The organism is Phaeobacter sp. JH204B (assembly GCF_048055755.1).
Taxonomy (GTDB): domain Bacteria; phylum Pseudomonadota; class Alphaproteobacteria; order Rhodobacterales; family Rhodobacteraceae; genus Phaeobacter; species Phaeobacter bryozoorum.
The window spans coordinates 228,959-285,036 of record NZ_JAYMXF010000009.1 but is presented as its reverse complement, the minus strand read 5'-3'; the positions used below and the strand labels follow the sequence as shown (position 1 = coordinate 285,036).

Annotated in this window: 57 protein-coding genes and 1 tRNA gene (2 of these 58 running past the window's edge); 25 read left to right on the top strand and 33 right to left on the bottom strand. The window is 60.0% G+C overall.

Going from position 1 to position 56,078, the window contains the following annotated elements:
* Positions 1-553, bottom strand: partial view of a PAS domain-containing protein gene (locus VXL81_RS05480; RefSeq protein ID WP_416553241.1) — the 5' portion only. It extends 281 nt beyond the left edge of the window; only the first 553 of its 834 coding nucleotides appear in the window; the start codon lies at positions 551-553; the stop codon falls past the left edge of the window.
* A gap of 245 nt (positions 554-798) precedes the next feature.
* Here VXL81_RS05480 and VXL81_RS05475 point away from each other — a divergent pair, with 245 nt between their 5' ends.
* From VXL81_RS05475 to phoB, 11 genes are all read left to right on the top strand, one after another.
* On the top strand, positions 799-1,695 hold the full coding sequence (locus VXL81_RS05475) for a YicC/YloC family endoribonuclease (RefSeq protein ID WP_340545581.1): 897 nt from the start codon (positions 799-801) through the stop codon (positions 1,693-1,695).
* Between the two features lie 46 nt (positions 1,696-1,741).
* The gene (gene gmk, locus VXL81_RS05470; protein WP_416534934.1) at positions 1,742-2,383 is read left to right on the top strand and encodes a guanylate kinase; all 642 of its coding nucleotides are present in this window, start codon (positions 1,742-1,744) and stop codon (positions 2,381-2,383) included.
* A complete protein-coding gene (locus tag VXL81_RS05465) occupies positions 2,380-2,901 on the top strand; it encodes a gamma carbonic anhydrase family protein (RefSeq protein ID WP_340545579.1) in 522 nt (173 codons plus the stop codon). Before gmk ends, VXL81_RS05465 begins: the two co-directional genes overlap by 4 nt.
* Before the next feature lie 27 nt (positions 2,902-2,928).
* Positions 2,929-4,086, top strand: coding sequence for a trans-sulfuration enzyme family protein (locus tag VXL81_RS05460; protein WP_340545578.1), 1,158 nt, complete (start codon positions 2,929-2,931; stop codon positions 4,084-4,086).
* A gap of 49 nt (positions 4,087-4,135) precedes the next feature.
* Positions 4,136-5,176 (top strand): sensor histidine kinase, encoded by a 1,041-nt coding sequence (locus tag VXL81_RS05455; protein ID WP_340545577.1) that lies wholly within the window; start codon positions 4,136-4,138, stop codon positions 5,174-5,176.
* Between the two features lie 223 nt (positions 5,177-5,399).
* Positions 5,400-6,455, top strand: a complete 1,056-nt coding sequence (locus VXL81_RS05450; protein WP_340545576.1) for a substrate-binding domain-containing protein — start codon at positions 5,400-5,402, stop codon at positions 6,453-6,455.
* Between the two features lie 144 nt (positions 6,456-6,599).
* The gene (gene pstC, locus VXL81_RS05445; RefSeq protein WP_340545575.1) at positions 6,600-8,078 is read left to right on the top strand and encodes a phosphate ABC transporter permease subunit PstC; all 1,479 of its coding nucleotides are present in this window, start codon (positions 6,600-6,602) and stop codon (positions 8,076-8,078) included.
* Positions 8,078-9,457 (top strand): phosphate ABC transporter permease PstA, encoded by a 1,380-nt coding sequence (gene pstA / locus VXL81_RS05440; RefSeq protein ID WP_416534937.1) that lies wholly within the window; start codon positions 8,078-8,080, stop codon positions 9,455-9,457. The genes pstC and pstA overlap by 1 nt, the downstream gene beginning before the upstream one ends.
* 14 nt (positions 9,458-9,471) lie before the next feature.
* The gene (gene pstB / locus VXL81_RS05435; protein ID WP_061049311.1) at positions 9,472-10,269 is read left to right on the top strand and encodes a phosphate ABC transporter ATP-binding protein PstB; all 798 of its coding nucleotides are present in this window, start codon (positions 9,472-9,474) and stop codon (positions 10,267-10,269) included.
* Between the two features lie 17 nt (positions 10,270-10,286).
* Positions 10,287-10,997, top strand: coding sequence for a phosphate signaling complex protein PhoU (phoU, locus tag VXL81_RS05430; protein WP_061049310.1), 711 nt, complete (start codon positions 10,287-10,289; stop codon positions 10,995-10,997).
* A gap of 2 nt (positions 10,998-10,999) precedes the next feature.
* Complete coding sequence (gene phoB / locus VXL81_RS05425) at positions 11,000-11,689, top strand: phosphate regulon transcriptional regulator PhoB (RefSeq protein ID WP_061049309.1); 690 nt, start codon at positions 11,000-11,002, stop codon at positions 11,687-11,689.
* Positions 11,690-11,762: 73 nt separating this feature from the next.
* Here the strand turns inward: phoB and VXL81_RS05420 are convergent, their stop codons facing one another.
* Positions 11,763-12,674, bottom strand: coding sequence for a LysR substrate-binding domain-containing protein (locus VXL81_RS05420; protein WP_061049308.1), 912 nt, complete (start codon positions 12,672-12,674; stop codon positions 11,763-11,765).
* Between the two features lie 102 nt (positions 12,675-12,776).
* On the opposite strand from VXL81_RS05420, the gene VXL81_RS05415 reads away from it, so the two are divergent.
* Both VXL81_RS05415 and VXL81_RS05410 read left to right on the top strand, forming a co-directional pair.
* Positions 12,777-13,997, top strand: coding sequence for an acyl-CoA dehydrogenase (locus VXL81_RS05415; protein ID WP_340545573.1), 1,221 nt, complete (start codon positions 12,777-12,779; stop codon positions 13,995-13,997).
* Positions 13,998-14,750: 753 nt separating this feature from the next.
* Positions 14,751-15,527, top strand: a complete 777-nt coding sequence (locus tag VXL81_RS05410; protein WP_416553239.1) for an SDR family oxidoreductase — start codon at positions 14,751-14,753, stop codon at positions 15,525-15,527.
* A gap of 8 nt (positions 15,528-15,535) precedes the next feature.
* On the opposite strand, the gene VXL81_RS05405 is transcribed toward VXL81_RS05410, so the two are convergent.
* The 6 genes from VXL81_RS05405 to VXL81_RS05380 form a co-directional block, all read right to left on the bottom strand.
* Positions 15,536-16,402: an acyl-CoA thioesterase gene (locus VXL81_RS05405; protein WP_340545571.1), complete on the bottom strand. Its 867-nt coding sequence runs from the start codon at positions 16,400-16,402 to the stop codon at positions 15,536-15,538.
* A 78-nt stretch (positions 16,403-16,480) separates the two neighbouring features.
* A complete protein-coding gene (locus VXL81_RS05400; protein WP_416553211.1) occupies positions 16,481-17,692 on the bottom strand; it encodes a serine hydrolase domain-containing protein in 1,212 nt (403 codons plus the stop codon).
* A gap of 31 nt (positions 17,693-17,723) precedes the next feature.
* Positions 17,724-18,476 (bottom strand): enoyl-CoA hydratase/isomerase family protein, encoded by a 753-nt coding sequence (locus tag VXL81_RS05395; protein ID WP_340545569.1) that lies wholly within the window; start codon positions 18,474-18,476, stop codon positions 17,724-17,726.
* Between the two features lie 143 nt (positions 18,477-18,619).
* A complete protein-coding gene (locus tag VXL81_RS05390; protein ID WP_416553209.1) occupies positions 18,620-19,414 on the bottom strand; it encodes an IclR family transcriptional regulator in 795 nt (264 codons plus the stop codon).
* A 24-nt stretch (positions 19,415-19,438) separates the two neighbouring features.
* Complete coding sequence (locus VXL81_RS05385; RefSeq protein WP_416553237.1) at positions 19,439-20,428, bottom strand: phosphotransferase family protein; 990 nt, start codon at positions 20,426-20,428, stop codon at positions 19,439-19,441.
* A gap of 92 nt (positions 20,429-20,520) precedes the next feature.
* On the bottom strand, positions 20,521-21,543 hold the full coding sequence (locus VXL81_RS05380; RefSeq protein WP_416553207.1) for an NAD(P)H-dependent flavin oxidoreductase: 1,023 nt from the start codon (positions 21,541-21,543) through the stop codon (positions 20,521-20,523).
* A 164-nt stretch (positions 21,544-21,707) separates the two neighbouring features.
* Between VXL81_RS05380 and VXL81_RS05375 the strand changes: the two genes are divergently transcribed.
* From VXL81_RS05375 to VXL81_RS05365, 3 genes are all read left to right on the top strand, one after another.
* The gene (locus tag VXL81_RS05375; RefSeq protein WP_340545566.1) at positions 21,708-22,709 is read left to right on the top strand and encodes an NADPH:quinone oxidoreductase family protein; all 1,002 of its coding nucleotides are present in this window, start codon (positions 21,708-21,710) and stop codon (positions 22,707-22,709) included.
* Positions 22,710-22,973: 264 nt separating this feature from the next.
* Positions 22,974-23,423, top strand: a complete 450-nt coding sequence (aroQ, locus tag VXL81_RS05370) for a type II 3-dehydroquinate dehydratase (RefSeq protein WP_340545565.1) — start codon at positions 22,974-22,976, stop codon at positions 23,421-23,423.
* A complete protein-coding gene (locus VXL81_RS05365) occupies positions 23,420-24,175 on the top strand; it encodes a helix-turn-helix transcriptional regulator (protein ID WP_340545564.1) in 756 nt (251 codons plus the stop codon). Before aroQ ends, VXL81_RS05365 begins: the two co-directional genes overlap by 4 nt.
* 493 nt (positions 24,176-24,668) lie before the next feature.
* Here the strand turns inward: VXL81_RS05365 and tsf are convergent, their stop codons facing one another.
* The 5 genes from tsf to VXL81_RS05340 form a co-directional block, all read right to left on the bottom strand.
* Complete coding sequence (gene tsf / locus VXL81_RS05360; RefSeq protein WP_340545563.1) at positions 24,669-25,544, bottom strand: translation elongation factor Ts; 876 nt, start codon at positions 25,542-25,544, stop codon at positions 24,669-24,671.
* A gap of 79 nt (positions 25,545-25,623) precedes the next feature.
* On the bottom strand, positions 25,624-26,397 hold the full coding sequence (rpsB, locus tag VXL81_RS05355; RefSeq protein ID WP_340545562.1) for a 30S ribosomal protein S2: 774 nt from the start codon (positions 26,395-26,397) through the stop codon (positions 25,624-25,626).
* Positions 26,398-26,585: 188 nt separating this feature from the next.
* Positions 26,586-27,431 (bottom strand): lysophospholipid acyltransferase family protein, encoded by an 846-nt coding sequence (locus VXL81_RS05350; protein WP_416544364.1) that lies wholly within the window; start codon positions 27,429-27,431, stop codon positions 26,586-26,588.
* Complete coding sequence (locus VXL81_RS05345; RefSeq protein ID WP_340546318.1) at positions 27,428-28,189, bottom strand: GNAT family N-acetyltransferase; 762 nt, start codon at positions 28,187-28,189, stop codon at positions 27,428-27,430. Before VXL81_RS05345 ends, VXL81_RS05350 begins: the two co-directional genes overlap by 4 nt.
* Positions 28,190-28,294: 105 nt before the next feature.
* Positions 28,295-28,480, bottom strand: a complete 186-nt coding sequence (locus VXL81_RS05340) for a DUF3553 domain-containing protein (protein ID WP_061049281.1) — start codon at positions 28,478-28,480, stop codon at positions 28,295-28,297.
* A gap of 28 nt (positions 28,481-28,508) precedes the next feature.
* Here VXL81_RS05340 and VXL81_RS05335 point away from each other — a divergent pair, with 28 nt between their 5' ends.
* Complete coding sequence (locus VXL81_RS05335; protein WP_340545560.1) at positions 28,509-29,105, top strand: histidine phosphotransferase family protein; 597 nt, start codon at positions 28,509-28,511, stop codon at positions 29,103-29,105.
* Positions 29,106-29,183: 78 nt separating this feature from the next.
* On the opposite strand, the gene VXL81_RS05330 is transcribed toward VXL81_RS05335, so the two are convergent.
* The 7 genes from VXL81_RS05330 to VXL81_RS05300 all read right to left on the bottom strand — a co-directional run bounded on the left by VXL81_RS05330 (position 29,184) and on the right by VXL81_RS05300 (position 35,479).
* Positions 29,184-30,449 carry a glutamate-5-semialdehyde dehydrogenase gene (locus VXL81_RS05330; protein ID WP_340545559.1) on the bottom strand — a complete coding sequence of 422 codons (1,266 nt, stop codon included), beginning with the start codon at positions 30,447-30,449 and terminating at the stop codon, positions 29,184-29,186.
* Between the two features lie 74 nt (positions 30,450-30,523).
* Positions 30,524-31,630, bottom strand: a complete 1,107-nt coding sequence (gene proB, locus VXL81_RS05325) for a glutamate 5-kinase (RefSeq protein WP_416553205.1) — start codon at positions 31,628-31,630, stop codon at positions 30,524-30,526.
* The gene (gene obgE / locus VXL81_RS05320) at positions 31,618-32,652 is read right to left on the bottom strand and encodes a GTPase ObgE (RefSeq protein ID WP_340545557.1); all 1,035 of its coding nucleotides are present in this window, start codon (positions 32,650-32,652) and stop codon (positions 31,618-31,620) included. The genes proB and obgE overlap by 13 nt, the downstream gene beginning before the upstream one ends.
* Before the next feature lie 108 nt (positions 32,653-32,760).
* Entirely contained in the window at positions 32,761-33,300 is a 540-nt protein-coding gene (locus VXL81_RS05315) for a GNAT family N-acetyltransferase (protein ID WP_340545556.1), read from the bottom strand.
* Between the two features lie 191 nt (positions 33,301-33,491).
* A complete protein-coding gene (gene rpmA / locus VXL81_RS05310) occupies positions 33,492-33,761 on the bottom strand; it encodes a 50S ribosomal protein L27 (RefSeq protein ID WP_340545555.1) in 270 nt (89 codons plus the stop codon).
* An 11-nt stretch (positions 33,762-33,772) separates the two neighbouring features.
* Positions 33,773-34,363 carry a 50S ribosomal protein L21 gene (locus VXL81_RS05305; protein WP_340545554.1) on the bottom strand — a complete coding sequence of 197 codons (591 nt, stop codon included), beginning with the start codon at positions 34,361-34,363 and terminating at the stop codon, positions 33,773-33,775.
* Positions 34,364-34,627: 264 nt separating this feature from the next.
* Positions 34,628-35,479 (bottom strand): DUF2059 domain-containing protein, encoded by an 852-nt coding sequence (locus tag VXL81_RS05300; RefSeq protein WP_416538745.1) that lies wholly within the window; start codon positions 35,477-35,479, stop codon positions 34,628-34,630.
* A gap of 119 nt (positions 35,480-35,598) precedes the next feature.
* Here VXL81_RS05300 and VXL81_RS05295 point away from each other — a divergent pair.
* Positions 35,599-35,688: transfer RNA gene (locus VXL81_RS05295), tRNA-Ser, on the top strand.
* Between the two features lie 236 nt (positions 35,689-35,924).
* Here VXL81_RS05295 and VXL81_RS05290 read toward each other — a convergent pair.
* From VXL81_RS05290 to VXL81_RS05250, 9 genes are all read right to left on the bottom strand, one after another.
* A complete protein-coding gene (locus VXL81_RS05290; protein WP_416553203.1) occupies positions 35,925-37,145 on the bottom strand; it encodes a cysteine desulfurase in 1,221 nt (406 codons plus the stop codon).
* Entirely contained in the window at positions 37,138-37,719 is a 582-nt protein-coding gene (locus VXL81_RS05285; protein WP_340545551.1) for a YIP1 family protein, read from the bottom strand. Before VXL81_RS05285 ends, VXL81_RS05290 begins: the two co-directional genes overlap by 8 nt.
* Complete coding sequence (locus VXL81_RS05280) at positions 37,716-38,201, bottom strand: YIP1 family protein (protein WP_340545550.1); 486 nt, start codon at positions 38,199-38,201, stop codon at positions 37,716-37,718. Before VXL81_RS05280 ends, VXL81_RS05285 begins: the two co-directional genes overlap by 4 nt.
* Positions 38,201-39,481 carry a SufB/SufD family protein gene (locus VXL81_RS05275; RefSeq protein ID WP_416538743.1) on the bottom strand — a complete coding sequence of 427 codons (1,281 nt, stop codon included), beginning with the start codon at positions 39,479-39,481 and terminating at the stop codon, positions 38,201-38,203. The genes VXL81_RS05280 and VXL81_RS05275 overlap by 1 nt, the downstream gene beginning before the upstream one ends.
* Complete coding sequence (sufC, locus tag VXL81_RS05270; protein WP_340545548.1) at positions 39,482-40,237, bottom strand: Fe-S cluster assembly ATPase SufC; 756 nt, start codon at positions 40,235-40,237, stop codon at positions 39,482-39,484. It lies immediately after the preceding gene.
* Between the two features lie 67 nt (positions 40,238-40,304).
* Entirely contained in the window at positions 40,305-40,619 is a 315-nt protein-coding gene (locus VXL81_RS05265) for a YbjQ family protein (protein ID WP_340545547.1), read from the bottom strand.
* Between the two features lie 38 nt (positions 40,620-40,657).
* On the bottom strand, positions 40,658-42,181 hold the full coding sequence (gene sufB / locus VXL81_RS05260; RefSeq protein WP_340545546.1) for a Fe-S cluster assembly protein SufB: 1,524 nt from the start codon (positions 42,179-42,181) through the stop codon (positions 40,658-40,660).
* Between the two features lie 15 nt (positions 42,182-42,196).
* Positions 42,197-43,240 (bottom strand): cysteine desulfurase family protein, encoded by a 1,044-nt coding sequence (locus VXL81_RS05255; protein WP_416544360.1) that lies wholly within the window; start codon positions 43,238-43,240, stop codon positions 42,197-42,199.
* A 122-nt stretch (positions 43,241-43,362) separates the two neighbouring features.
* A complete protein-coding gene (locus VXL81_RS05250) occupies positions 43,363-43,821 on the bottom strand; it encodes an Rrf2 family transcriptional regulator (RefSeq protein WP_340545544.1) in 459 nt (152 codons plus the stop codon).
* Positions 43,822-44,009: 188 nt separating this feature from the next.
* Here VXL81_RS05250 and VXL81_RS05245 point away from each other — a divergent pair, with 188 nt between their 5' ends.
* The 6 genes from VXL81_RS05245 to VXL81_RS05220 all read left to right on the top strand — a co-directional run bounded on the left by VXL81_RS05245 (position 44,010) and on the right by VXL81_RS05220 (position 49,137).
* Positions 44,010-44,663 (top strand): alpha/beta hydrolase, encoded by a 654-nt coding sequence (locus tag VXL81_RS05245; RefSeq protein WP_340545543.1) that lies wholly within the window; start codon positions 44,010-44,012, stop codon positions 44,661-44,663.
* Positions 44,663-44,911 carry a hypothetical protein gene (locus tag VXL81_RS05240; protein WP_416535948.1) on the top strand — a complete coding sequence of 83 codons (249 nt, stop codon included), beginning with the start codon at positions 44,663-44,665 and terminating at the stop codon, positions 44,909-44,911. The genes VXL81_RS05245 and VXL81_RS05240 overlap by 1 nt, the downstream gene beginning before the upstream one ends.
* Positions 44,904-46,076: an HD domain-containing protein gene (locus VXL81_RS05235; RefSeq protein WP_416553201.1), complete on the top strand. Its 1,173-nt coding sequence runs from the start codon at positions 44,904-44,906 to the stop codon at positions 46,074-46,076. The genes VXL81_RS05240 and VXL81_RS05235 overlap by 8 nt, the downstream gene beginning before the upstream one ends.
* Before the next feature lie 57 nt (positions 46,077-46,133).
* The gene (locus tag VXL81_RS05230) at positions 46,134-46,469 is read left to right on the top strand and encodes a DMT family transporter (RefSeq protein ID WP_340545540.1); all 336 of its coding nucleotides are present in this window, start codon (positions 46,134-46,136) and stop codon (positions 46,467-46,469) included.
* A gap of 147 nt (positions 46,470-46,616) precedes the next feature.
* Positions 46,617-48,437: a translational GTPase TypA gene (gene typA, locus VXL81_RS05225; protein WP_340545539.1), complete on the top strand. Its 1,821-nt coding sequence runs from the start codon at positions 46,617-46,619 to the stop codon at positions 48,435-48,437.
* Positions 48,438-48,555: 118 nt separating this feature from the next.
* Entirely contained in the window at positions 48,556-49,137 is a 582-nt protein-coding gene (locus tag VXL81_RS05220) for a VOC family protein (RefSeq protein WP_416535950.1), read from the top strand.
* A gap of 108 nt (positions 49,138-49,245) precedes the next feature.
* Here the strand turns inward: VXL81_RS05220 and VXL81_RS05215 are convergent, their stop codons facing one another.
* The 3 genes from VXL81_RS05215 to recA all read right to left on the bottom strand — a co-directional run bounded on the left by VXL81_RS05215 (position 49,246) and on the right by recA (position 53,555).
* Positions 49,246-49,533, bottom strand: a complete 288-nt coding sequence (locus VXL81_RS05215; protein ID WP_340545537.1) for a DUF1330 domain-containing protein — start codon at positions 49,531-49,533, stop codon at positions 49,246-49,248.
* A 78-nt stretch (positions 49,534-49,611) separates the two neighbouring features.
* Positions 49,612-52,263: an alanine--tRNA ligase gene (alaS, locus tag VXL81_RS05210; protein WP_416553199.1), complete on the bottom strand. Its 2,652-nt coding sequence runs from the start codon at positions 52,261-52,263 to the stop codon at positions 49,612-49,614.
* A gap of 224 nt (positions 52,264-52,487) precedes the next feature.
* The gene (gene recA / locus VXL81_RS05205) at positions 52,488-53,555 is read right to left on the bottom strand and encodes a recombinase RecA (protein WP_340545535.1); all 1,068 of its coding nucleotides are present in this window, start codon (positions 53,553-53,555) and stop codon (positions 52,488-52,490) included.
* A 204-nt stretch (positions 53,556-53,759) separates the two neighbouring features.
* On the opposite strand from recA, the gene VXL81_RS05200 reads away from it, so the two are divergent.
* Positions 53,760-54,353, top strand: coding sequence for a gamma-glutamyl kinase (locus VXL81_RS05200; protein WP_416553197.1), 594 nt, complete (start codon positions 53,760-53,762; stop codon positions 54,351-54,353).
* A 66-nt stretch (positions 54,354-54,419) separates the two neighbouring features.
* Here the strand turns inward: VXL81_RS05200 and VXL81_RS05195 are convergent, their stop codons facing one another.
* Positions 54,420-56,078: the 3' portion of an ATP-binding protein gene (locus VXL81_RS05195; protein ID WP_340545533.1), read on the bottom strand. Its footprint extends 651 nt past the window's final position; the window shows 1,659 of its 2,310 coding nt (coding positions 652-2,310); its start codon lies beyond the right edge, outside the window; the stop codon is at positions 54,420-54,422.

Genomic DNA, 56,078 nt, shown 5'->3' with positions numbered 1-56,078 from the left:
GGATCTTTGTTTCGGTGATGGAGAACCGCTGTGACGTGCCGGTCGGGTTGCCTTCGGAGATGAAAACACCCAGCGCACGGCTGATGTCGCCCAGATCGCTGCGCAGCGGCAGCAGCAGCATACGCGCCTCACGTGCGCCGCGCAGACGGTTGTTTTCGGTCTGAAGCGTCAGTTCGATGATGGCGGGCGTGTCGAACATGGTTTCCATTGCCGCGCTCATCTGTTTGCGCGCCTCCGGTGTGAAGAAAGCGGTGATCGGCATGCCGCGCACTTCCATGCCAGCCATTTCATTCACCCGCTGTCCGGCCAGACGGAACCGGGCGATACCGGGCGCGATCCGTTCCAGAATAAAGGTCTGGGGCAGGATGTTCTCCAGCCCGCGCGGGTCAATCTGCGACCGGCTGGGAATGTCATCACCCCGGCGCAGGGCAGTCCAATAGGCCTCCGCCTGACGCATGGGCGACAGCGATCCCGCAGCACGGAACCGGTCCATTGCCACAACCTTAGTTTGACCATCGGTCTGATCGTTATCTTTGCGGCCGCCAAAAAACATCGCTGTCATCCTCGCTGGATCCGGCTGGGTCATGCGCCAAGCTAAAGTTGGTTGCCTAACGATTAATGCCGAATTGGTTATCCTGAAGTTAACATGCCACAATCTTATTCAATTTTGGACTACTTCTTTAATCAATGGTTAACACTTTAGGATAGGACCGCGCGCTTATGGACTTGTCGGCTGCCCGTTTGTAAACCTTTGACCACGCAAAACTGCGCCTTGGGCGCCTCGGAGGGCAGCAGGACATGACCATCCATTCAATGACGAGCTTTGCAGCGGGACAGGGCAGCATCGGCGCCCATAGCTGGTCGTGCGAATTGCGCTCGGTCAACGCCAAGGGGCTGGATCTGCGGCTGCGCATTCCGGACTGGCTGGAGGGGCTTGAGACCAACCTGCGTGGCCAATTGAGCAAGGCGCTGTCGCGCGGCAACGTCTCCATGACCCTGCGCATCAGCCGCAGCGAAGCCGCCGCAAGCGCGCTTGAGATCAACCAGCCGGCGCTGGCATCGCTGTTGCAGGCAATTGCCGAAGTGGAGCGTCAGGCCGATGCGGCGGGCATCGTGCTGGCACAGACCACGGCGGCCGATCTTCTGGCGCAGCGCGGCGTGTTGGAGCAGGCCAGCAGTGCCGATGATCCCGCCCCGATCGTGGCGGCACTGAGCGCAGATTTCGCCGCAATCCTGTCCGACTTTGTTAACATGCGCGCCAGCGAGGGCGCCGCGCTGAAGACCGTGCTAATGGACCAACTGGACCAGATCAGCACGCTGCGCGATGAGGCCGCACGCCGCGCCGAGGCGCGCAAGGATGAGGTTGCCGCAAACCTGCGGACCAATCTTGCGCGGGTTCTGGACAACAGCGACGGCGTCGATGAAACCCGTCTGGCGCAGGAACTGGCGCTTCTGGCGGTAAAATCCGACGTCACCGAAGAATTGGACCGGCTCACCGCCCATGTTGCGGCAGCGCGTGACCTTCTGGCCAAGGGCGGGGCGGTCGGGCGCAAACTGGATTTCCTGATGCAGGAATTCAACCGCGAGGCCAACACACTCTGCGCAAAAGCGCAGAACAGCGATCTGACGGCGGTCGGGCTTGAGCTGAAGGCGGTGATCGACCAGATGCGCGAGCAGGTCCAGAACATCGAATAACGACACAGAATAACAACAACGTCATAAGACATAAGGAGAGCACGCCATGGCAGATCGGCGCGGCCTGTTGATCATCCTTTCTTCGCCCTCGGGGGCCGGGAAATCCACATTGGCAAAACGACTGCGGTCCTGGGATCCCAGCATCGAATTCTCCGTCTCCGCCACCACGCGCAACCCGCGCCCGGGCGAGGTGGATGGGCAGGACTATCATTTTATCACCACCGATGCCTTCAAAACTGCGGTGAGCGAAGGCGACATGCTGGAACACGCTCATGTGTTCGGCAATTTCTACGGCTCGCCCAAGGGGCCGGTAAAGGCGGCGATTGATAGCGGGCGCGACGTGCTTTTTGATATCGACTGGCAGGGCGCCCAGCAGATCCGCAACTCAGATCTGGGCCAGCACACGCTGTCGATCTTTCTGCTGCCCCCCTCGATCTTGGAGTTGCGCCGTCGTCTGGAAAGCCGGGCGCAGGACGATGCCGCTACGATCACCCGCCGGATGGAGAAAAGCTGGGACGAGATCAGCCACTGGGGCAGCTATGACCACGTGCTGATCAACGATGACCTCGACGCGACCGAGACACAGCTGAAGACAATTATCACCGCCACCCGCCTGCGCCGGATCCAGCAGCCGCATCTGATGGACCACGTGCGCGGCCTGCAAAGCGAATTTGAGGAGCTGTCATGACCATCTATGCCCTGGGCGACAAGACCCCGAATATCCACGCCGACACCTGGGTCGCGCCCGACGCCAACCTGATTGGCCTTGTGGTGCTGGAGGAGGGGGCCTCGGTCTGGTTTGGCACCACCATCCGGGCCGATCACGAAGAGATCCGTATCGGTCGCGGCTCCAACGTGCAGGAAAACTGCGTCATGCACATTGACGCAGGCTACCCGCTGACCATTGGTGAAAACTGCACCATCGGCCACAAGGTGATGCTGCATGGCTGCACCATCGGCGACAACTCCCTGATCGGAATGGGTGCGACCATTCTGAACGGTGCCAGGATCGGCAAGAACTGCCTGATCGGTGCGGGCGCCCTGATCACAGAGAATAAAGAAATCCCAGATAACTCTCTGGTCATGGGCGCACCCGGCAAGATTGTCCGGGATGTTGACGAGGCTCTGGTGCAGTCGCTGCGCCAGAGCGCTGAGCACTACCAGGAAAACATGCGTCGTTTTCGCGACGAACTGACAGAGGTCTGACACGTGAGAAATTCCAAAGGGTCGCTGATGCGGCCAGATCCCTTGCCCTTCAGCGCGAGCCATCCGGTTGTGACACCGCTCAGCCCGTCGGTGGTCTATGCCAGCGAAACGCCGGATGCGCTTGATGACCAGTACGAAGGGCGGGTGCACGGCTATACCTACTCCCGCGAAGGCCATCCCAATGCCGATGTGGTCGCCAAGCGGCTGGATGCGATGGAAGGTATGCCCGGCGGTGTCGTGACCGGCTCCGGCATGGCGGCGGTTTCGGCCGTTCTGCTGGGCCTGCTGAAAACCGGCGATCACGTGATTGGCGGCAATCAGCTCTACGGGCGGTCGATGCGCCTGATGGCCGAGGATCTGCCGCGTCTGGGCATTGAAACCACTTTGGCCAATCCCGGTGATGTGGCCGCAGTGGAGGCCGCGATCCGCCCCGAAACCAAGATGATCCTGGTCGAGGCGGTGTCAAACCCGACGCTTGCCGTCGCCGATATCGACGGGCTGGCCCAGCTCTGCAAGGATCGCGATATTCTCTTGGTGGTGGACAATACCTTTACCACACCGCGGGGCTTTCGTCCCTTTGACCACGGCGCCGATATCGTCATTCATTCAATCACCAAGCTGCTGGCCGGCCATTCCGATGTGATGCTCGGTTATGTCGTGGCCAAGGATCCTGAGATCAACACCCGTCTCAGCGTCTATGTGGTGACCACCGGCATGACGCCCAGCCCGTTCGACTGCTGGCTCGCCGAACGCGGCATGCTCTCGTTCGAGCTGCGGTTTGAACGCGCCCAGGCCACGGCGGTGACGCTGGCGGACCATCTGGCGGGGCTGCCGGGGGTGAAGCGGGTGATCTACCCGACCCGCAAGGATCATCCCGATCACGAGCGCGCAATGGCGCTGTTGGAGGGCAGGGGCTGCAATATGGTCAGCTTCGAGCTTGAGGGCGGGCGCGCTGCCGCCAATGCCTTTACCCGAGCGGCAGATGGGCTGAACTTTGCCCCGACCCTGGGCGATGTGGGCACAACGCTGTCGCATCCGGCCTCTTCCTCGCACCGCGCCCTTAGCGCGGAGGATCGCGCAAAACTGGGGCTGAGCGAAGGGTTCTTCCGCGTCTCGGTCGGGCTTGAGGATCCGGCAACGCTCTGCGCTGTCTTCACCGAAGCGGTCGCGGCTGCCATGTCATAGTTACAATTGATTTGTAACACGGCCGGCACAGCTAAAACGCGAGGGGCACATGACTGACGATCTGATTAACGGTTTCATGGAGGCCATCCCCTTGCCAGCTGTGCTGGTCGATCAAAGCGAAAGGTTCATCGCCGCAAATGCGGCGGCGACCACGCTGCTGGGCGCCAATCTGGTCGGGCGCCATTTCGCCACCATCCTGCGCCAGCCCAATGTGGCCACGGCGATCGAAAGCTGCCTTTACGACCGCAGCGCCAAAACCGCGCGTCACCTGTCCAATGATGGCGCACAGGACACCACGTTTGAGGTGGCCCTGCGCTATGTGCCGGGCATCGGCGCCGTGAATGGCGGCGCGGCGCTGATCAGCCTCACGGATATCACCGAGCGCGAGCAGGCGAGCCAGATGCGGCGTGATTTTGTCGCCAATGTCAGCCATGAACTGCGTACGCCGCTCACTGCGCTTATGGGGTTTATCGAAACGCTGCGCGGCCCTGCACGCGATGATGCTGCGGCACGGGATCGGTTTTTGCAGATCATGCAGGATGAAGCCAATCGGATGAACCGGCTGGTTGGTGATCTTCTGTCGCTGAACCGGGTCGAAAGCGAGGAGCGGGTGCGCCCGCGCGAACAACTGGATCTGGGCGCTCATCTGGCCTCGACCCTGAAATCGCTGGAGCCGGTTGCAGAGGCCGCCGAGGTGCAGCTGACGCTCGACATACCGGAGACGCCAACCGCCGTTACCGGCGATCCAGACCAGTTGCAGCAGGTCTTCACCAATCTGGTTGAGAACGCGATCAAATATGGCGGCGATCACGTCACGCTGCGGTTGCGGACCCGTGATCGTGATCCGGCGGTCCGCGCCGCTGCTGTCAGGGTCGAGGTAATCGACAACGGCAGCGGGATCGACCCCGTGCATCTGCCGCGCCTGACCGAACGGTTCTACAGGGTGGATACCCACCGATCCCGAGAGCAGGGCGGCACCGGTCTGGGGCTGGCGATTGTCAAACATATCGTCAACCGCCATCGCGGCCGCCTGCGGGTTGAAAGCAGCGCCGCCACTGGCACCGTCTTTACCGTCATCCTGCCGCGCTGAGCCGGCCACCGGGGCGCCGATGTGGCCTAAGCCGCGCCAACAGCCGCCAGCGATTAACAAAAACCGGGGCACCCGGAGCGTTTTGTCACAAAAATCCGCCAGAAATCCGGGTTTGTCATACAGCTGTTACATAGCTGTCACAAAAGGCTCACGCGCCGCCCTTAGGTGAGGGCGCAAGATCATCATGGGATGATCCTGAAAATTGACACCCAAGGAGACACAGATGTCCTTTGTGAAACTCACCGCATCCGCCCTGGCCATTTCGGCTGTTTCTGCCACTGCTGCGGCAGCGCGCGATCAGGTTCAGGTTGCCGGTTCTTCGACCGTTCTGCCCTATGCCTCCATCGTGGCCGAAGCCTTCGGCGAGAACTTCGACTTCCCGACACCGGTTGTCGAATCCGGTGGGTCCTCGGCTGGCCTCAAGCGGTTCTGCGAAGGTGTTGGTGAAAACACCATCGACGTGGCCAACGCATCGCGCCGCATCAAGGACAAGGAAATCAAGGCCTGCGCCGAAAACGGCGTGACCGACATCATCGAAGTTCAGATCGGCTATGACGGCATCGTGTTTGCCAATGACATCAAAGGCAACGCCTTTGAATACACGCCGACCGACTGGTTCCTGGCGCTCTCCGACGAAATCCTGGTTGATGGCAAAATGGTCGCCAACCCGAACAAGACCTGGGCCGACGTCAACAGCGCCTTCCCGGCACAGAACATCCAGGCCTTCATCCCCGGCACCAAGCACGGCACCCGTGAAGTCTTCGAAGACAAGGTGATCCTGGCGGGCTGTGAAGCCACCGGCGCATTCGAACACCTGCTGGCCCACGCCGAAGGCGACAGCGACAAGGCCAAGAAGAAAGCCGCCGAGAAAGCCTGCATCTCGCTGCGCACCGATGGCGTGTCGGTGGACATCGACGGCGACTACACCGAGACCCTGGCGCGGATTGAATCCAACAAGGACGGTATCGGTGTCTTTGGTCTGGCGTTCTACGAGAACAACACCGACAAGCTGCAGGTTGCCACCATGTCCGGCGTGGTTCCCACCACCGAGAGCATTGCCGAAGGGGAATACCCGGTATCGCGTCCGCTGTTCTTCTACGTGAAGAAAGCCCATATCGGCGTGATCCCCGGCCTGAAGGAATATGCTGAATTCTTCGTCGCCGATGAAGTTGCCGGTCCCGATGGCCCGCTGGCGGAATACGGTCTGGTTGCCGACCCCGAGCTGAGCAAGACACAAGCCGTGGTTTCCGAAGAAGAGGTCATGGGCGGCAATTCCTGATCGCTCGGCCAGAATGAGACAACGGGCCGGGGCATCTAGGGTTGCCCCGGCCCATTTCACGACCACCAAATGAAATACCCCTGCATGTCGGCGCGTCCGACGCCGCAGGAGCGGAGTTTCCGCCCCACTCAAACGGAGTAGCTGATGCCGACAGTCTGGCTCGTTATTGCCCTGATCGCCCTTTCGGGGCTGGGCTTTGTGCTTGGGCGCAAGCGTGCGCTTGCTTCGGCCGGGGGCGACGCCAAGGCGTTGCATTCCCTGCCGGCCTACTATGGTCACAACGTGGCCTTCAGCGCGCTGGTGCCTGCCCTTGCCGTGTTGGCGATCTGGACATTGGCCCAGCCCATGGTGATCGAAAATCGCGTCTCGGCGATGATCCCCGCCGAGATGGTGCCGGAGAACTCCACTCTGGGTCTGGTGATGAGCGACGTGCGCCGTCTTGCCGACGGGCTGGATCAGGCGGTGGCGCAGGGGCTGCTCTCGCCGGATGAGGCGCGCAGCCTCGACAGCGGTGAAACGGATATTCGTGCCCGCCTCGGCGACATCGGCGTCGCCCTCGGGTCTGAAGTCCGCCCGGAGGTTCTGAGCGCGGCCCAGAGCTATCGCAGCCAGTCAAACAAAGGCCAGATCATCATGTCGGTGATCGTCGGTCTTCTGGCGATTGTCGGCTTTGCCTGGGCCTATGGCCGCACGCATAAGGATTTCCGCGCCCGCAATGTGGTGGAACAGGGGATCATGGCACTGCTGGTTCTGGCGGCCAGCCTCGCGATCCTGACCACGGTCGGTATCGTTTTCTCGATGCTGTTTGAGAGCATCAACTTCTTTGGCCTTCACGCCTGGTCAGATTTCTTCTTTGGCACCACATGGGCGCCGAATTTCCGCGGCGACAGCGATCTGTCGATCCTACCGCTGCTGTGGGGCACGCTTTATATCTCTGCAATCGCCCTTGCTGTCGCAGTGCCTGTGGGCCTGTTTGCCGCCATCTACCTGTCAGAATACGCCGGCAGCACCACGCGCGCATTTGCAAAACCGCTGCTGGAAATCCTCGCAGGTATTCCGACCATCGTTTACGGCCTGTTTGCGCTGCTGACGGTTGGTCCGCTGCTGGTCAAGGTCTTTGGCCAGGGTGAGGATGGCCTGCTGGGCGTCGAATGGATGAGTGGTGCGACCTCGGTGCTGACCGCCGGACTGGTGATGGGCATCATGCTGATCCCCTTTGTTTCCTCGCTCTCTGACGACATTATCAACGCAGTGCCGCAGGCGATGCGTGATGGCTCGCTCGGGCTTGGCGCCACCAAATCGGAAACCATCCGCCAGGTGGTCCTGCCGGCGGCGCTGCCGGGCATCGTCGGCGCGGTGCTGCTGGCGGCCTCACGCGCCATTGGCGAGACGATGATCGTCGTGATGGGGGCAGGGGCGATTGCCAAGTTCTCGCTCAACCCGCTGGAATCAATGACCACGATCACCACCCGTATTGTCAGCCAGCTGACGGGTGATACGGATTTTGCCAGCCCCGAAACGCTGGTTGCCTTTGCTCTGGGGCTCACGCTGTTCGTGCTGACCCTCGGCCTGAATGTCCTGGCGCTCTATATCGTGCGCAAATACCGGGAGCAGTACGACTAATGACCGATATCAGCCAAAACACTCCGGGAAACACTCCTGGGCCAAACGCTGGTGCCGAACGGCGCCATGCAGGCTCGCTGTTGCAGCAATCGGATCGCACCCGAAAGCGCAACGCCGCCGAGCGCCGCTTTCGCGGCTATGGCATGGCCGCAATCGCGGTTGGCCTGCTGATGCTCGCTGTGCTGGTGTTCACCATCGTCAGCCGGGGCACCGGTGCCTTTCAACAGACTTTCATCACGCTTGAGGTGGAGCTGCTGGAAAGCAAGCTCGACAAATCCGGCACCCGTGATCTGGAGGCCATCAAGAAGGTGACCACCTTTGGCTACGCGCCGCTGATCAAGAACGCGATGGAAACCAAGGTGGCCGAGCTTGGCATCCAAACCGGTCTCAAGCCCAAGGAACTGGCGGGCCTCCTGTCCAAGGACGCCGCCGCGCAGCTGCGCAGCTTTGTGCTGGCCAACCCCGACCAGATTGGCGAAACGGTTGTGTTCCGCTTCCTCGCCTCCAGCCGTGTCGACGGCTACCTCAAGGGCCGGGTCAGCCGTGACAGCATCGCCAATGACAAGAGCATTTCCTCCGAACAGCTGGATCTGGTCGATGCCTTGGTTGCGGCTGGGATCGTGGCCAAGACCTTCAACCTGGATTTCATCACCGGTGCGGATGCGTCTGACGCGCGCCCCGAAGCCGCGGGCATGGGGGTTGCGATGATGGGGTCGCTGTTCATGATGCTGGTGGTGCTCGCGCTGGCGCTGCCGATTGGCGTCGCGGCGTCGATCTATCTTGAAGAATTTGCACCGAAGAACTGGCTCACCGACGTGATCGAGGTGAATATCTCCAACCTGGCGGCGGTGCCGTCCATCGTGTTCGGTATCCTCGGCCTTGCGGTGTTCATCAACTACATGCACCTGCCGATGTCGGCACCGCTGGTCGGCGGTCTGGTGCTGACGCTGATGACCCTGCCGACGGTGATCATCTCAACCCGCGCCGCATTGAAGGCTGTTCCGCCGTCGATCCGCGACGCGGCGCTGGGAGTGGGGGCCTCGCGGATGCAGGCGGTGTTCCACCATGTGCTGCCGCTGGCGGCACCGGGGATCCTCACCGGCACCATCATCGGGCTGGCGCAGGCCCTTGGCGAGACCGCACCGCTGCTGCTGATCGGCATGGTGGGCTTCATCGCCTCCAACGCGCCGGAAACCATTGCCGACGGCCTGCTGGCGCCGAATTCCGCCATGCCCGCGCAGATCTACGAATGGGCAAAACGTGCCGATCCGGCATTTTACGAACGCGCCTGGGGCGGTATCATCATCCTGTTGATCTTCCTCGTGACCATGAACACAGTGGCCGTGATCCTGCGCCGCCGCTTTGAACGCCGCTGGTAAGAGGGGCAGCCGAAATGAACCAGATGACTGCATTGGACAAAGACGTGCACACAGAAAAAACCAAGATCGCCGCCAAGAATGTGAATGTCTATTACGGCGAGGCCCACGCGATCAAGGACGTGAACGTCGAGATCGAAGACAACACCGTCACCGCCTTTATCGGTCCGTCGGGCTGCGGCAAATCCACGTTCCTGCGCTGCCTGAACCGGATGAACGACACCATCGACATCTGCCGCGTGACCGGTGATATCTCGATCGACGGCGAGGATATCTACGACAATCGCGTCGACCCTGTGCAGCTGCGCGCCAAGGTTGGCATGGTGTTCCAGAAGCCGAACCCGTTCCCCAAGTCGATCTATGACAATGTTGCCTATGGCCCGCGCATTCACGGCCTGGCCGCCAATAAGGCCGAGCTGGACGAGATCGTCGAGAAATCCCTGCGCCGTGGCGCCATCTGGGATGAGGTGAAGGATCGCCTGGACGCGCCTGGCACCGGTCTGTCCGGTGGCCAGCAGCAGCGCCTGTGCATTGCGCGCGCCGTCGCGACGGAGCCGGAAGTGCTCTTGATGGATGAGCCATGTTCGGCGCTGGACCCGATTGCAACCGCCCAGATCGAAGAGCTGATCGACGAGCTGCGCAACAGCTATTCGGTGGTGATCGTCACCCACTCGATGCAGCAAGCCGCGCGCGTCAGCCAGAAAACCGCCTTCTTCCACCTCGGCAACCTGGTGGAGTTTGGCGCGACTGGCCAGATCTTTACCAATCCCGAAGATCCCCGCACCGAAAGCTATATCACCGGCCGCATCGGCTGATCGTGAGGACCAAAGACATGCCAGAGCAACATATCGCATCCGCCTTCGACCGGGATCTGGAAGCCATTCAGGCGCAGATCATGAAAATGGGGGGCCTTGTCGAGGCCGCCATCATGGACGCCGCTCGTGCACTCGAAACCCGCGACGAGGAGCTCGCCCAGCAGGTGCGCAACGGCGACAAGGCCATCGACGGGCTGGAAGAGCTGATCAACGAAGAAGCCGCCCGCGTCATCGCCATCCGCGCGCCTGCTGCGGTCGATCTGCGGCTGGTGCTGTCGGTGATGAAAATCTCCGGCAATCTCGAACGTATCGGCGATTATGCCAAGAACATTGCCAAACGCACCGCCGTTCTGGCGCAGGGGCCCAGCGTCTCTGAGAGCGCCGCCGCCATGCGCCGTATGGCGCGCGAGGTCGAGCTGATGCTGAAGGACGCGCTGGATTCCTACATCCAGCGCGACGTGGAACTGGCGCAGGACGTGATCGCCCGCGACAAAGACGTCGATCAGATGTACAACGCGCTGTTCCGCGAATTCCTCACTTTCATGATGGAAGACCCGCGCAACATCACCCCCTGTATGCACCTGCATTTTATCGCCAAGAACGTCGAGCGCATGGGCGATCATGTCACCTCGATTGCCGAACAGGTGGTCTATCTGGTGACCGGCGACAAGCCCGAGGATGACCGGCAGAAAGCCGACACAACATCCTCTGTGCCGCAGGAGGTCTGACCATGGCTGCCGACCAACCCACCGTTCTGGTGGTCGAGGACGAATTGGCCCAACGCGAGGTTCTTTCCTATAATCTTGAGGCCGACGGGTTTCGTGTGCTGCGCGCCGAACATGGCGAAGAGGCGCTGCTGGTTGTCGAAGAGGACATGCCCGATATCATCGTGCTCGATTGGATGATGCCCAATCTCAGCGGCATCGAAGTCTGCCGTCGGCTGAAGTCGCGCCCCGAAACCCGGAACATTCCGATCATCATGCTGTCGGCCCGTTCGGAAGAGGTCGACAAGGTGCGCGGGCTGGAAACCGGCGCCGATGATTACGTGGTGAAGCCCTATTCGGTGATCGAACTGATGGCCCGCGTGCGCACGCAGTTGCGGCGGGTGCGCCCCTCGACCGTCGGGGTGCGGCTGGAATTTGACGATATCGTGCTGGACGCCGAGACTCATAAGGTCAGCCGGGCCGAGGCGCCGCTCAAACTTGGCCCGACCGAGTTTCGCCTGCTCTCCACCTTCATGGAGAAACCGGGCCGGGTCTGGAGCCGCGAGCAGCTCTTGGACCGGGTCTGGGGGCGCGATATCTATGTCGATACACGCACCGTCGATGTCCATATCGGCCGGCTGCGCAAGGCGCTGACCCAACACGGCGGATCTGACCCGGTGCGGACGGTCCGTGGCGCGGGCTACGCGTTAGGGTAGCAATCTAACTACTTGAAAATATGCGGCTTACGGGATTTCCCGAGGCCGCGCTTCGCTGGATTGATCAGCCGATCTATCGCGGCAACGGGTCTTCCGGCTGCGCCTGACCAGCCAGCCAGTTGCGGAACTTGATCAGGGCGGGATCCTTTGACCGGGCCTCTGGCCAGACCAGATAATAGGCGCCCTTGCTCTCGGTTGCTGTCGGGTAGAGCGCCACCAGACGGCCCGTTGCGAGATCCTGCTCCACCAGATAATCCGGCATCAAAGCCACCCCAAGCCCATGCAGTGCAGCCTGGGTAATGGTTGCGAATTGGTCATACATGGTACCGGATAATCCATCCTTCAACGCGATATCATGGGTCTCAAACCATTGCTGCCAGGCCTTTGGACGGGTCTGGATATGCAACAGGGGCAGGGCGGTGATATCTCCCGCGGTCTCGATCTGCCGACCGTTCAGAAGCTCCGGCGCGCAGACTGGCAACATCTGTTCGTGCTTCAGCAGCAGCGCGTCAGTTCCGGGCCAGTCAGCAGTGCCAAAATGTATCGCCGCATCAAAGCCTTCGCTGACGAAATTAAACGGTTCAAGCCGGGTCGACATATTGATGGTCACATCCGGGTGCAGCCGCGCGAATTCCGGCAGGCGCGGCATCAGCCAGCGCATCCCAAAGGCCGGCAGAATGGCCAGGTTGAGCGTACCGGCCAGCGGCGCGGCCTGAACCCGCAACGTCGATTGCGCGATTTGATTGAGCGCCTGACGTATTTCGGCGGCGTAAGTCTGCGCTTCTGCCGAGAGCATGAGCCGCTTCTGGTCCCGCCGCACCAGATCCACGCCCAATTGTCGTTCCAGCGCCTGCAGTTGGCGGCTGACAGCGCCTTGCGTCAGAGCCAATTCATCCGCCGCGGCAGAGGCGCTGCCCAGACGGTCCAGCGCTTCTAGCGCGCGCAGCGCGGCAATTGAGGGGAGAAAGCGTCTCGGCGTGGCCATGTATGAGCTTTTGTAATGTTTGCTTGTGGTTCTGTCGCTGTCATTCCTCTTACCGCAAGGTTAAGGTCGGCGGCAAGTTTTGGATCAGGAAGGTGATGACAAATGACCGAAAAACCCGCATTGCGCGCCAAAGATGCCCCGGATCTCGGCCAGTTCAACTGGGAAGACCCGCTGCGTCTGGATGATCAGCTGGGCGAAGATGAACGCATGATCGCAGCTTCCGCGCGGTCGTATGCTCAGGAAAAACTTCAGCCTCGGGTTCTAAGCGCCTATGAAAACGAGGAAACCGATCCCGAGATCTTCCGCGAGATGGGCGAGATGGGTCTGCTCGGCACCACCATTCCGGAACAATACGGTGGCCTTGGTGCAGGCTATGTCTCCTACGGTCTGGTTGCACGCGAGGTCGAGCGCGTTGACAGCGGTTACCGCTCGATGATGTCGGTGCAAAGCTCGCTGGTGATGTATCCCATTTACGCATATGGCAGCGAAGAACAGCGCCAGAAATACCTGCCCAAACTCTCCTCCGGTGAGTGGATCGGTTGCTTTGGCCTGACCGAACCCGATGCGGGCTCGGATCCCGCCGGCATGAAAACCCGGGCCGAGAAAACCGATGGCGGGTATCGTTTGACCGGGTCCAAGATGTGGATTTCCAACGCGCCCATCGCCGATGTCTTTGTGGTCTGGGCCAAGTCCGAGGCCCACGGCGGCAAGATCCGCGGATTTGTTCTGGAAAAAGGCATGAAGGGGCTTTCGGCTCCCAAGATCGCCAACAAGGCGTCGCTGCGCGCGTCGATCACCGGCGAAATCGTTATGGATGGCGTCGAGGTCGGCGACGACGCGCTGCTGCCGCATGTCGAGGGGCTGAAAGGTCCGTTCGGTTGTCTGAACCGCGCGCGCTACGGCATCAGCTGGGGGGCGATGGGTGCGGCAGAGGCCTGCTGGCACGCCGCCCGTCAATACGGTCTGGATCGCAAGCAGTTTGGCCGCCCGCTGGCCAACACCCAGTTGTTCCAGCTGAAACTCGCCAATATGCAGACCGAAATCACCCTTGGGCTCCAGGCCTCATTGCGGGTTGGCCGCCTGATGGACGAAGCCAATGCAGCGCCAGAGATGATTTCCATCGTCAAGCGCAACAACTGCGGCAAGGCGCTTGAGATCGCCCGCAACGCCCGCGACATGCACGGCGGCAATGGCATCAGCCTCGAGTTCGGCGTCATCCGACATATGGTGAACCTCGAAACGGTGAATACCTATGAGGGCACACATGACGTCCACGCCCTGATCCTGGGCCGCGCCCAAACCGGTCTGCAGGCGTTTTTCTAAACAGATCGCATAACAAAACGTTTAAAAAGCGCATCGTTGTCTGACAACGGTGCGCTCTTTCGTTAACATCGTAAATCAGAGATGACTGTAGGCACGCGTTAATCAACGCCCAGACACTGGTATTTCTGCAGGGCAGATTTGCAAAAACGCAAATCATGGACATCGCTTTATCCGCGCAAAGATTCTGACCGCTCTTTGCTGGACGAGCATCCCTCTGTCGCACGCCGAAAGGTTAAAGGGCAAGACGTGATAAATCCGGTCTTTCGTTGCAAAACACTGGGCTCCGCGCGCGAGTGGGTTAACGCGTTCATGAAGCGGTGCAGTCCACAGCGACCAGGTGGGTGCGCGCACCGAGATTTTTGCACAGGGGTGTTGCAATGGGTAATAACCGTCATCGACCTGCGCCGCTGCAAAACACCAATGCCAGATCAGGGCAAAATCCGTCTGGCGGCGGGTTAATCCCATTGCTGACATGCAAACCCGGGCCAGCGTAACCTTCGATGGCCAGGCCAATCCTACAAAGCGTCCATGAAGTTCTGCATATTGGCAGGCGCAAATCTGCCAGATGGATCAACTTCCATGAACAAGCGGTAAAATCAGAATACCCGTGGTGTACGACGGGTGGTGGGACCGACACGTATTACCTGTAATCAGTATTATGTATAATTTATATGATGCAGCGTCACTGTTGCAGGCTTGGCCGCAACATCGAACAGTTGCACAGCATATGTTCCAACGACAGCTGAGGCCCAAATGGATTTGCAAGGCAAAACGATTGTTATCACAGGCGCCGCCACAGGTATCGGGCGGGCTTTGGCGCTGACGATCGCCAAGCACGGCCCACGGCACATCATCTGTGCCGATATTGATGGCGCCAGTGCCCAGCATACTGCCGATGATGTTGGTGGCAGCGCCTTTGCCGTGGATGTCGGATCAGACCAGGCCATGGCGCAGATGATCGAGGCGATCGAGCGTGATATCGGACCGATTGATGTTTTCTGTTCGAACGCCGGAATTCTCAGGATCGGCGGCCTGGAGACCTCCCTTGCGGATTGGCAGCGCAGCTGGGATGTAAACGTAATGGCACATGTTTCCGCCGCCCGGCATCTCGTGCCACGTATGCTCGAACGTGGCGGCGGTTATTTCCTGAATGTCGCCTCGGCGGCCGGCTTGCTGAACCAGATCGGCGCCGCCAGCTACGGGGTTACCAAACATGCCGCCGTGGGGTTTTCAGAATGGCTGGCGATCACCCATGGCGACCAAGGGATCGGTGTTTCCGTCGTTTGTCCGCAAGCGGTGAAAACTGCCATGACCGAAGGATTGGAACATAGCGCTGCGGCTGTAGACGGTATGATCACCGCCGAGGACGTCGCAAAGATCTGCGTAGAAGCCATTGAGAACGAAACATTTCTCGTGCTTCCACACCCAACGGTGGCAAGCTACATCCAGGCCAAGGCCGCCGATACTGGACGCTGGATCACCGGTATGCAGCGGTTGCGCGACAAGTTCGACGCCCCGAACCCAGAATAATGGCTGCATCAGGATTTGGCGATGGGCCGCATCAGACCTTCCTGAGCGACGCTCGCCACCAAACGGCCATCCTGCGTGAAAATAGATCCGCGATTGAAGCCGCGGCCGCCTCCGGCAAAGGGTGAATCCATCGTATAGAGATGCCAGTCGTCGAATTTCACCGGTCCATGGAACCACATCGCGTGATCGAGACTGGCCGTCATCGCCTGTCCCTTTACAAAGCTCAGACCATGCGGACGCAGCGCCGAGCCCAGCAAACCATAGTCAGAGACATAGGCCATCAGCACATGTTGCAGCTGCGGGCTGGCGTCCTTGGCGGCTTTCATCCTGACCCACATATGGTTGATATCACTGCATTTACCGGGATTGATCGGATCGCGCGGCTCAACATCGCGGATTTCGAACGGGCGTTCTCGGGAAAATTCTACGCGCAGTCGGCCATCCAGCGTTTCGGCTAGCTCACGTAGCAACACGTCACGAGATACCAGCGCATCGGGGGCCTTTACCTCCGGGATCTCATGCTGATGTTCCCAGCCCGGTTCATCAATGTGAAAGGACGCCGCGAGATTCAGGATCTGCTTGCCATTCTGCAAGGCGGTGACCCGCCGGGTGGTAAAGCTGCCGCCATCCCGCGCCGGATCCACCGCGTAAATCACCGGCTTTGACGGATCGCCCGGACGGATGAAATATGCGTGCAGCGAATGGCACAGACGATCCGGCACTGTCGCATAAGCGGCCATCAGAGCCTGAGCGATAACCTGACCACCGTAAATCCGGGTCGGCGTCTCACCACCGGATCCAATTCCTCGATAGAGATTGCGGTCCAGTTCCTCAAGATCGAGGAGATTGAGCAAAATTTCAGCTGCGTCAGGCATTTGTTACGTCCTGTTGATCTTTGCGCGGGTCATCGGCTGTGCGTCACCCTGCCCTCATGGCGTGGCCGACAGGCAGGATTAGCCCGTTATCGCTCCGTGAACCAGCGCCTTTAGCTCAGCGCGTGCCGGATAGGAGCTGGATGGTGCCAGCTGTGTAAAAAACACGACACTCAGATCCAGCAGCGGGTCAACCCAGAAAAACGTCGACGCCATACCGCCCCAGCTGAAATCACCCACCGATCCCGGACATCGCGCCCGCGCCGGATCAAGCACAACAGCGCCGCCGAGACCAAAGCCCATCCCCTCCATCGGCTGTTCCGCAAAGCTCTGCGGTCCCATCGACGCAATATCGCCTGGAAGGTGGTTTTGGCACATGAAATCAATGATTTGTGGACTGATCAGATGGTGTTTCCCCAACCGCCCACGCAACCGGATCAACTCAACAAAGCGCATATAGTCGTCAATCGTACTGAGCAGGCCGCCGCCGCCCGAGTGCATCTCGGCCCGGCTAAACGGCGTATCGACGTAGCAGTCAATCAGCCGCAGACTTTCGTCTCCCTGCTCTGCACCATTCAAATCCATGGCGTCGCCACTCAGCGGAGAATATAATGAAGCCAGACGGTTACCGGTTTCCGCTAAGGTGTGAAATGCGGTTTGATCCATGCCGAGCGGGTCAAATATCTCACGCTTGAGGAACGCCGCAAGGCTGTCACCGGTTACAACCTCAATCACCCGGCCAATCACGTCAATGCCAACCGAGTATTCCCAGCGTTTTCCGGGTTCAAAAGCAAGCGGAAGCGAGGCCAGTTCCGTGACCTTCGTCGCAAGAAGCCCCTGATCCGGTTTGAACATCAGATCTGTTTTCGACATTTCTTCTGCCAGCAGGCCCGGATTGAACGGGTAGCTCAATCCGCTGGTATGGGTCAGCAGCTCATGCAGCGTGGGCGCGCGGCAGGGCTGTGTCTGGTCAATATCGGTCGCGCCCTCAATAAGACAGTGCATATCAATGAATTCAGGAAGAAATTCCGACACCGGCGCATCCAGATGTAACAGGCCGCGTTCCAGCAGCAGCAGCAATGCAAGCGAGGTGACCGGTTTCGTCATGGAATAGATCCGTGTCACCGTATCGCGGGTGAATGGCAGATCTTCGGCGATATTGCGATGACCAACCGCGTAGAAATAGCATTCTTCGCCGCCGCGGTTGATCAGCAGCGAACTGCCGGCATATCTGCGGTGATCGACATAGCGATGCTGCCATCTTCTGATGTTTTCTAGCCGCGCGGCATCCATGGGGGCTCCTGTCGTCAGATATCGGTAAGGTTCAGCCGATGAGCCTGGTCATCGCTGGCACAGTTTCACTGGTAAACCAGGGGGTATCATCCGATTCCGCTGCCATCGCCGCCTTGATCCTGGCGATCGTCTCGCCTCGGAGCTGCTGCTTGATCGCGCCGTAGGTTCCGGCGGGCAAGTCCGCCAGTGTCCGTGCTTCCTTCAGCGCGTATCCGAGCAGATCTTCGGCATCATCGGCAATGATATCAACGATATCGAAGTTGCGGGCTGCGATTGGCCCAATGGTCTGCCCAGTCAGCATCAAACGCCGCTGAATATTGGGGCTGAGGGTTGCCCGGGCGATCTCCAGCGGCGCCACGGGAAAATCCACCCCGGCCTGCACTTCTGCAAGACCAAACTTGGATTTAACCAGGGCTACACGCACATCACTGCAAAGGACAAAGAACAAGCCACCGGCAATCGCCGCACCATTAACAGCCGCAACCACCGGCTTGGGACAGGCGTAAAGCGCGAGGAACGCCTCGTTCAGCCCATCCACGGCAGCCCGCTGACCTGCCAGATCGAAATCCTTCGCGGCTTTCAGATCGAGGCCTGCCGAGAACACCTTGAACGCGCTGGTCAACAGGATCGCACGGACGGAAGGGTCTTCTCCGAATTCTTTGATTACGTTGGCGAAATCCATCAGGAACTCGGGCGACAACGCATTGACCGGCGCCCGTGATAGTTTGAGTTCGACAACCCCGTCCCCATGTGACTGCCGGAACAACCAGTCGCTCTGTGTCATCTCTGCCTCTTCCCTTTGGGCTGGCGATCTGCTGCCAGCTGTTTGCGATATCATGCGTGGTTTGCCGACTGAGGTCGAGTATTTTGACCTACGTAAAACCACGCATAAAGCTATATCGCCCCCGCTTTGGCAAAGGGTTACCGCTAGGGGCGCATGCTTAGGGTTTCGGCAGCAGAAATCAGCTGATCGGCGTAGCGCTGTTCCAGAACGGCACGGCTTACGTGAAAGGACGGTCCACCGACATTCAGCCCGTAGACCCGTGTCCCGTTCAGCGAGACAACCGGCACCGCGATACCGTTCACATCCTCGCGCCAATCTCCATAGCCGGTGCAAAAGCCCCGTGCCGCATATTCCTCCTGCGCGCGACCCAGACAATCCTGCCGCGCCTGTTTTCCCTCAGGGTCAAGCGCGTCGGCGATCTTCAGGCTCTCCGTCCGCTGATCGGGTGACATGCCGGCCAGAATGGCGCGGCCAACGGCCGAGAAAAACAACGGCAGACGCATCCCGACATGTGCCGCAAGCGAGACATCCTCGCGCGAGCGATGCACCGCGATATAGATGACGTCAGCATGATGTGCTTCGCCTAATGCGCTGGTAATATAGGAATTTTCTCCATTCCTCAGATCCCGCAGGATTTGCGAGGCACGGTCGTTGATATCCATTCCCGCCAGCACGCCATAGCCCAGACGCAGAACCCCTGCCCCCAACCGATACGTCCCCGACTGCGGATCCTGCACGAGGTAGCCCAATTGGCACAGGGTATAGGTCAGCCGCGATACGGTCGGCTTTGGCAGGCCTGTGCGGTCGGCCAGATCAGTGTTGGTCAGCTCCAGCTCATTGCGCCGAAACGCGCGCAGCACATCCAACCCCCGCGCCAAGGCGGTGACAAAATTGCGGTCTTTCTCCGCATCCGCTGACGCTGTGTGGTTGCTGTCCATGCCCTGTCCCCTTGGCCGCTTGGCCTAGTCAAAACTACGCGTCAACGCGGCGAGCCCGGCGCGCGCAAACTCCGGCACAAATGCGCCCAGTCGCGCTGCATGTTCGGGGTTTGACGCATTGCCATCAAGCCCTCTTTTGCGCACACCCTGCAGGATCGCAGCCATCCGAAAGAAGCTGAAGGAGAGATAATAGCCAAAGTTATCAACTCCGGGCAAATCTCTGCGTTTACAATAGCTTGCAATAAAGTCTTCATCTGATGGCAGACCAAGCTCGCGCCGGTCAAGCCCGGCCAGTCCGCGCCCCTCGCGGCCCGGTGGCATCTGCCACTGCATGATGACCCCGGCGAGATCTGCATAGGGGTGGCCGATCGTCGACAGCTCCCAGTCGAGCACCGCACGACAGTTGGTTCCCGCTGCGGCAAAGATCATATTGTCGATGCGGTAATCACCGTGCACCAATCCGCGCTGCCCATCATCCGCAGGCATCTGCGCATCCAGCGCGGCGATCAGATCATCCATTTCGGCAATGGTTTCAACCTCGCTGGCGCGATACTGCTTGCTCCACCGCGCCAGCTGACGCGTGAAGTAATTGCCCTCGGGCCCGTAGTCGGACAGACCGACAGCGGTGACATCAACCCCGTGTAGCGCCGCCAGAACGCGGCTCATTTCATCCATCACCGCGCCACGCTCGGTCGGCGACAGATCCGGCAGTGACGGATCTGAGAAATTCCGCCCAACCACATGTTCCATCAAGTAAAAAGACGATCCGATGACGCTATCATCCTCGCAGAGATGATGCATCATGGCGACCGGCACTTCGGTGTTGCGCAAGGCGGTCTGAACACGAAACTCACGCTCGACCGCATGGGCGGATTTCAGCAGCACACCCGCTGGTTTACGTCGCAGCACATACTGCCCCGCATCGGTCGACAACAGATAGGTGGGATTGGACTGGCCGTTCTGGAATTTGCGGGCTGTGATCGGCCCGTCAAAGCCCGGCAGCCGTCCGCGCATGTAATGCTCGATAGCGCGCAAATCCAGCGCCGCTGCGCCTTGTTCACGATCAGAGCCGCTGCGGTCTTTGCCGTTTGAACTGCCGCGTCCCATTATACGTCTCCGATTGTGGTAAACTCTGCCGCCAGCGCTCTGCCCGCGGCCTCGTAATCGGCGGCGATCTCCGCAACCAATGTGGCAACCGGCTGCACCTCTGTTACCGCACCGATACCTTGACCGGATCCCCAGATCTCCTTCCAGGCCTTGGGTTTGGATGACCCACCGGCGAAATTCATCGCCGTCGCATCAGCGCTGGCCAGATTGTCGGGATCAAGCCCCGCCTTCTGAATGGAACCACGCAGGTAGTTACCAGAAACACCTGTAAACAATGAGGAATAGACGATATCATCGGCACTGCTGTCGACGATCATCTGCTTGTACGCCTGCTGCGCATTGGCTTCCTCAGTGGCGATAAAAGGTGACCCGGCATAGCCAAAATCGGCCCCGAGCGCCCGGGCCGCCAGCAGAGAGCGGCCATTGGCGATTGCTCCCGACAGCGCAAGGGGGCCGTGAAACCAGCTGCGGATTTCGCTGATCAGCGCCAGCGGCGACAGCTGCCCGGCATGGCCGCCTGCCCCGGCGGCAACCGCGATCAGACCATCTGCGCCCTTCTCGATGGCCTTATGGGCAAAGCGATTGTTGATCACATCATGCAGCACGATGCCGCCGCAATCGTGAGCCACCTCATTCACCTCCGGTCGCGCCCCCAGTGATGTGATCCACAGCGGCACCTTCCAGCGATGACAGATCTCAAGATCACGCTCCAGCCTGGTATTTGACCGGTGAACAATCTGATTGACCGCAAAGGGTGCCGCCGGATGATCCGGGTTGTCCTGGTTATGGCGGTCCAGCGCCTCGGTGATCTGTTTCAACCAGGCTTCCAGAAGCGGCGGCTCGCCCTCAGCCTCACGCGCGTTCAGCGCCGGGAAGGACCCAACGATTCCGGCCTTGCATTGGGCAATGACGAGGTCGGGCACGGATATGATGAACAGCGGCGCGCCAATCAACGGCAGCCCAAGCCCCTGCAGGGCTTCGGGCATAGGCTGCCCACCCTGGGTGAGGTGATTTTTATTCATTTCCAGCCCCTTATCCAACAGAATTCAGGCCGCTTTCCGGTTGGAAAACAGATCGTTTGCAGAGCAGAATTGCATTTCGCAATTTCATTGACAACGCAAGATCTGCACAGAAGACTTGACGTCACACCGGCCAGGGTTCGGCCACCATGACAGGATAATCACTCATGCATGCGATGCTCTCCACCGCTCCAGGCGGCCCCGAAACCCTGCAGTGGAGCGCACAGGACGATCCCGTCCCCGGCCCCAGGGATGTGCTTGTGGCGATCCATGCCGCCAGCGTGAACTATCCTGATACTCTGATGATACAGGATCTCTATCAGATCAAACCACCGCGTCCCTTTGCACCGGGCGGTGAAATCGCGGGCGAGGTTATCGCCCTTGGCAAGGACGTCGATAATCTGAACATCGGCGACCGGGTTCTGGCGCTGACGGGATATGGCGGGTTTGCCACCCATATCTGCGTCCCTGCCGCCAGCGCCATCAAGATTCCCGATCAGATGCCCTATCTCGATGCGGCTGGTTTTGTCTTTACCTACGGCACATCTCATCACGCGCTGAAGGAACGGGCACAGCTGCAACCGGGAGAGACCGTGCTGGTGCTGGGCGCCGCTGGCGGGGTTGGCTCTGCCGCAATCGAACTCGCCAAGGCCGCAGGGGCGCGTGTCATCGCTGCGGTGTCCTCCGCCGAGAAGGCGGCCTTCTGCGAGAAGATCGGCGCGGATGCGACGGTGATCTACGGCCATGCGCCCGACAAGGAGGACCAGATTGCCTTTGGAAAGAACCTCAAGGCGATGGCGGGGAAAACCGGGATCGATGTGGTCTATGATGCGGTCGGCGGCCCCTATGCCGAACCGGCGCTTCGCGCGATGGCCTGGCAGGGCCGCTATCTGGTTGTCGGTTTTGCCGCCGGCATCGCAAAAATGCCGATGAACCTGCCGCTCCTGAAAGGATGCCAGATCGTCGGCGTATTCTGGGGCGCCGCCGTTCAGCGGGCGCCAGAGCAGCATCGCACCAATGTCGGTGAGCTGTTTGAGCTCTATTGCAAAGGTGACATTCGACCGCGCATCCACGCGCAGTATCCGATGACCGAAGCCGCTGCTGCCCTGACAGAAATGCAAAACAGAAGCGTTCTGGGCAAGATCATCCTGACAAACACGCCAGATTGACACTGCTCGTCTAGAAGACAACGTTAGCGATAGCTCGCTTGCATATTATTCTAAAATATATATCAATATGAGCGAATTACGGCGGAGCGGCCGCAGCGCTGACGGGCTGGCCAACCGATCCTGCGCCTGTCACTTGGGCCAGCCAACGACGCGCCGGCAGGGCTGGAGACTGGCGACCATCCCGGCGAGCCCGCACCACGGCAAATGTCCTCTATTGGGCGGAAGACGGGCAATCGGGGCATCACAGAGTTATTGGATATCGACATGCACAACATCCTGGTTTTGAACGGCCCCAACCTGAACCTGTTGGGAACGCGCCAGCCTGAGGTTTACGGGCATGAAACGCTGGCGATGGTTGAACAACGCTGCATCGACCATGGCGCGTCACTCGGGCTTTCGGTGACGTGCGAGCAGTCCAATCACGAAGGCGCGCTGCTTGATGCGCTGCACGGGGCCCGCGGCAGCTACGCCGGGATCATCCTCAATGCAGGCGCCTATACCCATACCTCCATCGCGCTGATGGATGCGATTTTTTCCATCGCCCTGCCGGTGGTTGAAGTTCACCTGTCAAACATCCATGCACGCGAGGAATTTCGCCATCGCTCCTATATCGCGCGCGCCGCGCTTGGACAGATCTGCGGATTTGGGTCACAGGGCTATCTGATGGCACTTGATGCGCTCAACAGCCATTTGAATCAGGAAAAACCGGGATGAAGCTGCGTGCCTACATAGACTTTCTATGCGGGGCGCGGACGCTTGAGGAGCTTTGGCTGGAACACGTCAAACAGATGCAGGCCTTTCGTTTTGACCGGCTGATCTACGGCTATACGCGTCACAAGACCAAAACCTCGCTCGGTGACCCCGAAGATTTCGTGATCCTGTCCAATCACTGCACCGAATACGTGAAAGGCTTCGTAAACTCCGGCCTCTATTTCGACGCGCCGATGTTGCAATGGGCGCTGAACAACGAAGGGGCCGGCAGCTGGCGCATGGTGCAGCAGCAGATGGCAAATCAATGCCTGACACCACAGGCGCAGAAAGTGATCGATTTCAATACGGCCATGGGGGTAAAGGCGGGCTACACCGTCAGCTTCTATTCGGCTTCTCAACGGTTCAAGGGCGCAATATCTTTGGCGGCGGAGGAAACCCTCAGCCAGGATGAGGTCGATGAGATCTGGGCAACGCATGGGCATGATATCGTTCTGATGAACAATGTCGCGCATCTGAAGATCCTCACGATGCCTTATGACCCCCCAAACCGCAGCCTGACAAAACGCCAGAGAGAAGCGTTGGAATGGGTTGGTGACGGCAAGACCACTCAGGATATAGCGGTTCTGATGGGGCTGACGCCTGCGACCGTCGAAAAACACCTGCGCCTGGCACGCGAGGCACTGGCCGTTGAGACAACAGCCCATGCGGTACTAAAAGCGGCACTTCACAATCAGATGTATATTATGGAGAACTGATAATCCCTATAATATATATTGGATATTACAGCTGATATTCAGAGAGTTTCTTCCAATTTTCGCAATCTATCTGCAATTGGGTATGGAATTCATTACTTCCCCAATAGGAGAACTACAGGCACACTTACCATGTTCCGTGAGTGGGGCTTTGGCCTGGGACGGCGCAGGGCATGACCCTTGGGATTGCAAGGCTCTCTAACCTGTCCGGTAGCTGCGCGTATTGTTCCGCGCCAGCGCCGGGATATTCTGAGGGGCTTGTTGCGGCCATTCGATGTCTTTCCTGACATGGGCCCGCGACAGGCCCCTCACCCTCTTCCGACCGTATGACTGCCAATATGATATGCGCCATGGGCTTTGCCATCTGGGCGCTGCTGACGCGCCCTGCCCCTGATCGCCGCGCCTCTCATATTGCATTGTCACAAAGGAAAAGGCCGACGAAACGCGTTCGTCGGCCTTTAATTGTCTTACGGTCGGGCGTTAGCCCGCGTCGGGCTTAGCCCTGGGCTGCCTTGGCAACCTCAGCTGCGAAGTCTTCTTTTTCGACTTCGATGCCTTCGCCGACTTCCAGACGCACGAAACCGGTGATGGTGGCGCCCGCTTCCTTGGCCGCTTCTTCAACGGTCAGGTCAGGGTTCACAACGAACTGCTGGTTCAGCAGGGTCGATTCAGCCACGAATTTCTTCATGCGGCCGACGATCATCTTCTCGATCACCTGCTCCGGCTTGCCGGATTCGCGGGCGATGTCCATCTGGACCTGCTTTTCTTTCTCAACAACAGAGGCGTCCAGCTCCGCTTCGCTCAGCGCGGCGGGGTTCACAGCTGCGATGTGCATCGCAATCTGCTTGCCGATCGCTTCGTCGCCGCCGTTCATGGCAACCAATACGCCGATCTTGCCCATGCCTGCGGTCGCAGCGTTGTGCACATAGGACACAACGGTTTCACCTTCGAGGGAGGCCATACGGCGCACGGCCATGTTCTCACCGATGGTGGCGATCTTGTCGGTCAGGGTTTCGGCAACGGTTTTGCCGCCCATGTCCGCCGCCAGCAGCGCGTCGACATCGGCTGCGTTCACTGCGGTCTTGGCAATGCCGGACACCATTTCCTGGAACTCGGCGTTTTTGCCGACAAAGTCGGTTTCCGAGTTCACTTCGACGGCAACACCTTTGTTGCCTTCGACGACCACGGCGACCAGGCCTTCTGCGGCGGTACGGCCGGATTTCTTGGCCGCTTTTGCCAGACCCTTGGTGCGCAGCCAGTCAACGGCGGCTTCCATGTCGCCATTGGTTTCGGTCAGCGCCTTCTTGGCGTCCATCATGCCTGCGCCGGTGCTGTCGCGCAGTTCCTTAACCATGGATGCAGTAATTGCCATCTTAGGCTCTCCTCAATTCAAAAACGGATATGGGGCAGGTGATAGCCTGCCCCGCATGTCAACTCCGTGACAGGACGGATCAGGCGTCAGCAGCGGCGTCTTCAGCAACGGCTTCTTCTGCCGGTGCCTCTTCCAGGGCGCCAAGATCAACGCCTGCGGCGCCGAGCTGTGCGGACATGCCGTCCAGAGCAGCGCGGGCGACCAGATCGCAGTAAAGCGCGATGGCGCGGGCCGCGTCGTCGTTGCCGGGGATGATGTAGTCAACACCATCGGGCGAGCAGTTGGTGTCGACGATGGCCACAACCGGGATACCCAGCTTGTTGGCTTCGGCGATGGCCAGCGCTTCTTTTTTCACGTCGATGACGAACAGCAGGTCAGGAACGCCACCCATCTCGCGGATACCACCGAGCGAGGCTTCCAGCTTCAGCTGGTCACGCTCCATGCCCAGACGCTCTTTCTTGGTCAGGCCTTCGGCGCCGGACGCCATTTTCTCGTCGATTTCCTTCAGGCGGTTGATCGACTGGGAAACGGTTTTCCAGTTGGTCAGCGTGCCACCGAGCCAGCGGTGGTTCATGAAGTACTGAGCGGATTTCTCAGCTGCGTCTGCGATCGGCTGAGCCGCCTGACGCTTGGTGCCGACGAACAGGATCCGGCCGCCCTTGGCGACGGTGTCGCGGACAGCGTTCAGAGCTGCGTCCAGCATGGGAACGGTCTGGGTCAGGTCCAGAATGTGGATGCCGTTGCGTGCGCCATAGATGAAGGGCGACATGCGCGGGTTCCAGCGCTGGGTTTGGTGACCAAAGTGTACGCCTGCCTCAAGCAGCTGACGCATGGAGAACTCGGGAAGAGCCATGTATCTTTTCCTTTTCCGGTTTCGTGCCTCGGCGGGGGTCTCAGAGCGGATGCTCCAACCGGCGGTCTGCCAGGGATGTCTCCCCCGGTCAGGCCAATCCCCACCTGCGGATTGAATGGCGCGCGTATATGCCAGCGCTGAAGGATGCGCAAGGGCAAAAGATATATCCGCGCCCTGCCCCGGCCATTTCAGCGCGCGCCCTGCCCAATGCGCTGCCAAAGCGCGGTATGTCCGGCGCTGACCTCGGCTTCGCAGGCGGTCGCAAGGGCCTTGCGATCGGCGAAATCGGACACCCGCAGCGGAGTATGATAGTGCAGCACCACCTCGCCCTGACGCAGCGACGCCATTGTTTTCAGCAGATGTGAGCCGAAATCCATGTCTCCCCACCAACCATAAAACCGCGGATCCTCTCCATTTGGCGGGTAGAACACCACCGAAACCGGCTGGATCGAGATCATATCGCGCAGCTCGGGGTGAAAGAACGCCGCAAAAAGCGTTGTCTTGAACGGCAGCACACGCAGCCCGTCGGTCGATGTCCCTTCGGGAAAGAACAGCAGCTTGTGCCCCAGCAACAGGCGCTGCTGGAACAATGCCGTCTGTTGGCGCGCTTCCCTTGCGTCGCGTTTGATGAACACCGTGCCCGTGGCCCGTGCCAGCCAGCCAATACCCGGCCATGAGGCAACCTCCGCCTTGGAGACGAAATAGATCCGCTTGCGGGCGTTCAGAGCAAAAATATCCAGCCATGACGTATGGTTGGCGACCACTGCGCCGCGTTGCGTCATCAATGAGCCTTCGGTGCGGAACCCGATGCCCAGAATACGAAAGGCATTGCGGCAGACGCATTGCGTGATGAACGGCGTCACCGGCCGGCTGAGACCACAAAGCGGCCGTTCGATCAGGCGCACCAGCAGCAGCACCAGCAAGCCGCCAAAGACCAGCGTGCCCAGACATAGGCCGCGACCGAGGATCAACACCCATCCAATGGCGCTGATCTTGATCGGAGGCGGCGCGTCCTCTCCCTCCCAGGTGGTCATGGCTCGCTGCGCCCTGCCTCGTAGATCCGTCGCTGACGCGCGTTCATGCGTGCAGTGTCCAGCACAAGACAGATATCGGTGGTGTTGAAATCATGGTCGATATAGGCGCCATCGCCCACGCAGCCGCCAAGCCGCAGGTAGGCCTTGATCAGCGCCGGCGTGTCCAGCATGGCGCGGCGACGGTCCAGATCGCCTGCCGGGATCAGGTCCATGGATTGGTAGCTGCGTGAAACCGGCCGCAGGTCTTCCGGCGCGAGATGGTTGTGGTGCAGCGATGACAGCGCATTGGCCAGCGGCGCAACCTCCGTCCCATGAAAACTGGCAACGCCAAACAGCACCTCGATCTCATGCTCGGCCACATAGGCTGACAGCGCGGACCAAAGGTGAAACATCGCGGTTCCGCCCCGATAATCCGGGTGCAGGCAGGAACGCCCCAATTCCAACAGCTTACGACCCGAAGCTCTCAGTTTAGAGAGGTCATATTCATCCTCGGAATAGAATTGCCCGGCCAAAAGCGCCTGATCGCCACGCAGCACCCGGTAGACGCCAACCACCGCATCGCGCGTCTGGTCCCAGAGCAACAGATGGTCGAAAAACGCATCGAAACGATCCTGCTCCAGCCCTGCCTCGTGATCCACCAGCGCGCCGCCCCCGCCAAGCTCACTGACAAAAACGTCGTATCTGAGCGCCTGCGCCGCGCGTAAATCCGCCGATGTCTGTGCCAGTTTGACCTGAAATGCAGGAGAACTGCCGCCCATGAGCTTGCTCATCAATGGTTTGCCTTGCGTGCAGCTAGCCTATAAGGCACGGCATGTGCAAGTTTCGTTCAAATTGGTGAACAGGCGTTAACCGTTCATCAACGCTTATGACGGATCAAAGACTGGAATAAGGGCCACCTGCGCGCTGTTGAACACCACCTTGCCCTGATCGGGAAAGTTAACGGTGATCTTGCCGGCGGCGTTGGACTGGACCTGCCCCGTCCCCCATTCCGGGTGGTTGGGGTGGGTCACGAACATGCCAGGGGCAAGTATAGCGTTGAGGTCGTTCATGCGTGATGGCCCACTTCGGAGGAAAGATATGTCAGTAGATAACGCTAATCTCGCGGCTTTGATAGGGTCGCGTATCTGTCATGACCTGATCAGCCCGATCGGCGCGATCAATAACGGGCTCGAACTGCTTGGAATGTCTGGGGATATGTCCGGCCCCGAGCTGGAGCTGATCTCCGACAGCGTGGCCAATGCCAATGCCCGTATCCGGTTCTTCCGGATTGCCTTTGGCGCAGCCAGCGAACAGCAGATCAGCCGCGCCGAAGTGGTGTCGGTCCTGGAAGACATCGGCAAGGGCGGGCGGCTGAAATATCAATGGGCGCCGCAGGAGGCCTCGAGCAGGACCGAGGTGCGTCTCGCCTTTCTTGCCGCTTTGTGCCTCGAAACCGGCCTACCCTATGGCGGCACGGTCAAGATCCTCTGCGCGGATGGCAAATGGACCGTCATCGGCGAAGGCAGCAAGCTGAATATCGACGATGATCTGTGGGCGCGCGTCAGCGGCGGCACCTCTTCGGCAACAGTGACCCCGGCGCTGGTCCAATTCGCCATGCTGCCCGAAGCGGCGAAGGATCTGGGGCGCACCGTGCGCGTGGAACAGACATTGGAGCGGGTGACGATCCACTTCTAACCCGCATCAGGCGACCGAAATATGAAAGCGCTGCAATCACTTGCAGCGCTTTTTTTATGTCAGATGGGTTGGATGCTGTCAGCTGCGGACCGCACCGTTCCCGCGCACCAGATATTTGAAGCTGGTCAGCTGCGCCGCGCCCACGGGGCCCCGCGCGTGCATCTTGCCGGTTGCAATACCGATCTCGGCCCCCATGCCAAATTCACCACCATCCGCAAACTGGGTTGAGGCATTGTGCATCAGGATCGCGCTGTCCAGCTCAGCAAAGAACTGCGCAACGGCGCCGTCATCCTCGGTGATGATACAATCGGTGTGCTGTGAATGATGCGCGCGGATATGGGCGATGGCCGCGTCCAGATCCTGGACCTGTCTGGCGGCAATGATCGCATCCAGATATTCGCAGCCCCAATCGGCTTCGGTTGCCTCTGTCATACCATCCGGGCCCGGCAGACCAGCCTCGGCGCGGATTTCCACACCGGCGGCGGCCAGCGCGGTCAGCACGTCGCGCCCAATCGTATCCGCGATATCCCGGTGGATGAGCAAGCATTCCGCAGCGCCGCAGATGCCGGTGCGGCGCGTCTTGGCATTCAGCACGATCTCCAGCGCCTTTTGCGGATCTGCAGCCTTGTCGAGGTAAATATGCACGATCCCCTCCAAATGCGCAAAGACCGGCACTCGGGCCTCGCGCTGGACAAGACCGACCAACCCCTTGCCACCACGCGGAACAATCACATCGACCGTATCGGTCATCGTCAGCAGTTCCTGCACCGCTGCACGGTCGCGCGTCGGGACCAGCTGGACCGCATCCTCCGGCAGATCGGCGCTGCGCAGACCCGCAACAAGGCAGGCGTGGATGGCCTGGCTCGAGTGAAAACTCTCCGAGCCACCGCGCAGGATCACCGCATTCCCCGACTTCAGGCAGAGCGCGCCGGCATCGGCGGTGACATTCGGGCGGCTTTCGTAGATGACACCGATCACGCCAAGCGGTGTGCGAACACGCTGGATCTGAAGCCCAGAGGGTTGCGACCATTCCGCCAGCACTTCTCCCACCGGATCGGCCTGCGCTGCGACCGCCCGCAGACCGGAGACAATTCCGGCAATCCGGTCTTCATCCAGCGCCAGACGGTCCATCATCGCAGGCGAAAGCCCCTTGGTGCGGCCGAAATCGAGATCCTTGGCATTGGCGGACAATATCTCTGCCCGCTTGTCCCAAACCGCATCAGCAGCGGCATTCAGCGCGGCGGTTTTGCATTCGGCACTGGCAACAGCCAGTTTTGCGGCGGCTTGCTTTGCACGTTTGCCGATGTCAGCCATCAGCGCAGCAATATCTTGCGTCTCATTCATCACTGGAAACCTTTTGTGGACCCACTTTGACACATCTGGTGGTCAGGCGGGGTCAGCCCTAACATAAATCACGGTTACAGCGCCATATCATCGCGGTGGATGACGGCCGCGCGCCCCGCATACCCAAGGATCGCTTCAATCTCGGCCGACTGGCGTCCCTTAATGGCGGCAGCTTCCTCAGCCGTGTACCGGCTGAGCCCCTGCCCCAGTTTCCGCCCGTCTGGGCCAAGGATGGCCAGCGGATCACCGCGGCCGAAGTCTCCTTCGATATGTCGGATGCCCGCGGGCAGCAGGCTCTTGCCGCGACCTAGCGCCCGTGCGGCGCCTTCGTCGATGGTGATCACGCCGCGGGTTTTCATCGCTGCAATCCAGCGTTTACGCGCCACCTGCGGATCACCCTGTGCCGAGAACCACGTGGACGGCGCACCGTCTTCCAGCAATTTCAGAGGGTTGTGTCGCGACCCTTCAGTGATTGCCATGGCGCAGCCAGCCGCTGTCGCCATCTTGGCGGCCAGCAATTTGGTGATCATCCCGCCCTTGGAGAGGCCAGAGACGCCATCCCCGGCCATCGCCTCGATCTCGGCCGTGATGTGATCAATCCGGTCATAACGCTGCGCAGTCGGGTCCAGCACCGGATTGGCGCTGTAAAAACCGTCAACGTCCGACAGCAGGATCAGCGCATCAGCTCCGACGGTCACCGCAACCTGCGCCGCCAGTCGATCGTTGTCGCCATAGCGGATCTCATCGGTGGCAATGGTGTCGTTTTCATTGACGATGGGCACCACGCCAAGGCCGATCAACGTCTCCAGTGTCGCACGAGAATTCAGGTAGCGACGGCGATCGGTGCTGTCTTCGAGTGTCACCAACACCTGCCCGGTGGTGATCTCATGCGGGGCAAGCGCCTCCTCATAGGCGCGGGCGAGACGGATCTGGCCGACCGCTGCTGCCGCCTGCGATTGCTCCAGCGGCAGCTCCCGCGCCGCAAGATCGAGCACGCGACGCCCCAGGGCGATGGATCCCGAGGATACAAGGATCACGTCCTTGCCCATGGATTTCAGCCAGGCAACATCCTCTGCCAAGGCCCGCAACCAATCCGCCCGCAATGCGCCGCTGTTCCGGTCCACCAGCAGGGCGGACCCGATCTTGACGACAATACGCCGGGCGTCGGTCAGGGTTGCCACGTGCCCTGCTCCCCCTGAGGTTTCTGGCGCAGACGATCTTCGTCGATCTGCGTACGCATGGCACGCAGTACCTCGTTCAGACCCTCCCGGCTGACGCCGGACATCATGAAGACGGGACCGCCGACGGCGGCTTCCAGCTCGGCTTTGGCCTCCGCGCGTTCCTCATCATCAAGGGAGTCGACCTTGTTCAGCGCAGTGATGCGCGGCTTGTCCGCCAGCTCGCCGCCATAGGCCTCCAGCTCATTGATGATGGTCTGGTAGTCCTCCGCCACGGTTTCCGATGTCCCATCCACCAAATGCAGCAGAACGGCACAGCGCTCAACATGGCCAAGGAAGCGGTCACCGATCCCGCGCCCCTCATGGGCGCCTGCGATCAGACCGGGGATATCGGCCACAACGAACTCAACCCCGTCGATGCCAACAACGCCGAGATTCGGATGCAGCGTGGTAAACGGGTAGTCCGCGATTTTTGGCCGGGCGTTGGATGTCGCCGAGAGAAAGGTTGATTTTCCGGCGTTGGGCAGGCCCAACAGGCCGACGTCCGCGATCAGTTTCAGCCGCAGCCAGATGGTCCGCTCAATCCCGTCCTGACCGGAGTTGGCCCGGCGCGGCGCCTGATTTGTCGCGCTTTTGAAATGCAGGTTGCCAAAGCCGCCATTGCCGCCCTTGGCCAGGAGAAAACGCTCACCGACCTCCGTCAGATCCGCAAGAACGGTTTCCTGATCCTCATCCATGATCTCCGTACCAACCGGCACGCGCAGCACGATATCATCGCCATCCTTGCCGGTGCGCTGACGCCCCATGCCGGATTGGCCGTTCTTGGCAAAAAAGTGCTGCTGATAGCGGAAATCAATCAGCGTATTCAGCCCCTCGGTCACCTCGACCCAGACTGACCCGCCACGGCCGCCGTCGCCGCCGTCGGGGCCGCCATATTCCATAAATTTTTCACGGCGAAAGCTGACGCAGCCGTTCCCGCCCGCGCCGGAGCGAATGTAGACTTTGGCCAGATCGAGGAATTTCATGTCAGCTCCTTGCTGATGACCTGCCGCCACAGGCGGAGGGAAGATGGGTCGTGCCGCCGCTGTCGGGGGCTGTTGCCCCGACTTAACGCAAAGCGCGCGGCGCGCCAATCACAGTTTTCTGCTGTAGGTCCAGGTTGGCACCGTCGCATCGCGGGCGACCGAGAATGTTTCGGCGTCACCGAGATATTCAAAGCCACAATGGGTCAGGACACGCGCCGAGGCGGGGTTGTCCTGAAAAGCGCTGGCAAACATCGCGCTGCACCCTTGCGGATTGGTCTCGACCAGAGCCCGCAGCGCCTCGGAGGCCAGACCATTGTTCCAGAACACCGGCGCAATCCAATAGCCGACCTCGCTCTGGTCACGGTCAAGCCGCTTGAGGCTGATGATACCTTTCAGTTCTTCGCCACCATCTGCGGTGCCGTCGATGGCCCAGACATCTTCTTCGCGCTCTTCGTCGGTGGCGCGGGCAACAAATGCCTCGATCGCGCCGGGCGGCAGCGGGTGCGGAATGGCGGTGGTCATGCGGGCGACACGTTCGTCGCTCACGTAATGGGCAATCAGCCCCTCGTCGGATTTACGCAGCGGGCGCAGGACAAAACGTCCCGCATCGATCACAGGCTGTTCTGCTCTTTTATGATCCAAACTCATGCCCTCGCTCCTCTCGAAGAATACAAAACCGACCATCTGGCCGGGTAAACCTAGTGGGCCTTAACAAACTGACGCGCTCTGCCATACAGCAAAGCCGTTTAGAACTGGTTAGGGTTTGCGCCCCCGGGAAAATAAAAAGGGACCGGCGGTGTCGCCGATCCCCTGATTGTGTCTCACCTTTCAGGTTCGGCTTATTCAGCGGCCTCCGCCACTGGCAGAACCGAAATAAAGGTGCGGCCCTTGAGGCCCTTGTGGAAGGTCACAGCACCGTCGGTGGTCGCAAAGATTGTGTGATCTTTGCCCAGACCTACGCCTTCACCCGGCCAGAACTTGGTGCCGCGCTGACGAACGATGATGTTGCCAGAGATGGCCGACTGACCACCGTAGAGTTTCACGCCAAGGCGGCGACCGGCTGAGTCGCGGCCGTTACGTGAGGAACCACCAGCTTTCTTATGTGCCATTGTCTATCTCCTTAGCCTTTAGCCAATTCTTTGGCCTGCTCAACCCATTCGGGTTTCACTTTGACCGCGTCGATAGCAGCAATGTCAGCATCCGACAAGGCCGCGATCTGGGCAAAGCTGGTCAGACCGGCTTCTTCCAGTTTCTTGGCAGCAGCCGGACCAACACCGGTCAGCGCAGTCAGGTCGTCGCCCGACGCAGCCGGAGCGGCTTTCTTGGCAGCAGGCGCAGCTTTGGCAGCAGGAGCAGAGCCCTGGCCGCTGGCAGCTTTCACGCCGGACTTGTCAGCGCCGGAGGCCAGGATCTCAGTGATCTTGACCAGGGTCAGCTTCTGACGGTGGCCCTTGGTGCGCTTGGAGGAGTGCTTACGACGGCGCTTCACAAAGTGAATGACCTTCTCGCCTTTGATCTGGTCGATGACTTCGGCCTGAACCGCAGCACCATCCACAAAGGGCGCACCCACAACCGGTGCATCACCACCGAGCATCAGAATGTCGTTGAACTGGATTGTTTCGCCAGCATCAGCAGCCAATTTTTCCACGCGCAGCATATCGCCGGCCTGAACTTTGTACTGCTTGCCGCCGGTTTTGAGGACCGCAAACATATGCGTCTTTCCTTTTCTACCCGCGTCCTACGGTCCCGGATGTATCCTGCGATACGGTCGGTGTTTCGGCCCGTGGGCCACCTCGAACAGCGCGCCCCCTGGGGGCGTATGACAAATAAACCCCGGCACAGGGAATCCGGGCCGGGATGCGGGCTTATGCGGCGAATTGAGCAGCGTGTCAACCCTGCGCTGCCCCCTAGGCCAGTGGCCAGTGTCGCGCCGTGTTTTGCAGGGATGTTTCACACTTCGGGCGCGGATTGCCCCTTACAGATCCTGCGCCGGTTCAAGCCCCTTCAGACGATAGGCCAGAAGTTCAAAGCGGTTGGCGGTGATCTCGAAGGTAACCGCATTCAGCAGCTCATAGACCCGCTGCATCAACGGATGCTCCAGCGCGGCGATATATTGCTCCAGTTCTGCGTCGCTGAACCCCTGATAGGTATAGGCATTGGCTGCCAGATTGGCCGCCTGCATCGCCATCCGCGTCGACGCCTGCTGCTCCTTCATCAATGCACGCAGCCCATCTGCATCGAGCTGCAGGTCAATCACCCCAGCCGCGCTGGCAGCCATCAGGAAGCGGAACTGGATCTCCTGCACCGCCTTCACCCCGGTGCCATCGGAATCCAGCGCCAGCCCCATGCGCTGAAACAGATGCGGGCGATCACTGCCGTCCGCCACCAGATCGGAGATAATGCGCATGCCCGCCTGCTGCTTGGTTTCGTCATCCTCCACCATGTGAGAGGCGTTCTCTGCTTTCACCAGACGTGCGCCCAACGGGCTGGCGTAGAACTCCGCCGCATGGGACAGCGCGTCCTCCTCAAGCGTTTCCTCCAGAATGCCAAGGGCGATCTCGCGCATTTCCCTGCGGTCAAAGACATCCTGCGACAGCTCTACCCAGGCTGCGCCAAAATCACCGGCATCAACACCCAGCATACCCGGTGCCATCTCAGCCGAGAGCGCGATACTGTCCAGCGCCACGTCAAAACCAGTTGTTTCAAGGAACGCGACAACCCGGTCACGATCCGCCGCCTGCGCGCCGGAGAATGCAAATAACGATGCAAGAACAAGGCCCAAGAGCGGTTGCATCACAAGTTTTCGGAGGGGTGAAAGCTGTTTCATACAACGAAATCTAAGGGTTTTATCGCGCGAGACAATGAAAATTCCGATTTCCTGCAGAAAGCGCAAAATCCCCCCTTGCGCGCCCGAGCTTTCCACTTTAAACGGCCCTCACCCCCCGCGGAGAGGTGCCGGAGTGGTCGAACGGGGCGGTCTCGAAAACCGTTGTTCCTTCACGGGAACCCAGGGTTCGAATCCCTGTCTCTCCGCCATTATTCCAGACCACATCCACAGACCACGCCTATGGTATAGGCTGACAGATCACCTAATGATCCTGCATCGGGCGCGTCACAGCCTGATGTTGAGGCAACCGGGGCTTTCCGCAACACGGGCGATCGTTTCGGGCACTTTTCCAGCAGCCTTCACATCTTGCATCTGCACAAGCAGTAAAAAAACGTCACCCGGCCGGGTGACGTTTCAGAAGCTGGGCAACATGTTGCGACGGATGCTAGGCAAATAGATCGTGGGCCAGTTCCAGGGCGTCGATCAGCACGTCGACCTCGTCCTTGGTGTTATACATGGCAAAGGACGCACGACAGGTCGCCGCAACGCCAAGGTGATCCATCAGCGGTCCGGCGCAATGTTGTCCTGCGCGTACCGCGACACCCTTCTTGTCGAGAATGGTCGAGATGTCATGTGCATGTGCCGCGCCTTCCAGTGTGAAGCTGAAAATAGCAGCCTTGTCAGCGGCTTGACCTTGGATATTGACCCAGTTCAGACCGTTCAGCCGTTCGCTGGCATAGGCGGTGATCGCCGCCTCATGGGCTGCGATATTCTCCATGCCGATAGCCATCATGTAATCCAGCGCAACACCCAGTCCGATCATCTGTACGATGCCGGGCGTGCCGGCCTCGAATTTCATCGGAGCGTCATTGTAGATCACCTGATCGCGGGCAACCTCCTTGATCATGTCGCCGCCACCCATGAAGGGGCGCATTTCAGCCATGCGCTCCGGGCGAATGTAGATGGCACCGGAGGAGGACGGCCCGTAGAGCTTATGACCGGTAATCGCATAGAAATCACAGCCCATATCCTGCACATCCACGGGCAGATGAACCGCCCCCTGCGAGCCATCAACCAGAACTGCAACGCCGCGCTGGCGGGCCTCATGGCAGATGGTTTTCACATCAACGATGGTGCCCAAGACATTGGAACATTGGGTAACTGCAATAAGCTTTGTCTTTGGACCGATGGCGTCCAGCACGGCCTGCGGATCGAGGCTTCCGTCGGCTACTGTCTCCACCCATTTCAGAACCACGCCCTGACGTTCACGCAGGAAATGCCAGGGCACGATATTTGCGTGATGCTCCATCACGCTGAGAATGATCTCATCCCCGGCCTGAAGCTGCGGCATGGCCCAGCCGTAGGCGATCGTGTTGATCCCCTCCGTGGTCCCTGAGTTCATGACGATGGTATTTTCGTCGCCCGCATTCAGGAACCTTGCAATGGTGCCCCGAACGCTTTCGTATTTCTCGGTCGCCAGATTAGAGAGATAGTGCAACCCTCTGTGAACGTTTGAGTATTCCTCAGAATAGGCGCGCGTAATTGCGTCAATTACAACCTGGGGCTTCTGTGCCGATGCGCCATTGTCCAGATAGGTCAGCGGTTTGCCATTCACCTGACGAGACAGGATCGGAAAATCGGCGCGGATTTTTTGGACGTCATACATGGTCGGGAAGCCCCAGTAGTGCCGGGGCCTGCGCCCCCAAAAGCAGAGAGAGAAGAATGACGATCAAAACCGCCGACATCAGAACCGAGCCGATGGCCCGCCAGATGGATGTAAACTGATGCGCTTCCTTGATAAACAGCAGAAAGATTGCCAGCATCATGAAATTCGCGAGCAAGGCGATCAAGGATGCCGCCAGCGGCAGCACCAGATGCAGCAGCATCACCGCCACCAAAAGCGCGATCTGCACGGCATTCAGCCAGACATTGACCGCCAGAATATCGCTGAACTCCGCCTTGCCGCCAATCCAGCGACCGGTCCAGGTCAGAAGCGCCGTCACGGCCAGATGCAGCGCAAAAACAGCACCGGCATAGTACAGGGGTTGAATGGCGGCCAGTACCGCGATGTTGCCCGGAAGGATCAGATCGGCGAGCTGAAGGATCATCGTGTTGACAACCGCCGTCAACAGCAAGGCAAGAACAAGCACCCGGCGCGGCCAGTCAACGGACAGAAGAACCCGCGCCGCCGCTGTGGGAGCGCTGAAGGTAAGACCCGCAAGTGACTGATAAGGGATCATTCTTTGCCCCAATACGCCTGAACCATCCCGCTGCCCCAGAACCACAGGAACAGCACAAACCATAGCCCGCCCACCAGATTGAGCTCCAGCCCCGGGCCGATGAATCCCGCGACAAGCCCGTTCAACAGCATCAGCGGACCAGCCGCGAGGAACGCCCAGAACAAGGCCAGACGTGCCTGCGCGCTGTCGCCAGAGCCGCCAAAGATCCGCGCGACGCCATGCGCCAGAAAGGCCACCCCGTAGAGGAGCAGCGGCGCAATGAAGATCAGCGCCAGCAGCGAGCCGCCCAGCAGCATGTTCAGCTCCTGCCCGCTCAGATGCGCCTCACGCGCCCGAGCTGGCATCTGAGCAATGAACGCCAGAGCGCAGCCGGCCATGAGCATGGCCAGCAGCCGATCTTCACGCAACCCCATGGCCAGACGCCGCGCATAAACCCTGCGCGGCCCCCTGTAGGTGGCAACAATGTCCTGACTGACGGACATCAGCGGCGCCGGGCCAGCCAGCCTTCCAGCCGGTCCACAACGCTTGCCGCAACATCGGCGTCTTCGATCTCCTCAACTGCTTCAGCAAGGAAGGCAAGGGTCATGAGATCGGTTGCTTCAGCCTGAGGAATGCCGCGCGACCGCAGGTAGAACAGACCCTCCTCGTCAATTGCGCCTGAGGTGGAGCCATGCGAACAGGCCACATCATCGGCGTAGATTTCCAGCTCGGGTTTGGCCAGGAACTGGCTGTCGTCATCCAGCAGAAGAGACTGAGAAATCTGATATCCATCAGTCTTTTGCGCGCCCTCTTTGACAAGGATCTTGCCCTGGAAAACACCGGTTGCCCCGTTGCGCAGAACCTTCTTGAAAACCTGGCGGCTCTCGCAGTTCACCGCATCATGGGTGATGAAGACGGTGTCATCGTGGTGGAAATCACCATCACCGACACAGGCGCCTGCGATATGCGCGACCGCATCATCGCCGGTCAGTTCAATCACCGCCTCATTGCGCGTCAGCACGCCGTTTACAGTGAGGGTGAAGGCCTTGAACACGGATTCAGTACCGAGGCGTGCAAACAGATGCGTTGCAGCCCGGCGCTCATGATCACGCCCCTGCGCCCGCACCAGATGCAGAGCCCCGCCGTCGGCAACGTCGATTTCCATACATTTGTTGAACCGCGATGCAGCCGGGCCGTTTTCCAGAATGGTCGCTGATGCACCGCTTTCAACACGGATCACGTGATGCAGGATGGCGTCTGACTCTTCTGCCGCATGACGGTAGATCAGATTGACCGGTTTGGACGGGCTGCCGGTCACACGGATGGCGACACCATCGCTGGCAAATGCGGTGTTCAGCGCCGCCAGAGGGCGGGCAACAGGCGTCTGTCCGCGCGCTTCAAGAACGCCGTACAAGTCCTTGGCCCAATGGATATCTTTGTCACAGATATCGGCGATGCGATCAATGCTGATGCCCTCCAGCGACAGATCGTCAGAGGCATCGGCATCAAAGACACCGTCAACGAACACGATCTTGATGCGATCAAATTCGTTGAACATCGGTGCTTCGCCAGCATCAAAAACTGCGGCCTTTGGTGCCACAGCGGCGGTCAGCGTGTCCGGGCGGGTGTATTTCCAGTATTCATCGCGGCGGTTCGGCAGGCCCAGTGTCTGAACCCGCGACAACGCCGCATGGCGCGCCTCGGCCAGACAGCCACCCTCCGGCATGGTCAGCGCCGCCAACCGTGCCTCGGTTTCGCTTTGTTTTCTTTCAGGAGCGGCCATTTACACACCCTCTGCCAGAATATCGGCATACCCGTTGTTTTCGACTTCCAGCGCCAGCTCGGGACCGCCGGTTTTGACGATGCGGCCGTCTGCCATGATGTGAACGACGTCGGGTTTGATGTGGTCCAGCAGGCGCTGGTAATGGGTGATCACCAAGAAGCCGCGGCCTTCGTCGCGCAGGGCGTTCACACCTTCGGCAACCAGTTTCATCGCATCGACATCCAGACCGGAATCGGTCTCATCGAGGATGCACATTTTTGGCTCAAGCATCGCCATCTGTAGGATTTCGTTACGCTTTTTCTCGCCGCCGGAGAAGCCGACGTTGACCGGGCGCTTCAGCATATCGGCGTCGATTTTCAGGGTCTTTGCCTTGGCCCGCACTTCCTTCAGAAAGTCGGAGGCGCTCAGCTCGTCTTCGCCACGCGCCTTGCGCTGCGCGTTTACGGCAGTGCGCAGGAAGGTCATATTGCCGACACCTGGGATCTCGACCGGGTATTGGAACGCGAGGAACACACCTGCGGCGGCGCGCTCTTCCGGCTCCATGTCCAGCAGATCTTCGCCAGCCAGCGTCGCCGCCCCGTCGGTGACCTCATAGCCATCGCGACCGGACAGCACATAAGAGAGGGTCGATTTGCCAGAGCCGTTCGGCCCCATGATGGCATGTACCTTGCCAGCCTCAACGGTCAGGTTGACACCTTTGAGGATCTGTTTGTCCTCTTCTTCAAGTTTGACGTGCAGGTTTTTGATTTCGAGCATTTTTTCCTCGTTTATATCTCTTCGGAGCATCGCCCCGGTTGTTTCTGTGCCCCGAAGGGCGAATTCCTTAGCCGATCACTACGGCTGTTCCACTGGCAGAGACCATCAACATGGACTGGCCTACCACCTCGTAATCGAGGTCGACGCCGACAACCGCATTTGCCCCCTTGGCCCGGGCGCGGTCCTCCAACTCTGCCAGCGCGGTCTCGCGCGCGTCCTGCAGCTTGCTTTCATAGGCACCGGAGCGGCCGCCGACGATGTCTGTGATCGAGGCAAAGACATCGCGCACCACATTGGCGCCCATGATCGCCTCGCCCACCACGATGCCCTTGTATTCGGCGATCTGGTAGCCTTCGACGGAGTTGGTGGTTGTGATGATCATTTTATTGTTTCCTCGCGATGATGCCCAAGGGCCTGCCATTACCCGACAGACCCTTCCAGCGAGATCGCAACCAGCTGCTGCGCTTCCATGGCGAACTCCATCGGCAGCGCCTGCAGCACGTCCTTGCAGAAGCCGTTCACCACCAGGGCCACGGCCTCTTCCTCGTCCATGCCGCGCTGACGGCAGTAGAACAGCTGGTCATCATCCACCTTGGAGGTGGTCGCCTCATGCTCCACGCGGGAGGAGTTGTTCTTGACCTCGATATAGGGAACCGTGTGCGCCCCGCATTTGTCGCCGATCAGCAAGCTGTCGCACTGGGTGTAGTTGCGCGAGTTCTTGGCCTTGGGGTGCATCGACACCAGCCCGCGGTAGGTGTTCTGCGCCTTGCCGGCAGAGATCCCCTTGGACACGATGCGGGATTTCGTGTTTTTGCCCAGATGGATCATCTTGGTGCCGGTATCGGCCTGCTGCATGTTGTTGGCGATGGCGATCGAGTAGAATTCGCCCTGGCTTTCCTCGCCGCGCAGAATGCAGGAAGGGTATTTCCAGGTCACCGCAGAGCCGGTTTCCACCTGTGTCCACATCACCTTGGCGCGGTCGCCGCGGCAGTCGGCACGTTTGGTCACGAAGTTGTAGATGCCACCCTTGCCGTTCTCATCACCGGGATACCAGTTCTGGACGGTGGAATATTTCACCTCGGCGTCTTCTTCGATGATGATCTCCACGACGGCTGCGTGCAGCTGCGCGATATCGCGGGCCGGTGCAGTACAGCCTTCCAAGTAGCTGACATAGCTGCCTTTATCGGCAATGATCAGGGTGCGCTCGAACTGACCGGTGTTTTCCGCGTTGATGCGGAAATAGGTCGACAGTTCCATCGGGCAGCGCACACCCGGCGGCACATAGACAAAGGAGCCGTCAGAGAATACCGCGGAGTTCAGTGTGGCATAGAAGTTATCGGAGACCGGAACCACGGTGCCGAGGTATTTCTTTACCAGCTCAGGGTGTTCGCGGATCGCTTCGGAGATCGAGCAGAAGATGACGCCTGCCTTTTTCAGCTCGGCCTGGAAGGTGGTGCCGACCGAAACGGAGTCGAACACCGCGTCAACTGCGACCTTGCGACCTTCGGCGGGCATGTTTTCAGCCCCCTCGACGCCCGCAAGGATCATCTGTTCTTTCAAAGGGATACCGAGCTTTTCGTAGGTAGCGAGCAGTTTTGGGTCGACCTCATCCAGCGACTTTGGCTTCACCTCCATCGATTTCGGACGGGCATAGTAATACTGGTCCTGAAAATCGATTTCAGGATAGTCGACCATCGCCCAGGTCGGTTCTTCCTTCTGAAGCCAGCGATCATAGGCCTCAAGCCGCCAGTTCAGCATCCATTCCGGCTCCTCGTTCTTTTCCGAGATCAGCCGCACGATATCGGTGGTCAGCCCCTTGGGCGCGTATTCCATCTCGATATCGGTTTCCCAACCGTATTTATAGGCGCCGCCCACCTCGCGGACCGCATCGACCGTTTCCTGGTCAACGCCTTCTTTTACCTGAACATCATCCAATGCTGTCATGGTCATCTCCTGCACTCACGCCACCCGGGCGCGATGTTTCTTTTGTTTGGCGCACCAGCTTTCGGCAAAGCGCAGCACATCCGTTTCTGTTGTGTTCTGCCCAAGCGAGACGCGCACGGCGCTCTGGGCGGTTAACTCGTCATATCCCATGGCGGTGAGCACCGCGCTGGCGCGGACCTTGCCGCTGGAACAGGCGCTGCCGGCGCTAATGGCAAATCCGGCCAGATCCATCTGCATGACCTGGGTTTCGCCTTTCCAGCCCGGCGTGGCAAAACAACTGGTATTGGGCAGGCGCGCCGCTGATGTCCCAACAAAAATAGTGTCAGGGCTGCCCGCTGCAAGGGCGGCCTCCATTGTGTCGCGCAGCTCTGCCACACGTTCCCAGACACCATCCGCCAGCGCCCTTGCCGCAGCTTCCGCGGCCGCTCCGAACCCCGCGATCCCTACGACATTTTCCGTGCCGGAGCGACGCCCCATCTCCTGACCGCCGCCGGTGATCTGCGCCGCCAGATCGGTTCCCCGTTTCAGGACCACCGCGCCCACGCCCTTTGGCCCGCCCAGTTTGTGCGCTGAGATCAGCGCCATCGTGGCCCCCATCCAATTGAAGGCGACAGGCAGCTTGCCGAAGGCCTGCGTCGCATCGGTCACCGCCAGCCCTTCGGGCAGCTTCTGGATAACGCCGGTTTCAGAATTGGCCAATTGAACGGAGGAGCGCTGCGGATCAATCACCGCAACAGCGCCATCAGGTGAAACCTGCAAATCTTCGACGGACCAGGACCTTACGGCGTCATGCTCAACTGCTGCACCATGCAGATCGCGGCCGCTCATTGCCAGCGCGGCCCCTTCTGTCGACCCGGAGGTGAACACGATATCAGCACCATCCGCCCCAAAAGCCGAGGCGATCTGCGCCCGCGCGCGTTCAACCAGCGCCTTGGCGGCACGGCCTTCGGCGTGAACGGAAGAAGGATTTCCGCAAACCTCCATCGCGGCAACCATCGCGGCCTTTGCAGCATCGCAAAGCGGCGTGGTGGCGTTATGGTCAAGATAGACACGCGACATCGGCGGTGCGGATCCTTCTGTCTTGTCCCTCGCACCCATCAGGATGCTGTAACGAGGGCGTTCTTAAATCTACGAAACAGCGCAGGCCGCGCCGGGGTTAGAGGGGCGGATATCTCGGGTCGTCAGTCGTCGACCACCGCAAACAGGCTGGGCACCGCCGGACATGGCGCCAGATCGTTCTTGATCACGTCAGACAGGCGGGTCTGATGCAGGAACACATAGACATGGGCGCTCAGCCCTTCCCAGAGGCGGTTGGTCAGCGATTGCGCGCGACTCCCGGACAAGGCACCGGATGCGCCTGCGCCCTTGTGCATCGCATCAACCGTTTCATCAACTGCGCTCAGCACATCGACGATGCGAATGTCAGAGGGCGGATGCGCAAGACGGTAGCCCCCACCCGGACCGCGCACAGAGACCACAAGCCCGCTCCGACGCAGCTTCACAAACAGCTGCTCCAGATAGGGCAGCGAAATATCCTGACGTTTGGAGATATCGCCCAACACCACCAGACTGCCCTCCGGCTGCAAGGCGATATCCGCCAGCGCCACCATTGCATAGCGTCCCTTGGTCGAAAGTTTCATATTTTCAAATCCTCCGACCCTGGCGGCACAGCGAAAAGATTGACCTTGAACGCTGCAATGCGTATCTCAGCGAGACGGCAGCGAAACTTGACCTCTGCCATCAATTAGAACCGTTCTAAGGTGCCTTACGGAATTCGTCAAGTATTCCAGTCGGCATCCCCGAAAATAAGAGTAGGATCCACCCACCCATGCCTGAGGTCATTTTTCCCGGACCCGAAGGCCGCCTGGAAGGCCGCTATCACCCGCAAAAAGAAAAAGACGCCCCGATTGCCATCGTTCTGCATCCGCATCCGCAGTTCGGCGGCACGATGAACAACAAGGTCGTCTACAATCTGCATTATGCGTTCTACAACATGGGCTTTACGGTTCTGCGGTTCAATTTCCGCGGCGTTGGCCGGTCGCAGGGCGAATATGATCAGGGTGTTGGCGAATTGTCCGACGCGGCATCGGCGCTGGATTACCTCCAGTCGATGAACAACAACTCCAAACATTGCTGGGTCGCCGGTTTTTCCTTTGGGGCCTGGATCGGTATGCAGCTGTTGATGCGCCGCCCGGAAATCACCGGCTTCATCTCGGTGGCACCGCCAGCCAATATGTATGACTTCTCGTTTCTGGCGCCCTGCCCCTCCTCGGGTCTGATCATCAATGGCACCGCAGACCGCGTGGCGCCGCCCGCCGATACGGTAAACCTGGTGAACAAGCTGCACGAGCAGAAGGGGATCACCATAACCCATACCGAAGTTGAAGGCGCCGATCACTTCTTCCAGGACCCCTATATGGATCCGATGATCAGCAATGTCTCCGACTATGTGAAACGGCGGCTGACAGAAAGCTCCCGCTGATGAGCACGATCGAGACGCTGGCCCAGAAACTGGCCGCCGACACGCTGAAGGTTCAGGACGCCACTGGCGAAGAGCGCCTTTACATGGAGGTGAGCGAGGTTCTGGGGGCAGCGTCTCAGTCGCTTGAGGAAGCCTTCCTCACTGAAATGCGGGTCCGCCTTGCCGAGCGCAAAGCGCGTGCCTTTCTCAACAGCAAGATCAGCGCCGCCAAGGCCAAGATCGCATCCAGGGCCCCAGAGAATGACTGACCAATCGACGCGGCTTGCCAGCCAGTTCCGTTTCTTGCTGGAGGCGGACAAGCTGCGCCGCGTGGAGCGTCAGAACCTGATCCTGGATGGCTCACGCTGCGAAAACTCCGCCGAACACAGTTGGCACCTGGCGGTTTATGCGCTGGTGCTGGCCCCGTTTGCGCCTGCTGATGTCTCGGTTGAACGGGTCGTACAGATGCTTTTACTGCATGATCTCGTCGAGATTGACGCAGGCGATCACCCGATTGATGGGGATGTCGACTGGGAGGCGGTTGCCAGCGCCGAAGCGGTGGCCGCAACCCGGCTGTTCTCGCTCCTGCCAGCCGATCAATCAGCTTTTCTGCATGGGCTCTGGCGCGAGTTCGAGGCCAGCCAGACACCTGACGCCCAATGGGCAAAGCGGATTGACCACTGCCAGCCGATTTTCCAGACGCTCTACAACGAAGACGTGCCTGCGGCACATATCGAGGTGGTGCGCGGCAATCTCTTTGGCGGACGCGCTGCGGCCCTGCAGGACGCCTTTCCCGAGGTATTTCACCACGCCGTTGCCCGCCTGGAAGGCTTGCAGCCACAGGATGCGCTCACCGCACCTCTCAGCTTCCTAAATGAGGTCGACGGGCTGAAGACGGTCCTGCGGGCAACGACGCTTGCCGATGGCAGCCGCCGCGAAAACTCGGCCGAGCACAGCTGGCATATCATGCTCTATGCCTGGGTGCTGGCCCAGCACAGCCACGCGCCCGTCGACATGGCCAGGGTACTGCAGATGCTGATGCTGCATGACATCGTGGAGATCGACGCGGGCGATGTGCCGATCCACGCAACCCTGTCGGAGGCTGAACAGGCCGCGATTGCCGCCAATGAACAAGCCGCCGCAGAACGGATTTTCGGCCTGTTGCCCGCCGCGCAGGGCGAGGTCTTTCACCGTGTCTGGACGGAATTCGAAGCCGCCGAAAGCCCCGAAGCGATCTATGCCAAGGCGATTGACCGGGTACAGCCTGTGCTGCTGAACCTGATGTCAGGCGGCGGCAGCTGGCGCGCGTATAATGTCACGCTGGAGCAGCTGGAGGCCCGTGTCGGCCACAAGGTCGCCCGTGGGGCACCGGCGGTCTGGGATCATGTGCGCGCCGCTGTCGCTCCCTGGTTTGCCGAAAATACCAGCGCCTGACCCCGGCGCTGCGCGGGCTGGTTCCGCGCGCAGCCCATCCTCAGCGGAGGCCTGATCATGCCACTCCATTATCTCTATCTTGTGCTGGCGGTTGCGGCAGAGACCATTGGCACCACTGCGCTACAGGCCAGTCAGCAATTCACCCGGCTTGGCCCGTCACTGCTGGTGGTGGTCGGCTACGGGCTGGCCTTCTATCTGATGGCCCTGACGCTGCGCCACATGCCGGTCGGGATTGTCTACGCGATCTGGTCCGGCCTCGGGATTTTCCTCATCGCCATCATTGGCTGGGTCGTCTTTGGCCAACGGCTTGATTTGCCAGCGGTTCTGGGGCTGTTGTTGATCCTTGCCGGGATTCTGGTGATCCATCTGTTCTCCAGCACAACCGGCCACTGACGGCGCAACCGGCGCGTCACCGAATGGCCGCACACCGCCGGACGACCCACCGGATCGCCCCTGCGCGCGCAAAAAGATGTATTTCCTCTGGTCTTTGGCCAACGATCACGCTATGCGCGCGTCAACTTCCTTACAAAGGCTGACGTCATGGACCTGCGCAACATTGCGATCATTGCTCACGTGGACCACGGGAAAACCACCCTGGTTGATGAGCTTCTGAAACAATCCGGCGCCTTCCGCGAAAACCAGGCTGTGGCGGAACGCGCCATGGACAGCAACGATCTGGAACGCGAGCGGGGCATCACAATTCTGGCCAAGGCCACTTCGGTGGAGTGGAATGGCACCCGGATCAACATCGTCGACACTCCCGGCCACGCCGATTTCGGCGGCGAGGTCGAGCGGATCCTGTCGATGGTCGACGGGGTGGTGCTGCTGGTTGACGCCGCCGAAGGCCCGATGCCGCAGACCAAATTCGTGACCTCCAAGGCGCTGGCCCTTGGTCTGCGCCCGATCGTGGTTGTGAACAAGGTCGACAAGCCCGACGGCGAGCCTGACCGCGCGCTGGATCAGTGTTTCGACCTCTTTGCCAACCTTGGTGCAGATGATGATCAGCTGGATTTCCCGTCCATGTATGCCTCCGGTCGCGCCGGTTGGGCCGACATGGAGCTGGACGGCCCGCGCAAGGATCTTTCTGCGCTGTTTGACCTGATCGTCAAACACGTCCCCGCCCCAAAGCAGATCGAGCAAAAAGGCGAGCCTTTCCGTATGCTGGCAACCACGCTGGGCGCGGATCCTTTCATGGGCCGTATTCTGACCGGTCGCGTTGAATCCGGCACCCTGAAGGCTGGCGACAGCCTCAAGGCGCTGAGCCGTGACGGTGAGCTGATCGAGAATTTCCGCTGCACAAAAGTTCTGGCGTTCCGTGGCCTCGGTCAGCAGGCCATCGACGTGGCGGAGGCCGGCGATATCGTCTCCATCGCGGGGATGACCAAGGCCACCGTGGCCGACTCGCTGGTGGATACCTCGGTGACCGAAGCGCTGCCCGCCCAGCCGATTGACCCGCCGACCATCACCGTGACCTTTGGCATCAACGACAGCCCACTGGCCGGTCGCGATGGCAAAAAGGTTCAGTCCCGTGTGATCCGTGATCGCCTGATGAAGGAAGCAGAATCCAACGTCGCGATCCAGATCTCCGACACCCCCGGTGGTGAAGCGTTTGAGGTGGCCGGTCGCGGCGAACTTCAGATGGGTGTTCTGATCGAAAACATGCGCCGCGAAGGCTTCGAGCTGTCGATCTCGCGCCCGCAGGTGCTGTTCAAGGAAGAAGACGGCGTTCGCATGGAGCCCGTCGAAGAGGCCACCATCGACGTTGACGATGAATACTCCGGCGTTGTGATCGAGAAACTCACCGGCCACCGCAAAGGTGAACTGGTCGAGATGAAGCCCGCAGGCGCTGGCAAGACCCGCATCATCGCGCATGTCCCCTCCCGCGGTCTGATCGGCTATCACGGCGAGTTTCTGACCGACACCCGCGGCACCGGCGTTCTGAACCGTGTGTTCCACGGCTGGACCCCGCACAAAGGGTCCATTCCCGGCCGTCGCGCTGGTGTTCTGATCTCCATGGAGAACGGCACCTCGGTGGCCTACGCCCTGTGGAACCTCGAAGAGCGCGGCAAGATGATGATCGGCGCACAGGAAGACGTCTACACCGGCATGATCATCGGCGAGCACAGCCGCGACAATGATCTGGAAGTGAACCCGCTGAAGGGCAAGAAGCTGACCAACGTCCGCGCCTCCGGCACCGATGATGCCGTACGTCTGACCACGCCGATGAAGCTCTCGTTGGAAGAGGCGATTGCCTATATCGACGATGACGAGCTGGTAGAGGTAACCCCGAACTCCGTGCGTCTGCGCAAGCGCTACCTGGATCCGCATGAGCGCAAGCGGATGGCTCGCGCCAACGCCTGATCCTGACGGTTCAGCTGGAAAAAACAAAGGCCGCCCGGCAATATGGGCGGCCTTTTTGCTATCTGCCGCCTGCGTGCTACCCTTTGCAAAATCAGGCGTTTAACCAGGGAGAGACAGCATGCGCAAGCTACAGGTTCAAGGCGTCCACCACATCACCTTGACCGGCGCTGACCGGCAGACATCCATTGATTTCTGGGAAGGTGTCCTTGGGATGCCCTTCATCTTTGACCAGCCCAATCTGGATGACCCGGACGAGGGGCATCTCTATTTTGATCCCGGCGATGGGCGCCTGATCACCGTCTTCACCAACAAGCGCCGTACAGCTGACCGTCGCCGCACCCCGACGGAGCCGGGATGCGTCCATCATCTGGCTTTCAACGTCTCAAAGGCGACATTTGCCCAGGCGGTCGAGCGGCTGGACGAACGCGGCATCGGGCATTCAGGACCAAAGGATCGGGGATTTATGGATTCGATCTACTTCAAGGACCCGATGGGGCTTCTGATCGAGCTTGCCTGCTATAAATTCGAACCGCCAATGGGATGCTCCCACGCCGATGTGATGATCACCGCGCATCGTGTCCGGGTGGCTGCAGGGGACGCCCATATTCAGGAGATCCATCTGGCCGAGGCGATTGAGCAGCTTGTTCAGCAGCGCCAGCCGTCACTGTCGGACAACCGCGCGCCACGCGATCCCTATTGATCGACCGGCCGGGCTGGCGCAAATGAAAAAAGAGCGGCCAGAAGCCGCTCTTTCATCGTTCCTGGCGGCATCGTCCCTTAGGGGATCCGACGCGCAGCCATGTCGCGCTCATTCGGTGATTTCGACCACCATCAGCTCCCGCTCGGAGGCGTCGCGCGCATGGCTCAGCGCCTCCTGGTATTCTGGGCTGTTGTAGCAATCCACCGCCGCATCGACGCTGGGAAAGCGGGCTACCACATTGCGCGGGCGTTCCTTGCCTTCCAGCTGTACAAACCGACCGCCACGGGCAATAAACTGCCCTCCGTGTTTGGCAACGGCCGGTCCCGCCAGCTCGGCGTATTTGCCGTAGGCCTCGGCATCGGTGACGGTAACATGCGCAATCCAGAGTGCGGGCATCTGAGCCTCCTTTGGTGATGATCTTCCCGGCAGCTTAGGCAGATTACCGGAAAGACCAAGGTTTTTTTGACCGCTTGGTCAGCCTGCTAGCAAAGCCTCGGCCGCCTTGATCGCCTCTTCGGCGCCGGAGAAATCCTTGCCGCCGCCCTGCGCCATATCGGGACGACCACCGCCGCCCTTCCCGCCAACAGCCGGAACCGCCGCTTTCAGCACATCTACGGCAGAGATCTCGCCGGTCAGATCGTCGGTGACACCCGCGGCGACCGCGACCTTGCCGTCATCATTGGCAATCAACAGGATCACGCCTGAGCCGATCTTTTGCTTGTGGGCATCTATCAACCCGCGAAGATCCTTGCCAGAGACGCCTTCCAGCGCCTGCCCGAGGAAGGTTTTACCGCCGATTTCCTTGGTTGCGGATCCGCCTGCCGCGCCGCCGCCCATGGCGACCTGCTGTTTCAGCTGGGACACCTCGTTCTGCAACGCCTTGCGCTCATCCATCAAGGCTTTCAGGCGGTCCATGACTTCGGCCGGCTGGGCCTTCAGGACGCCTGCAACCTCGGCCATACGGCCTGCTTCACGCTCCAGATGCTGCACCGCTGCCGCACCGGTCAGCGCCTCGATCCGGCGCACGCCGGCTGAGGAGGCGCTATCGCCCAGAATGACAAAGGTGCCGATGTCACCGGTCTGCTTCACATGGGTGCCGCCGCACAGCTCAATCGAATAGGTATCGCCGTCCTGACCCTTACCCGTCGCTGCGCGGCCCATGGAGACAACGCGGACCTCTTCGCCGTATTTCTCGCCAAACAGCGCCTGAGCACCCAGCGCGCGCGCATCATCCGGGGTCATGATCCGGGTCGAAACCGGCGTGTTCTGACGAATGAAATCGTTCACCTCGGCGCCAACCTTGGTCAGTTCCTCTGCGCTCATCGCCTTGTTATGGCTGAAGTCGAAGCGCAGCCGGTCCGCAGCATTGAGCGAGCCCTTCTGCGCGACATGCTCGCCAAGCGCGTTGCGCAGCGCCTCGTGCAGCAGGTGGGTGGCCGAGTGGTTGGCGCGGATCTTGCTGCGGCGGTCGTGATCCACTTCCATCGCAGCACCCTGCCCGACGGCGATGTCGCCCTCGGTCACCTCGGCGATGTGCAGGAACAGCCCCTCAACTTTCTTGGTGTCGGTGATGCGGGCTGCACCGCCCTCAACGGTCAGGACGCCACTGTCGCCAACCTGACCGCCGCTTTCACCGTAGAACGGCGTCTGGTTCAGGATGATCTGCACCGTGTCGCCCTTAGCCGCGGTTTGGAGCTGAGCACCGTCCTTGACCATGGCCATGATCTGGCCCTCGGCTTTCTCGGTTTCATAGCCGAGGAAGTCAGTTGTACCGACCGCGTCAACAATGTCGAAGTAGACCTTCACATCCGCCGCTTCGCCAAGACCGATGCCGCCAGCACGGGATTTCTCCTTCTGCTCCTTCATCGCCGCATCGAAGCCATCGGTATCGACCTCGATCTCCTTGGCGCGCAGGGCGTCCTGAGTGAGGTCGAGCGGGAAACCGTAAGTGTCATAGAGCTTGAACGCAGTCTCACCCGGTAGGACGTCGCCCTTGCCCAGATCGACGGAGGCTTCGTCCAGCAGTTTCAGGCCACGGTCCAGCGTTTTGAGGAAGCGGGTTTCCTCCTGCTCGAAGGTCTCTTCGATCAGCGCCTGGCCCTGGCCAAGCTCAGGATAGGCGGCACCCATCTTCTGCACCAGCGACGGCACCAGCTTGTGCATCACCGGATCGGTGGCGCCCAGAAGCGAGGCATGACGCATCGCCCGGCGCATGATCCGGCGCAGCACATAGCCGCGACCTTCGTTCGACGGAAGCACGCCTTCGGCAATCAGGAAGGAGCAGGAGCGCAGGTGGTCCGCGATCACCCGGTGATGCACGTTGTGATCCCCGAATGGGTCGGTGTTCGTCGCGTTCGCGGACGCCTCGATCAGCGACTTGAACAGATCCGTTTCATAGTTGTCATGGGTGCCCTGCAGCAACGCCGCGATCCGCTCCAAACCCATACCGGTGTCGATGGACTGCATCTCAAGATCGACCATTGAGCCATCGGCAAATTTCTCGTTCTGCATGAAAACGAGATTCCAGATCTCGATGAAACGATCACCGTCTTCCTCCGGCGAGCCCGGAGGGCCGCCCCAGATGTGGTCGCCGTGGTCGTAGAAGATCTCGGTGCAGGGACCGCAGGGACCGGTGTCGCCCATCTGCCAGAAGTTGTCAGAGGTCGCGATGCGGATGATCCGCTCCTCCGGCACACCCATCTTTTTCCAGATCTCAAAGGCTTCGTCATCGGTGTGATAGACGGTGGTGTAGAGCCGGTCCTTCGGAATATCGAATTCCTTGGTGATCAGCTCCCAGGCAAAGGGGATCGCTTCATGCTTGAAATAGTCGCCAAAGGAGAAGTTGCCGAGCATCTCGAAAAACGTGTGGTGGCGCGCGGTATACCCGACGTTGTCGAGGTCGTTGTGCTTGCCGCCGGCGCGCACGCATTTCTGCGCTGTGGTGGCGCGCTTGTAGTCGCGGGTTTCCACGCCGGTAAAGCAGTTCTTGAACTGCACCATGCCCGAGTTGGTGAACATCAGGGTCGGGTCGTTGCGCGGCACCAGAGGGCTGGAGTCAACCACCTCATGCCCCTGTTTGGCAAAGTAGTTCAGGAAGGTGGAGCGAATATCATTGAGCGTCGGCATAATCGGGATCTCTCGGCTGGCTGTCTCAGCGGTTCGGGAAGATGTATCCGGCCCCAGTGAGCCTGTCCAGCGCTGCGGTGCGGAAAGGCGCCGTGAAACCCGCATGAAAAAGGGCGCGGAGTGATCCACGCCCTGATTTGATCAGATTTTTCAGCCTGCGCCGGTGTTTATCGAGCAACCGCTGCCCTTTGCATCACCCGGCAAGAGGCGTCATCAGCCTTGTGTCAGGCTTCCAGAATATCGTCATCGGCGCCGTCAGGACGGTGGAACTCCAGCCCGTGCGCAGCGCGGATCTTATCCTCGATATCATAGGCGATATGGGGGTTCTCCCGCAGGTATGTCTTGGCGTTTTCACGCCCCTGCCCGATCCGTTCATCGCCATAGGAGAACCAGGCTCCGGATTTCGCGACAACACCAGCCGCTACGCCCAGATCCAGCAGTTCGCCCATCTTGGAGATGCCTTCGCCATACATGATGTCGAATTCAACCTGTTTGAACGGAGGCGCCACCTTGTTCTTCACGACCTTGACGCGGGTTGCGTTGCCGACCACCTCGTCACGGTCCTTGATCGCGCCGATGCGGCGGATGTCCAGACGCACCGAGGAGTAGAATTTCAGTGCGTTACCACCGGTCGTAGTTTCCGGCGAGCCGAACATCACACCGATCTTCATGCGGATCTGGTTGATGAAGATCACCATACATTTGGAGCGGCTGATGGAGCCGGTCAGCTTGCGCATCGCCTGGCTCATCAGGCGAGCCTGGACGCCCACATTGCTGTCGCCCATGTCGCCTTCCAGCTCCGATTTCGGAGTGAGGGCTGCCACGGAGTCCACGATCACCATGTTCACCGCGCCGGACCGCACCAGAGTGTCCGTGATTTCCAGGGCCTGTTCGCCGGTGTCGGGCTGCGAGATCAGCAGCTCATCAAGGTCAACGCCCAGTTTCGCCGCATATTGCGGGTCCAGCGCATGTTCCGCATCCACAAAGGCGCAGACGCCACCGTTCTTCTGCTGCTCTGCAATGCAGTGCAGAGTCAGTGTTGTCTTGCCCGAGCTTTCGGGACCGTAAATCTCGATAATGCGGCCCATCGGCAGACCGCCAATGCCAAGCGCAATGTCCAGCCCCAACGATCCCGTTGAAGAGGCTTCAATCTCGGCCAGGGGATTACCATCGCCCAGCTTCATGATCGAGCCCTTGCCAAACTGCCGCTCAATCTGCGCCAGAGCGCTGTCCAGCGCCTTTTGTTTGTCGCCGCTCTTCTTATTGTCTTTCATGGTCAAAAGATCCGCCATAGTCCCTTGTCCCTTTCTATGTGTCACACCCGCGACCGGGCGGCAATCACTGCTTTGTTCGCCTCTTGTTCTATATGAGATCAAAAAGAGAACATTGCAACGGAAATCTTACATGATCACTCCCATACCGATCTGGTGGCCAAGAGGGTTAAGAGAGTGTTATCCAAGGGAGACACCGATCATTTGCTGCGGAAATTTCACGCTATGCTCATCTTTTTCAAGGAACGGCTGGCTCTGCTGAGCGTGCCCAAAACCGGGACAACCGCCTATCACGCCGCTCTGGCCAGCCGTGCCGACATGGTGTTTGCCAATCCGCCGCAGCTGAAACATGCGCCGGTCTATCGCTACAATCGCTGGATTCGCCCGATGCTGGCAAAGGTCTGTGACGCGGAGATGGAGCTGATTGCCGTCATGCGTGAACCTGTCAGCTGGCTGGGCAGCTGGTACCGGTTTCGTCAGCGCGACGATCTGCGCGATCATCCCAACAGCACCCAAACCATCAGTTTTGACGATTTTCTGCGAGACGCCTGCAAGGGCAAGCCGCCACCCCATGCCGACGTCGGCAGCCAGGCGAAATTCCTCGAGCCGCAGCCCAATGGCTGCGCGGTCACTCATCTGTTTCGCTACGAGGCCCCAGAGACTCTGCAGTCATTTCTACAGGAGCGGCTACAGACCCGCATCGACCCGCCCAGACTGAATGTCAGCCCGAAAGCGCAGTTACGCCCAAGCGAGGCAGCGCTGGAGATTGTCCGACGTAAACGCGCGGCGGAGTTCGACCTTTATGACAGCCTGACCTAAGAGACACGCTGGCGACCGGCCAAGAGGGGCGGCAGACGCCACCCCGGGCCGCTCCGGGGGGACTGCCTAGTGTAGCTGCTCATGGACGGTTTCGGTCAGCTGGTTCAGCGAGAAGGGTTTGGGCAGGAACACCGAGTTCGGCACCGATGGCTCTGCCTCGCCAAAGGCCCCCTCGGCGTAGCCCGAGACAAAGACGACGCGGGTGTCGGGCCGTGTCTTCAGCGCCTCACGCACCCAACTCGGCCCATCCATTCCCGGCATCACCACATCGGTGACAAAGACATCAACGGTCAGACCCGGATCTTCGAGCGTGCGCAGCGCGTCCTCAGCGGATTCGGCTTCGAGAACCGTATAGCCGCGCATCCGCAGAGCCCGCGAGGCAAAGGCCCGCACCGGCGCTTCGTCTTCGACCAGCAGAACAACCCCCTCGCCGTGCTGTGCCGCAACCGGTTTGGCAGCTGGGTTCACGGTGACTGTGGCTTCTGGTTCGGGCTGCGTGTTGACAGGGAAGAACAGAGTGAACTGAGTCCCCTGATCCTTGATCGAGTCGACAAAGATGTAGCCGCCCGTCTGTTTGATAATCCCATAGGCGGTTGAGAGACCCAGACCGGTCCCCTCACCTGTCCGTTTGGTGGTATAAAACGGCTCGAACACCTTCTGCAGCTTATCCGGCGCGATACCGACCCCCTCGTCGGAGACTTTGACAGTGACCCAGTCACCGGCGGGGACCACCGCACGGTTGCGCTCCAGCGGTTCATCCAGAACCACCGCTTCGGTCTCGATACGGATCTCGCCGCCCTGTGGCATCGCATCACGTGCGTTCACCACCAGGTTCATCAGCACCTGCTCCAGCTGCCGTTTGTCCGCGCGGATCGACCGCATCACCGGATCATGGCTGAGCGTCAATGTCACCTTCTCACCAACCAAGCGATTCAGAAGATGGGTCAGATCCGACAGGGTATCGCGAACATCCAGCACTTCGGGCTGCAGCGTCTGCTTGCGTGAGAAGGCCAGGAGCTGGCTGACCAGAGCGGCCGCGCGGTTGGCATTCTCGTGGATCTGGATCAGGTCGCCGAAATCCTGGTCGCCCTGATCGTGCCGCAGCAGCAGCAGGTCGCAATGCCCGGAGATGGCTGTCAGCAGGTTGTTGAAATCATGCGCCACACCGCCGGCCAACTGACCAATCGCCTGCATCTTCTGGCTTTGAACGAACTGCGCCTCAAGCGTCTTCAGCTCGGTGGCATCGTTCAAGACCGCAATCAGAACGGTCTCACCCTCTTCGATCACACGGGTGAGTGTCACCTGAACAAAGACTTCCTTGTCACGGCGGGTGAGACGCAGGAATTCGGATTTATGCGAGGCCTGGCCCTCGGCGGTATCGCGCAGCCAGTCCGACATCGGACGGCCAAGTCCATCCATCAGCTGGCCGATATTCAGGTTGCCGCAGGAGCTGATACCAAGCAGGTGCATCCCCATTTTATTCGCCGAAAGCAATGTTCCCTTGGGATCCACCTTGACGAAGGGCACCGGCAAGCTCTCGAGCGAGGCCTGACCGACTGAGGCTTCGCTGGCATCCAGCTGCAGAAAATACAGTTCGCTCCGCCCCTGGCTGCGGTTCTTCTCGCAGACCAGAACCTCGATCAGCCCGCTTTTGGTGCTCATCGTGTTGATCTGCCCGGACAGCACCGGCAGCGAGGGGAAGAGACGATCAGTGGATTTGACCCG

Bases quoted from the DNA above. Each gene is read 5' to 3' on its own strand.
- VXL81_RS05475 (WP_340545581.1), top strand. From the start codon at position 799: ATGACCATCCATTCAATGACGAGCTTTGCAGCGGGACAGGGCAGCATC.
- gmk (WP_416534934.1), top strand. From the start codon at position 1,742: ATGGCAGATCGGCGCGGCCTGTTGATCATCCTTTCTTCGCCCTCGGGG.
- VXL81_RS05465 (WP_340545579.1), top strand. From the start codon at position 2,380: ATGACCATCTATGCCCTGGGCGACAAGACCCCGAATATCCACGCCGAC.
- VXL81_RS05460 (WP_340545578.1), top strand. From the start codon at position 2,929: ATGCGGCCAGATCCCTTGCCCTTCAGCGCGAGCCATCCGGTTGTGACA.
- VXL81_RS05455 (WP_340545577.1), top strand. From the start codon at position 4,136: ATGACTGACGATCTGATTAACGGTTTCATGGAGGCCATCCCCTTGCCA.
- VXL81_RS05450 (WP_340545576.1), top strand. From the start codon at position 5,400: ATGTCCTTTGTGAAACTCACCGCATCCGCCCTGGCCATTTCGGCTGTT.
- pstC (WP_340545575.1), top strand. From the start codon at position 6,600: ATGCCGACAGTCTGGCTCGTTATTGCCCTGATCGCCCTTTCGGGGCTG.
- pstA (WP_416534937.1), top strand. From the start codon at position 8,078: ATGACCGATATCAGCCAAAACACTCCGGGAAACACTCCTGGGCCAAAC.
- pstB (WP_061049311.1), top strand. From the start codon at position 9,472: ATGAACCAGATGACTGCATTGGACAAAGACGTGCACACAGAAAAAACC.
- phoU (WP_061049310.1), top strand. From the start codon at position 10,287: ATGCCAGAGCAACATATCGCATCCGCCTTCGACCGGGATCTGGAAGCC.
- phoB (WP_061049309.1), top strand. From the start codon at position 11,000: ATGGCTGCCGACCAACCCACCGTTCTGGTGGTCGAGGACGAATTGGCC.
- VXL81_RS05420 (WP_061049308.1), bottom strand. From the start codon at position 12,674: ATGGCCACGCCGAGACGCTTTCTCCCCTCAATTGCCGCGCTGCGCGCG.
- VXL81_RS05415 (WP_340545573.1), top strand. From the start codon at position 12,777: ATGACCGAAAAACCCGCATTGCGCGCCAAAGATGCCCCGGATCTCGGC.
- VXL81_RS05410 (WP_416553239.1), top strand. From the start codon at position 14,751: ATGGATTTGCAAGGCAAAACGATTGTTATCACAGGCGCCGCCACAGGT.
- VXL81_RS05405 (WP_340545571.1), bottom strand. From the start codon at position 16,402: ATGCCTGACGCAGCTGAAATTTTGCTCAATCTCCTCGATCTTGAGGAA.
- VXL81_RS05400 (WP_416553211.1), bottom strand. From the start codon at position 17,692: ATGGATGCCGCGCGGCTAGAAAACATCAGAAGATGGCAGCATCGCTAT.
- VXL81_RS05395 (WP_340545569.1), bottom strand. From the start codon at position 18,476: ATGACACAGAGCGACTGGTTGTTCCGGCAGTCACATGGGGACGGGGTT.
- VXL81_RS05390 (WP_416553209.1), bottom strand. From the start codon at position 19,414: ATGGACAGCAACCACACAGCGTCAGCGGATGCGGAGAAAGACCGCAAT.
- VXL81_RS05385 (WP_416553237.1), bottom strand. From the start codon at position 20,428: ATGCGCGGACGGCTGCCGGGCTTTGACGGGCCGATCACAGCCCGCAAA.
- VXL81_RS05380 (WP_416553207.1), bottom strand. From the start codon at position 21,543: ATGAATAAAAATCACCTCACCCAGGGTGGGCAGCCTATGCCCGAAGCC.
- VXL81_RS05375 (WP_340545566.1), top strand. From the start codon at position 21,708: ATGCATGCGATGCTCTCCACCGCTCCAGGCGGCCCCGAAACCCTGCAG.
- aroQ (WP_340545565.1), top strand. From the start codon at position 22,974: ATGCACAACATCCTGGTTTTGAACGGCCCCAACCTGAACCTGTTGGGA.
- VXL81_RS05365 (WP_340545564.1), top strand. From the start codon at position 23,420: ATGAAGCTGCGTGCCTACATAGACTTTCTATGCGGGGCGCGGACGCTT.
- tsf (WP_340545563.1), bottom strand. From the start codon at position 25,544: ATGGCAATTACTGCATCCATGGTTAAGGAACTGCGCGACAGCACCGGC.
- rpsB (WP_340545562.1), bottom strand. From the start codon at position 26,397: ATGGCTCTTCCCGAGTTCTCCATGCGTCAGCTGCTTGAGGCAGGCGTA.
- VXL81_RS05350 (WP_416544364.1), bottom strand. From the start codon at position 27,431: ATGACCACCTGGGAGGGAGAGGACGCGCCGCCTCCGATCAAGATCAGC.
- VXL81_RS05345 (WP_340546318.1), bottom strand. From the start codon at position 28,189: ATGGGCGGCAGTTCTCCTGCATTTCAGGTCAAACTGGCACAGACATCG.
- VXL81_RS05340 (WP_061049281.1), bottom strand. From the start codon at position 28,480: ATGAACGACCTCAACGCTATACTTGCCCCTGGCATGTTCGTGACCCAC.
- VXL81_RS05335 (WP_340545560.1), top strand. From the start codon at position 28,509: ATGTCAGTAGATAACGCTAATCTCGCGGCTTTGATAGGGTCGCGTATC.
- VXL81_RS05330 (WP_340545559.1), bottom strand. From the start codon at position 30,449: ATGAATGAGACGCAAGATATTGCTGCGCTGATGGCTGACATCGGCAAA.
- obgE (WP_340545557.1), bottom strand. From the start codon at position 32,652: ATGAAATTCCTCGATCTGGCCAAAGTCTACATTCGCTCCGGCGCGGGC.
- VXL81_RS05315 (WP_340545556.1), bottom strand. From the start codon at position 33,300: ATGAGTTTGGATCATAAAAGAGCAGAACAGCCTGTGATCGATGCGGGA.
- rpmA (WP_340545555.1), bottom strand. From the start codon at position 33,761: ATGGCACATAAGAAAGCTGGTGGTTCCTCACGTAACGGCCGCGACTCA.
- VXL81_RS05305 (WP_340545554.1), bottom strand. From the start codon at position 34,363: ATGTTTGCGGTCCTCAAAACCGGCGGCAAGCAGTACAAAGTTCAGGCC.
- VXL81_RS05300 (WP_416538745.1), bottom strand. From the start codon at position 35,479: ATGAAACAGCTTTCACCCCTCCGAAAACTTGTGATGCAACCGCTCTTG.
- VXL81_RS05290 (WP_416553203.1), bottom strand. From the start codon at position 37,145: ATGTATGACGTCCAAAAAATCCGCGCCGATTTTCCGATCCTGTCTCGT.
- VXL81_RS05285 (WP_340545551.1), bottom strand. From the start codon at position 37,719: ATGATCCCTTATCAGTCACTTGCGGGTCTTACCTTCAGCGCTCCCACA.
- VXL81_RS05280 (WP_340545550.1), bottom strand. From the start codon at position 38,201: ATGTCCGTCAGTCAGGACATTGTTGCCACCTACAGGGGGCCGCGCAGG.
- VXL81_RS05275 (WP_416538743.1), bottom strand. From the start codon at position 39,481: ATGGCCGCTCCTGAAAGAAAACAAAGCGAAACCGAGGCACGGTTGGCG.
- sufC (WP_340545548.1), bottom strand. From the start codon at position 40,237: ATGCTCGAAATCAAAAACCTGCACGTCAAACTTGAAGAAGAGGACAAA.
- VXL81_RS05265 (WP_340545547.1), bottom strand. From the start codon at position 40,619: ATGATCATCACAACCACCAACTCCGTCGAAGGCTACCAGATCGCCGAA.
- sufB (WP_340545546.1), bottom strand. From the start codon at position 42,181: ATGACAGCATTGGATGATGTTCAGGTAAAAGAAGGCGTTGACCAGGAA.
- VXL81_RS05255 (WP_416544360.1), bottom strand. From the start codon at position 43,240: ATGTCGCGTGTCTATCTTGACCATAACGCCACCACGCCGCTTTGCGAT.
- VXL81_RS05250 (WP_340545544.1), bottom strand. From the start codon at position 43,821: ATGAAACTTTCGACCAAGGGACGCTATGCAATGGTGGCGCTGGCGGAT.
- VXL81_RS05245 (WP_340545543.1), top strand. From the start codon at position 44,010: ATGCCTGAGGTCATTTTTCCCGGACCCGAAGGCCGCCTGGAAGGCCGC.
- VXL81_RS05240 (WP_416535948.1), top strand. From the start codon at position 44,663: ATGAGCACGATCGAGACGCTGGCCCAGAAACTGGCCGCCGACACGCTG.
- VXL81_RS05235 (WP_416553201.1), top strand. From the start codon at position 44,904: ATGACTGACCAATCGACGCGGCTTGCCAGCCAGTTCCGTTTCTTGCTG.
- VXL81_RS05230 (WP_340545540.1), top strand. From the start codon at position 46,134: ATGCCACTCCATTATCTCTATCTTGTGCTGGCGGTTGCGGCAGAGACC.
- typA (WP_340545539.1), top strand. From the start codon at position 46,617: ATGGACCTGCGCAACATTGCGATCATTGCTCACGTGGACCACGGGAAA.
- VXL81_RS05220 (WP_416535950.1), top strand. From the start codon at position 48,556: ATGCGCAAGCTACAGGTTCAAGGCGTCCACCACATCACCTTGACCGGC.
- VXL81_RS05215 (WP_340545537.1), bottom strand. From the start codon at position 49,533: ATGCCCGCACTCTGGATTGCGCATGTTACCGTCACCGATGCCGAGGCC.
- alaS (WP_416553199.1), bottom strand. From the start codon at position 52,263: ATGCCGACGCTCAATGATATTCGCTCCACCTTCCTGAACTACTTTGCC.
- recA (WP_340545535.1), bottom strand. From the start codon at position 53,555: ATGGCGGATCTTTTGACCATGAAAGACAATAAGAAGAGCGGCGACAAA.
- VXL81_RS05200 (WP_416553197.1), top strand. From the start codon at position 53,760: ATGCTCATCTTTTTCAAGGAACGGCTGGCTCTGCTGAGCGTGCCCAAA.